The following is a 57,671-nucleotide window of genomic DNA, read 5'->3' as shown; positions in this document are numbered from 1 at the left end:
ACTATATATTCATAAAAGACACAGTGACGTAAGTCGCATTATAGCAAATTTGTCTAGTTAATGAACATCCATTGAGTGTGATCTAGATCAATTTAATACTTACAGATTATTAATATTTACATTTATTTGACTTAGCAAAGTTTTATTACTGTTTGTGACTAGAGCGTTTTCTCTGCAGAGGGTAAAATAATGCCACTTTTAATCGCTTCGAGAAGACTATGCGTCCATTTCTGATTGCCCCATCTATTTTATCAGCCGATTTCGCCCGTTTAGGTGATGATGTTCAAGCCGTATTAGATGCAGGGGCTGACGTTGTTCACTTTGATGTTATGGATAACCATTATGTGCCTAACTTAACGATTGGGCCTATGGTTTGTCAGGCGCTACGTGATTTCGGCATAACTGCTGATATTGATGTGCATTTAATGGTGAAGCCAGTTGATCGTATTATTCCTGATTTTGCCAAAGCCGGCGCTTCTATCATCACTTTCCATCCTGAAGCATCAGAGCATGTAGACCGCAGTCTACAACTCATTAAAGAATCAGGTTGTAAAGCTGGTTTAGTATTTAACCCAGGTACACCACTGCATTATCTTGACCATGTCATGGACAAACTAGATGTCATCTTATTGATGTCAGTTAATCCAGGTTTTGGCGGACAATCATTTATTCCATCAACGCTAGATAAGCTTAAACAAGTTCGCGCCAAAATCGATGCGAGTGGTTTTGATATTCGTCTTGAAGTTGATGGCGGTGTTAAAGTTGATAATATTGCAGAAATCTCAGCTGCAGGTGCAGATATGTTTGTAGCAGGTTCGGCTATTTTCAATCAACCAGATTATAAAACTGTGGTTGATGAAATGCGCAGTGAACTGGCTAAAGTTGACGCGTAATTATGGCTGACTTCGCTAAAATTAAAGCCATCGCTTTTGATTTAGACGGCACGCTTATCGATAGCGTGCCAGATTTGGCTGCGGCAACGCAGGCCACATTGGCTGAGCTCAACCTTTCCACTTGTACTGAACAACAAGTTAGAAACTGGGTTGGCAATGGCGCTCGGGTATTAATGCTGCGTGCATTACATCATGCTTATACAGCAAGTGAGATACTATCGCCTTCTTTTGCAGAGTCTACATCAGTTTCTGAAGACGCGCTTGATGTTGCAATGCCTGTTTTTATGAAGCATTACCAGCTGCACTTGCAAAAGCATAGTCAGCTTTATGTGGGTGTATTAGAGACATTAAACACCCTTAAAGTTTCAGGTTACCCGCTAGCAATCGTGACTAATAAGCCTTATCGGTTTACCGTTCCGCTATTAACGGCGTTTGAAATAGATAAATTATTTAGTTTGGTTTTGGGAGGGGATTCGCTGGATAAAATGAAACCAGACCCTCTGCCATTAACGCATATTTTAAATGAATGGCAACTTGAACCCGAACAACTATTAATGGTTGGGGATTCAAAAAATGACATATTTGCGGCAAAAGCAGCCGGAGTAAGCTCAATAGGCTTGACCTATGGGTACAACTACGGTGAAGATATTGGGCTGAGCGGCCCAACTGCGGTATGCGAACAATTTAATCAGATTTTAGCCTTATTACCTTCAGTTAACACTAACGGCTAAAACAAAATGCTAGATCAATGGAGCAATAAAACAAATGACTGCAAAACCTATCGTGTTTAGTGGTGCTCAACCATCAGGTGAGCTAAGTATCGGAAACTACATGGGCGCGCTTCGTCAGTGGGTTAACATGCAAGATAGCCACGATTGTATTTATTGTGTAGTTGATTTACATGCAATTACTGTACGACAAGATCCTGAAAAACTGCGTGCAGCTTGTTATGACACGTTAGCAGTTTATCTTGCTTGTGGTATCGACCCTGACAAAAGTACTGTGTTCCTACAGTCACAAGTGCCGCAGCACACGCAATTAAGCTGGGCGTTAAATTGTTATACCCAAATGGGTGAACTGAACCGCATGACGCAGTTTAAAGACAAGTCGCAAAAACATGCCAATAACATCAATGTGGGTTTATTTGATTACCCTGTATTGATGGCAGCTGATATTTTGCTTTATCAAGCAAATGAAGTGCCTGTAGGCCAAGATCAGAAACAGCATTTAGAACTGACTCGTGATATCGCGACACGTTTTAATAATGCTTATGGTGATACGTTTGCAGTACCTGAGCCATTTATTCCAGAAACGGGCGCTAAGGTGATGTCACTGCAAGAGCCAACCAAAAAAATGTCTAAGTCAGATGATAACCGTAATAACGTTATTGGTTTACTTGATGATCCTAAAGCGGTTATGAAGAAAGTTAAAAAAGCGATGACAGACAGCGAAGAGCCACCTGTTGTTCGTTTCGATGTTGACGAAAAACCGGGTGTATCAAACTTATTGAGCCTAATGTCAGGTTGTAACGGTCAGTCAATTGAGTCTATTGAGAAAGACTTTGAAGGCAAAATGTATGGCCATTTAAAAGTGGCTACAGGTGAAGCAGTGGTTGAAATGCTTGAACCTCTGCAGGAGCGTTTCCGTCAGTTTAGAGCGGATGAAGAGTACCTTGATGCGGTATTTAAAGCTGGTGCTGAAAAAGCGCAAGCTCGTGCAGAAGAAACGATTAAAAAAGTGTACGAAAAAATCGGTATGATCGTTTAACGATTAACTAAGTATTTTAATTGTAAAAACAAGCCAGCATAAATGCTGGCTTTTTTGTTTTATAAACCCGACTGAGCCTGAGTCTTTAACCAATCAATAAAACAGGCTATGGCTGGTTCGCGTTTTCTGCGTTGTTTACAGCTAAAGTTGAAGTTAAAGCCCGTTAATAAATCGGGTAAATCGAGGGCAATTAATCGCCCTGAGCGTATGTCATCTTTCACCATGAAGTCAGAAGCGAGTGCAATACCTTGGTGAACAATTGCCGCTTCAATGGCGAGCAAGACATGGCTGAAAATGTGTTGTTGCTGCTCAACGGATGGAGTTAAGTGGTTAACCTCGAACCAACGCTGCCAATCAATGCCTAATGCTCCTTCATCAACAGTAAGCAATACTGCACTCGCTAAGCAACTTTTTAACTCTTGGGTGGAATGAGCTGGGTTAATTAACCATTTAGCGATGTATTTAGGACTTGCTACAGCAATTAAGCATTCTTTATGTAAAGTGAAGTGACTGTAACCTTTATGGTTTGATTGACCCGAAATAAACATGTCAGCGACGCTATCGCTTAACTGTGGGTCTTCGGCAATCATATCTATACGTAGGTCGATTTGTGGTTGAAGCTGACGGAATTCACTTAATCTAGGTATGAGCCATTTTACCGCAAATGAACTATAGACAGCTAAACGTAAATGTTGGTTTTCATTGCCAACTATTTGCCGACTGATGTCATCTAATTGATTGAATGATATCTCTGCTTGTTCAAACAGTAGCGCGCCCTTATCTGTTAATTCTAGCTGCCTAGTATTACGAATAAACAGCACTTCCCCATAGTACTCCTCAAGCTGCTTAATTTGATGTGATACTGCACTTTGAGTTATACAAAGCTCATCAGCCGCTTTCGAAAAGTGCTGCAAGCGAGCTGCTGACTCAAAAACTTGTAAAGACCGCAATGGAGGAAGCTTTCTCATTGTCGTACCACTCAGAAATAATAGAGATGAATAAATTATGGTCGATAATCATATTTATGAATTTAGCTCATGAATGGGTAAGAAACATCATTTCAGTTGCAGAAACTTGCTAGATATCATGCTTTTCTTATTTAGGTTGTCTGTTAATTGAGTTTAGAAAGCCATGAAGCCACATGTCGTCGTTGCATTATTGATATTAGTATTGGGAAATATTTTCAGCGCCTTATACGACGTATCGATTAAGTGGCTACCACAAGATGCTGATGTGGTGACATTTTTGCTTATACGCCAGCTAGGTTGCGTATTAATGCTGCTGCCTTTGTGGCTTATAGCTCGCAGACCAAACACCGCAGATTTTAAATTACAATTACTTCGCTCAAACATAGGTGTTGTGACTTCGATTGCTCTAGTGATCGGGTTATTGTCATTACCATTAGGAACAGTGAGTTCCTTATTTTTCTCCGCGCCTATTATCATCATAGTATTAGGCCATTTCTGGCTTAAAGAACAAGTGAGTATGAGTCAGTGGCTGATCACTTTACTGGGGTTTGTGGGAATTATTATTTTACTTAGGCCGTCAGAAATGAGTTGGGCTGGGCTGGTGGTATTAATTGCCGCAGTGGCATTTTCTGTTAATCAGATTACCTTACGAAAATTACCCCAAACTGACTCACCTATCGTGACATTGCTGCTTTATAACCTGTTAAGTATTCCTGTGTTAGTTATCATTGGTGGCAGCATAGGTTTCGGTCACATTTCTTGGTCACTGATTGGTTTATCCATTGTTAGCAACATCTTAATTTTGGCTTATCATCTGTGCTGTATTTTTGCATACAAAAATGCCCAAGCCAGTGATATTGCTGTAGCAGAATACTCTGGACTACTGTTTTGCATCTTTTTCGGTTGGCTGTGGTTTGGTGAATGGTTAGATGCATTAAGTTGGGTTGGTGCTAGTTTAATTGTGCTACCCAGCCTAGTTATACCATTTGCAATGAAATACTTTACAACTCGTTCAGCTAAAGCTTTAGTAAGCTAACGTTTGCTTGAACTAACAACAGCTAAAAAAAATTCATCGGACCAAGAGTGCGATGAATTTTTTTGTTAGAAAGTGAGTGAGGTTTGCTACTTTTGAGTCATCTAATCAGGCTCAATATATTCAAAAACCTTTATCACCTTTCTCACCCCAGAAGTATTACGAGTCACTTCTACAGCTAGATCTGCTTGATCACGAGCGATTAAACCCAGTAAAAAGACTTCGCCATTCTCAGTCACTACTTTTACTCGTGTTACATCTAGTTTAGATTCGTTCAGCATACGGGTTTTCACCTTGGTAGTGATCCACGTATCGTTACTGCGTGTAGTAAATGAAGTGGGGTTACCAATACGAATTTGGTTATGCAGCTTACCGCCAATTTCTAACTCTTGTACTACTCTTACGGCTTTGTCGCGGAGCATAGAATTAGGAGACTGGCCAATCATCAACACATTACTGTTTAACACCACACCAGTAATGTTGGTTTGGCTATTAATATCTTGATGTTTTGATAGTGCACTGGTGATATTAAAGTCGGCATTAGTATCACTGATTTGCGTAGACATACTACGCTCATCATTGGCCATTTTTGCACCGCCAACAGCACCAACCATTACAACACCTGCACAGCCCTGAAGCAGGAACAGTATTGCAATGGCAAGAACTGCTTTTATCATGCTTGCTCGTCCTGAGGGAACAGAGTGCGGTCAATATTGTCACATAAACAGTGAATGACTAATAAGTGAACTTCCTGAATACGTGCAGTCACGTTAGAAGGTACGCGAACTTCAACATCGCCTTCACTCATAAATCCTGCCATTGCGCCGCCATCTTTACCGGTTAACGCAACAATAGTCATATCGCGACCTAAAGCTGCTTCCATCGCTTTAATTACGTTACCAGAGTTACCACTGGTTGAAATCGCCAATAGAATATCACCAGGTTGTCCTAGTGCCATGATTTGCTTAGAGTAAATCTCATCGTAGCTATAGTCGTTGGCGATAGCAGTAATCGTTGAAGTGTCACAGCTTAAAGCAATGGCTGGTAACGGTGGGCGTTCAATTTCGTAGCGGTTAAGTAATTCTGCTGAGAAATGCTGTGCATCGCCAGCGCTACCGCCATTACCACATGCAAGAATCTTGTTACCGCTTAACAGGCATTGAACCATCATTTCAGCCGCTTTTTCAATCGACTCTGGTAATGCTTCAGCAGCATCAATTTTAGTTTGAATTGACTCTGTGAAGCTGTCTTTAATACGTTCTAACATGGTTAAATCCTTACTCGGTAAAGTGTTGCTATCATGCTTAAATCACTATCTAGGCAGCATTATAGCTAAAATTGTCTATTTAAAAACACCCTTGTAACCATTGTATGTCTTGGCCATTAATGGCAATGACATCAAAGCGGCATGGGGCATTGATTTTATGAGTTTGTAAATATTGCTCAGCAGCTTTTCTAATACGAGATATTTGGCCTGCCGATAATGCATTTAACGCACCACCAAATTGAGTTGAAGAGCGAAATTTAACTTCAATAAAAACCCAATATTGCTTATCTCGCATGATTAAATCTATTTCACCAAAACGATAACGCTGGTTCTGAGTCACAAACTGTAGACCTTGTTGTTCAAGGTAAGTTCGAGCTAATGATTCAGCTTGTTGCCCAGCGTTAGTTTGGCTCATTTGTATTTAACGGATATCCATCTAAATTCAGTTGCTTGTTATAGCGGACGAAGTTGTCCACGCTGGTATTTACCCCAGCTCAGTGTTCGCTCAATAACACCATTTTGATCAACAGAAAGCGCGCCACTGCGGCCATTAAATTGATAACCTGGGAAAGCACGCATCTGCGCTAAACGGCTAACTAGCTCTAGTGAATCATAGCCCATGATATACAAACGCTTTTGACCATTATTCCAATTGCTCCATAGTTGATTCACCATGGTGGTTTCGGTGTTGGCGCCCATTAACCAAGGGATATCACTGATCATCAGGTTATTGAGTTCTTGTGCCGATTGCGTTGAGTTACCACTGAGTCGACTGCGGCTGGTGGTATAAAGTGCAACAGGATCAGCAAAAACGCTAAAATTAACATCTAAGAAAGGCTTAAGCAGCACCAGGTCTTTTGCGGCAGAAATCATATAAATGGCATCGATATCGCGACGTGAACGAAAATCTGCTTCGATATTATTCCCTATCAATTCTTTCATTCGTGCAATGCGCGCTTGGCTGTCTTTAACGCCTAGGGCTTCTTGCACGGTTAACTTCATTTGATCGCCGCCATCGTAATAATGGATTTCAGCATTTTCTTCGGTTAACTCAAGCCATTTACTGTTAAAGCTTTCAGCCATGCGTTTACCGGTTGAGTCATTACTGACTAATAACAGTGGCAAACTAATGCCATCGTTATACAGCTTTTGCGCAGCATCACTGGCTTCTTGAGCTGGTGATAGAGCGAAATAAAACTGATCACTATTGGGAGTGAAATTTTCAGTTTGATTCAAATAAAGTTGCGGAACCGTCATAAGCTCTTGCTCGTTTAGTGCTTGCATTTCTTCAACGGCATTAGGTAAAAGCGGGCCAATGACAAATTCAGCGCCAGCGGCTAAAGCATCTTGATAAGCGGTTTCAACGCCAAGGTTAGTATCAAAAAAGTTAAGTTCAATTTGATCATCAAATGCAGCCATATAGCTGGCTAAAATGCCTTGCCTAATTGGCTCTGCCACAGCAGCTCGTCTACCTGTTAATGGCAAAAGCACAGCAATATTTTGCGGCTTATACGGTTTAGCATTTAAGGCTTTTTCTAAATCAGACGGTAATTTCATCGCACCGGGATGATTAGGATTGGCTTGTTGCCATTCACCTAAATATCGCACTAATTGTGATGGGTCTACTGCATAGTGTTTGGCTATGTAGGCTAACTGCAACCAACCTGAAAAGGTCGGGTTACTGTTATCACGCATAAAGCTCTTAATGGTTTCTTCGTGCAATGGCTGTAACGTACGCCAAATGGTGTCGTTGACTTCAAACGACTGCTCTTTTGGTAAGTACAAGCTCAGTGAACTAAGTTGTCTTAATTCATCAATTGGTTGCTTAGTTTGATTAAACAAACGTGCTTTATATTGATGATAAGTCACACGTTGCCAATCTGGCAGCTTCCAGGTATTAGGATAAGTGAGAATTGATAGGGCATCAGCGTCAGAGCGAGTTTGCTCAGCCACGCGTGCAGAAAGGTACAACCATTCTGCTTGCAGTGTTGGCTCAGGCTGTAATTGAGGCTTCATCGAGACAAGTAACTTATCTGCAGCACTCACATTGGCTTCATTAATGTAAGCATGCGCGGCTAATAACAGGTATTTGTCACGCTCTTGTGGCTGTTTAGCGTTACTGGCTGCAGATAAATAGACATTGGCCGATTGCGTCACGGATGCCAATGAACTATCAATAGCCTGTTTATTTTCAGTAGTTTGAGTTGCACAACCCACTAATACTGTCGATAAAATAGCTGCGAAAACGAATTTTGTTGTAATCAGTCTTTTTAACACAGGGCTTCACTCTGGTAAGATGCTGTCTCTAGTTTAACCTGCTCTTTCACTTGGCGAAAGTCTTGATGATACTCAATACAGAGGTAGTTATGGACCTATCGGTCGCACTTTATATCGTTCCCACCCCAATTGGTAACTTAGGGGATATCAGCAGCCGTGCAATAGAGGTACTTAATAACGTTAAACTCATTGCCTGTGAAGACACTCGCCACAGTGGAAAATTATTAAGCCACTTTGGTATCGAGACCCGTAAAACAGCACTGCATGATCATAACGAACGTGACAGAGCGCAGTGGATTATTCAAAAACTAAGTAACGGTGAAGCGGTTGCATTGATTTCAGATGCGGGCACACCTTTAATTTCAGATCCTGGATATCATTTAGTTAAACAAGTGCGTGAAGCAGGGTACAACGTGGTGCCGTTGCCTGGCCCTTGTGCTGCCATCACCGCATTAAGCGCATCAGGTTTGCCGTCTGATCGTTTTTCATTTGAAGGATTTTTACCGTCAAAAGAAAAAGGACGGTTAGATAAACTTGCGGCGTTAAAAGAAGATCCGCGTACGTTGATTTTTTACGAATCTCCGCATCGTATTGTTCATAGCCTTGAATCCATCGTGACAGCGTTAGGTGACGATCGTGAAATAGTTATGGCTCGTGAAGTCACTAAAACCTTTGAAACTTTTTTATCTGGTTCAGTGGCAGAGGTATTACAAACAGTAAAAGATGACCCGAACCAGCAAAAAGGTGAAATCGTCATCATGATCCATGGTCATCGCATCGACACTGAATCAGAAATTCCAACTGTTGTGATTAATACTCTAAAGCTGTTATGCCAAGAGTTACCGCTTAAAAAGGCTTCAGCGTTAACGGGTGAAATATACGGGCTTAAAAAGAATGCACTTTATAAATACGGTTTAGAAATCGGACTGTAATTAAAATGCGAATGGTTTAGCCCAAAGCTATTTTTTAGATGGTGTGTTGCAGTCGCTTACGCTATAATCCGCGCCGAGTTGGCCAGACAGTTGCTGCGTTCGCAAGAACGGGGAGGAAAGTCCGGGCTTCAAAGAGCAGGATACCAGGTAACGCCTGGGCGGTGTAAACCGACGACAAGTGCAGCAGAGAGGAGACCGCCAACTTCGGTTGGTAAGGGTGAAAGGGTGCGGTAAGAGCGCACCGGGCCACTGGTAACAGTTGGTTGCAAGGTAAACTCTATCCGAAGCAAGACCAAATAGGGTCCCGTATGGCGCTGCTCGCGTTGGGACCGGGTAGGTCGCTTGAGCCTGTGAGCGATTGCAGGCCTAGATGAATAACTGTCCAAGACAGGACCCGGCTTATCGGCCAGCTCACCTCATAAATTAAAACGCCCGTTTATCGAATGATAAGCGGGCTTTTTATTGTTTGAAATACGGTGTAATTCTAATCAGCCCATACTGAAGGCAACAAACTCATCCTTTTAGTTTTATAGTTATGAGCACAAATATGCTGAGTAGGATTTTGTAATAAAGCTTTATCTGCATTTGTTTCACATCGCCAATGAATTCCATAACCACTTTCTGTAGGGGTCAGGTGAACAACGGTGCCAGCGGCAAACTCAAAGTCTAAAACAATTGCGATGCCTTGTTTGTTAGAAATGAAAGCTTCCTTAATGCCTATTTGCTCTTCTAAATTATCAATGACTTTTCTTACCTCTTTATTACTTTTAGGGAGGCGCTGGTGTTGTCGATAGAAATCGTTGATAGATTTACCAGCACTTGATAGTTCACGAGTTAAGCTTTGAAATAACCACTTTTTATTGTTATCTTCAAAAAAGTTTTGGCTGTTAATATTATGTTCTTCAATTTGTTTTTGAACATTTTCTAACATGACGGCTTTTTGCTGTTCAAATACTGCTTGTTTTTGCTGGTTTTCATTAACTAACTCTTGGTTCACCAGTTTGACACGTAAATCATTAGTCATCATATGCACTAATACTGCGAAAATTATGAGTAAGCTAGATGCTATAAGCAGTTTATAAATTGAAAAACCTTTCGAAAAATCTTTCATGAAGGAGCTGAAAGAGCGGTGTTCTTGACGTTGCCATATCTCTTGTTGCTCTATTTGGCGCCTTTGCTGGGGAGACATGGACAGAGTTTGAGGTTTTTTATGCTTTGAAATAACTTCTTTTGCAATGTTTTCAATTTCTTGTCGTTCAAGCTTTGTTACGTCATCGAGAATATCTAAATAATCAATGCCTAGAGGCGGTAATCTATTTCTTTTAATGCCATAACGCTCGTAATCAAGAGCAAGTACAATATCCTTAATTTCATTAATAATAGCATCACTTGAACTGTTCAAGTTGCCTCCATATCCATTCATCATTTTCATCCTTGAACTACCGCAAAGCTACTATTGTCACGACTGACAATCTTAAACGTATTTTCATTACTATGAAAATATCTAAATACATAGACATTCATTTTATTTATCAACTATAAAAGAAGCAATAAGTCATCAAGTGACTTGTATTTTCATTGATGCTTTACCAGAAGGTAAGCGTGATTATTGTTTACTTTTATGTAGTCTATTCAAAGTTTCGAATAATAAATGACATGACCACAATGATAAATGGTTAATGAAAGGTTGGTTTCAGCGGCAGCATAAGCGTCATACCGATGATATCCAAGATAAAATGAGGATACCGATCATTAAGGCTAATTGTATTTATGTAGAATGGGCAGCACATTTGGTTTTCAATAAAAATGATTAAAATCAACATAATAATTTTCGATATTTCGATATTTCGATATTTCGATGTTCCGAATTTTTGAGCGGTAATTGTTATTAACGAAGAGAGTTGTTGGGTTGTATTTTAAGAGTGGGGGTGGAGAAGATAAATAAGCTGACAAATCACTAGAAAATTAATTTTAAAGTAGGTGTTAAGCTGAACTTAACAGCGTGATAACTAATGCTAAATATTCAAGTAAGAATGAAGCGGGTAATATGCTCAGCAAGATAAAAACTTGAAGGTTTACATTTTTATTAAGGTAGATTCCACTTTTCAAAAATACAGCGTTATTATCGAAAAGTCTCCCTAAATTAGATACATAAAATGTCTAATAACTTTGTAAGCCTCAAGCTGATGTTAACCCCGTTCCCACTGAAAATATCAGAGCGAATACTCCCTTATATTTACAAGTTGATACTTCTATGAAGAAAGTTTTAAGTTTATTGGTGTTTACAATGTTTGTTTTTTACACATCTACTACTCATGCAGAGGCTTCACGCCCCTATGAAATTGTTAGAGATTGGTCCAAGGGGAGTACCGTATCAAGGTTTCTTGAATCTAGAGATGGTTTTAATGAAACATGGCTGACAGAAATTGTTCATTCAAGTAATGGAAGACAGTATTTATCTTTTCAAAAGATGGATGGTTTTAAAAGTACATGTACACCATACAAATCAGAGTCGGACATGATAAGCAGTACTTGGCAGTTTAATGGACGCTCAATTCAAATGGTCGAGTGGTGTCTTAAGTATTCTGACTCAAATAATTCATTCTTAATGGCAGCAATAAAAACTGAAGAAGGTGAATCATGGGTTCATGATTTATTTAAAAAATCTGACTGGGTAGAAATTAAGCAAGGGAGGGAATCTAAGGTACGAATAAGTGGTATAGATTTTTCTAAAAACTGGTCAGAAGCTGGCGGAAATGCTCTGTAATTAGAGCTAAATATTTTTTTATAATAAATTTCGCGTCTTGCTTTTATCTTTGAAGTTTCATAGGTAGCAACATAGTATTTCTGATCTTCAATTTAGAAAGAGATGATGCGCTATATGCTTTCAAAAGGTTAACTAAATACGCAAACATCAACCTAAAACCGTTAGAGCTAAATTAAAAAACATGAAGAAATTATTAATTTTAACCTTATTGCTTGCTTTCTCTCCTTTTTTACTTGCAAGTGAACCCCAGCTTTATTGTCAGTACTTTGGTGAGAGTGATGGAGAGCAGATGCAATTGGAAGTTACAAATGAAAAGTTAATGTGGACAGAGATCTTGCCCCAGCATGGTGTACAAAAGCAGAATTATGATCGCATTCATAGTGAATATGGGGCTGACCGATATGCCGGGAAAGACGGCTCTAGCTTTTTCACCATTCAGAAATCGAATAATAATTTATGGGATATGACGGTTGCTTTATTTTTCCCAGACGGTTCTCTATATACGGCGTTTACTGAAAAATTAGTTTGTGTAGGCAGATAGCCAGAATACTAAATTTTTTTGAAAAAAACTCTTAAGTGCTTCTTTTGCGGCAATAGCCTTTTAAATATAGATCACGTTGAATATAACAATGCCACCCATAGTTAATGGCTATATATCAAACTCCCTACTAGGCTTGAGTTATTGCTCATTACTTGGTGATTAATGATGGCCAGACCTAGAAAAACACTCGTGAGTTTAGAAGATACGCCTTAATACTACTGTTGTTCGCGTGTGGGTCGATAGTCGAATGATTGAGTTTTGCTATTGATATATGTGCTTATGCATCCTTTGTAATGAGCAGGGAGCAACCATTTCCATGTGGTGCTTAAAGTCGATGTGAACAAAGCCAGTAATAACATGGCCACCTATTCTAAGTTTAATTGTGAAACGGAATAAAATAGGTGTCATGTTAATATTTAAAATCAATGCGTTATGGGAATGTTGAGCTGTCTTGTCGTCCAACTCGCCACATTAAACCAAAAGGCCTCACTGCAATATGAGGTCTTTTTGTTTCAAGATTATGCACTCGCCGGTACGCGACTCACAATATAGTCGATAATCTCTTCGTCTGTATGCACATCTAATGGAGAGAGGACTTGAGTGGTTGTCTCATTGTTGTTTACGCGTTGTTCTGCCTGTTTATAAAGAATAACTGCGCGATCAGCAACGGCTTCCATTGGGTCAATAAATGTCATCGTAGGGAATGACTGCTGCAAAGCTTTTCGTACTAAAGGTAATTCAGTACAACCTAAAATAATGGTTGTTACACCTTGTTCTTTAAGTGAAGTGATCGCTTGTGTCAGAAGCGCTGCACTATGTACAAATTCACCTGCTTTAATACCATTATTTGTTCTTATTGATTGACCACACTCTGTCTTTTCTCCGGTAACTTCACCATAAATTGCACTGTGGACATAATGCTCTTGTTGGAAACGTTCAGGTTTTACAAATACTAAGTTGGCTTTGGTTAAATACGTGTCGTAAATACCAGAGTTATATGTGCCATTTGTACATAAGATACCCACAATAGCTTCTGGGTTTTGCGCTTTAATGGCGTCAACTGTGGTGCTGAGCATATCTAAGATGTATACATCAGTTTGTTGCTGTACTCGTTCACGGAAAAAATGTGCTGTATTACATGTCATAACAGCAAATTGCACTTGTACCTGCTGTAAAATATTGGCTGAATTAACCATTTCTGGCACTGGATCTTTACCGCCTTCATTGATGGCTTCTGAGCGGTCTGCAATATCAGGGTTTTTGACTACTATCATGCCCATGTGATTTTGATCTTTTAATGCACCATGTTCTATTTCTTTTTTTGCGACTATGTCTTGAAACAACGCATCAGCTTCAGGACCCATGTTACCCATTACACCAAATCTAACCTTTTTCATTTTTACTGCCTTAATGTTTATTGATATGGGCAGAGATTAAGGTAGTAATTCGACAAGGATAACTCTGTTTTGATGGATCTAATCCTCTTTATTAAGTGTTGAACATAACTGACAACCTCTCTGTTAGAAAGTAAAGTTCATATTAATCATTACGTTATGATTGCTTTGTTCGCTTCGCCTATATGAAGGCCATGTATGTATGTATGTATGTATGTATGTATGTATGAGAATAACATTGCCACCCATAGATAATGACTAAATATCAAACTCCCTACTCACTTTCGTTGCTGCTGAATAACTGTGACTTAATATTCAGTGATTAAAATACAGAGGATAATGAAGGCCAGAACTGAAAAATCGCTTTTCAGCCAGTCGTCGCATTCAATGAAAAGCCCGCTTATCTTTCGATAGCGGGCTTTTTGATGTCTAAATCATTATCTAAACTATTATCTAAACTAGGGCATTAGCAACTATTTGCAACTATAAACAAAGATTAACAAGGCCTAAAAATAGTAACCGAAGTTAATATTGAATCGTTTATTGGTGTCACCATCACCGACCATAGTACCGCCGATGAATGGTTGGTTCTCAGCGACAACATAATCGAAGTAGGTGTATAAACCGCCGGCAGAAACCGCCATACCGGTGACATTCATAAAGGTGTCTTCAAGTGAGGCTGACTTACCCGTCACTAAAGAATAATCATTGTAGAAGGTGAGGTTCGATACTGGGCCAAAATCGACTGGTAGGCTGTAAGCCACATTAGCGATGTAAGTGGTCGCTTCTGCTGGGATCGAGTCATAGAAGTGGTAAGCGGCAACCACAATACGGTCGACATCCATGCCATCAACATCGTATTCGTAATCTGTTACTTGTAATTTCACGTTCCAGCGATCGTAATCGAGAATACCGTGAATAGCTGCTGCAAAGTTGTCACCATCGGTGCCGTTGGCTATTTCCAACTGGCCTGCTTGTACAGAACCACCGAGCTCAACACCCAGTTTATCGAAGGTAAAGTTGTGTGCATAACGCAGGTTAAAGGTATTCACCTCACCTGCTTCATAACCTGCCGTTGGTGCATCGTAAGCATCTTCACCGTCTAGACGAATACCCACAACATCGTAGGCGTAACGGTCTGTGCGATCTGACACATATCCGTCTATACCACCTTGTTCATCGTTTTTGTAAAAGGCAATGTCAAAACGGTTAGCGTCGCTTTTATAGGTGTAGTTCAAACCCATATCGTGGTCATCTTCAAGGCCAAGATAAAAGTTAGAGCTGAAAAAGTAGTTGTTTGATGCGTAAGTTAGCATGCCGAATGGTACTTGAGTGACACCGATTTTACCTTGTTGGTGTTCATCAAAGTTATAACCAATCCAAGCGTGTTGCACTACATTCATGTACTCAAACCAGCGGTACTGAGCTGAATAAATTAAGTCACCGTAACTGCCGGAAACATCGATACGGAATAGGTCAAAGTCAAAGTCGCCACCGCGATCGGCGTTGGCGTCATTAAAATCTTCATAGGAATAATTAACACGGACTGCGCCGCCAAAATTAACTTTGGCCTCTGTTGTTTTGCTGACCTCAACTTCTTCGATGACTTCGTTAACAACTGCAACTTCCACTTCTTCAATAACCTGTGGTTGTTCGGCTGCTTTTTTCTGTTGAGCTTCTAATTGCTCAATGCGCTCTTTTAATGCTTTCAGTTCTTCTTCAACAGTGGTTGCATTGGCACTAGTTGATAATGCTAAAGCGATACAAGTCGCGGCAAGGGTATAACGAGTCATCATTTTTCCTTTGGGGGGAAGTTAAGGAATGCGTAATGTATGTTAGCAGAAATGGAGTTTTGCTAATAGGATGTTTGCTTGATGCTGTTGTCTGTTATTGAGTGCGATGGTTGATGTAGGTCACACTTATGGCATAAAACCGTGTTTAGACGAGGGGCTGTATTCTAATTATGATGGCATTAATAGGATTAGATAAATGACGACTCATGGTTCAGAGCTAGATACATTGTTAGGACAAAGGTGTCGTTTGAGAAAGAGAGCTTATTAATGCTGCAAAGGGGATTCAATGTATCCCCTTTTATTCAAACTTGAGGAGTTAAGACGCGTCTTGGTCGTGATGTTGTTTTAATTTTTGGAACAATACATCTTTTAAATTAGCACGCTGTACTTTTAACTGATGCATATGCTCATCATCAGTTGGGCTTCCTTCAACTTCTAACTCGCGTATCTCGTAATCTAATAAGTGATATTGCTTGGATAAGGTTTCGAACGCTTCGTCTTTGTGATTCAAATAAACAATGTCTTTCTTAAACTCAGGAAAGTCGAAAATAAGTGCATGATTCTCATTTAACATAGGCAACCCTTGAAATGGTGAATTGAAATTCTTTATTTTGAAACTGAATTTACTATAGCACTATGAGGTTTAGGAAAGGGAGAAGTTTGAACGGTTTAGCGATCTGGCTAGCAAAAATAATAGCCATGAATGTGCAAGGAAGAGTCGTCAGTGGAAGAATGTAAAACGCCTTATTAAATGCTTAATAAGGCGTGGAATACAGCAAATAACACATTATTTAATCGGCATTTTCGTGCTAAATCGCACGTTTACTGTATTGCTGCTCGAAATTAAATGAACTCATTTTCATGGTGCGGATAGAGTCAATCCAGCCAACAACAAACGGCACCAAAGTCCAGCTGAATACTAAGTAAAGACTGCCTTTTAGGTATTGACCTAAATAGAATTTATGTAGCCCTAAGCCGCCAAATAAGAACCCAAACCATATTGCCCATTTCTGATTTTTAATACGGATATTCGGATCGATCCCAGCAAGTGCGTCTAATCCTTGAGTTGCCTGACATTGAGGGCAGCTGATTAAGTTCGCGTCGATTGTCTGGCTGCATTGTGTGCAGGTTATTTGAGGCATTACAAACTCCAATGGTCAATATTGCTAATGAGGCATTATGAGTACAAGTGTGCGCTCAGTTCTAGTGTTCTAGATCTCACTATTAAAATAAAAAATTGAGCTAACAATATAAAAGGGAGTTTATGGTGCTGGTGGCTAACTTGGGTTTAATTTAATTAGCTTGGGTTAATGTGTTTTATTTTTTTAACTAATTGTAATTTAATGGTTTAATTTTAACCTGACATCAGGGTTAGGCTACGAATATTTTGATGATTTATTACTTTATGTTAATTCGTTCATGCCGATGTCGCTTTTACTTTTTATGTAAAAAAATACACTTGTTAATTTTGTTGGGCTCGGTTGTGTATGTTGTTGCGATGATTTTGTAAACAATTAGTCAATTAGCGTAATTTGAGTGAGCGACGGAAAATCATTAAGTCATTTTTGCTGATTGAGTCAATCAATCATGGATCTATTCAGTATTGAAATGACCTTATTGTACTGCTATTTGAGACAATTAAACTCACGAATGCCCCTTATTTTCTTACCTTGTTCTCTCGTAAGATAGCGCCCTATTTTGTAAGGGGCTCATTCAGGTGAAATATAACATTTGGTTGCTACAGATTTGGTTGCTACAGACTTGGTTGCTACAGATCTGGCCGCAAAACGTTTGGAGGCAAAAAGCTAAGGCGCAACAGTTAATGGTGCGGTTTACAATATGTTTAATCACGCTGTGTGGTTTTTCCCCCACCCTGGTTTACGCACAAAGCGATGTACTCGCCTCAAAGAGCGAGTTAATAAATGTCGCTCCTCAATGGGTCGAAGCGCCATTATTAGAAACGGCTATACCTCAAAAAGACGTTGATAGCAGTCATATTGAAGTCGATAAATCACCACGTTTAAAAGTTGGGTTAGCGCTGAGCGGCGGCGGAGCTAAAGGTGCAGCCCATGTTGGGGTGTTGCGCTATCTTGAAGAAAATCAGATTGCGGTAGATTATATTGCTGGCACCAGTATTGGTGCTTATGTTGGTGGGCTTTATGCGTTGGGCTATAGTGCTGATGATATTGAAGAAATCATGCTAAACCTAGATTGGACCAGTGGTTTTGATGATGCCGTGCCGCGTAAGGCATTAAATTATCATGATAAACAAGATTTTGATCGGTTTAACCTTCCTTTTGAATTTGGCTCGCTTGATGGTGAGATTCTTATGCCTCAGGGCGTACTTCGTGGCCAGACAATGGGTAATCTATATATTCGCTCAGCAGGCTTGGTGCCTAAGCAAGACTCGTTTGACAACCTTGCAATTCCGTTTAAAGCGATAGCCACTGATATCAGTAGCGGTAATGCCGTGGTACTTGAATCTGGTAACTTGTTAAAGGCATTGCAGGCGTCTGCTTCTGTTCCTGGCATATTACAACCTGTAGAAATAGCGGGGATGTATTTAGTTGATGGTGGGATGGTGAGTAACATGCCTGCGGATACCGTTAGAAAAATGGGCGCAGATGTAGTTATTGCGATTGATATTGGCGCAGAACTAGCGCCTAAAACTGAGCTAAAAGATAGCTTCTCCATATTAGGCCAGCTTTCTACCATCATGACTCGCGCGAATGCGGTTCAGCAAATCGAAAATTTACAACCACAAGATATTCTTATTCGACCAGACATTAGCCTGCTAGATACGACAGACTTTAGCAGCATGCCACTGGGTTTTAGTAATGGTGAGCAGGCGGCAATTGAGCATCAGCAACAATTATTATCACTGCAAGCATCGCCGGAATACTATCAGCAATATCAATCTCAACGCCTAGCTTATAAGCAATCATTACTTTCTTTCCAGCAGCAGTCTATCCACCAGATAACAATGGTCAATAACAGTATGGTGGATAACAAGCAGATTGAATCGGCTTTTGCAGTCAAAGAGGGTGATAGACCTGAGGCTGAAGATATCGTTGCAGCAATAGATAGAGTTTACGCATTAAATGAATTTGAGCGAGTTGAAGTCGAAACTGTCCGTGACGAAGAAAATAATAAACAACTGGTACTCAACGCGCAGCAAAAAAGTTGGGGGCCTAATTTTTTTGATATTGGCTTTTCATGGGAAGAAGACTTTGGTGAAGTGTCTGATTTGAAGCTTGATTTGATGTATACGATGAATAATGTGGCCGGCACTCGTGCTCAATTGCGTTTCGAACTCACCTCTGGGCGAGAAAAGTTACTGGCCGCTGAATACCGCTTACCTTTAGATGCACTCGATACTTACTACTGGAAAACGCGATATCAATTCTCTCAAGAGGAGCAATTGTATTACTGGGATAACGAACGTGGTCTCAGTACAGATAATAGTGCTCACCATGTCAGCACAGCGATTGGCATTAATTTGATTAACGACATGATTTTTGAGTTAGGTTTTTCGGCTGAAAAGGGCAATATTGAAACCGATTCAGTGTTTAACTTAGATATTGATTATGACACTTATTCTAGTTTTGCATTGCTAAGCTATGACTCATTAGACAGTTATAGTTTCCCCCGTGAAGGCACCTTGCTTTATCTTAGAGGCGCCTATAACAAAGATAACTTAGCACCTGTTGTCGTGCCTATTCTAGGTGAGATGCTTGATGATACTGAACTGTTTAATTATGAGTTTGTTTTCAAACATGCTCAAAGTTACAGGCAACATACATTAATCAGTAAAGTTAATCTTAGTGGTACTGACAGCAACCAAGTAAGCTTAATTCATACCCATAAATTGGGTGGTTTTCTCAACTTATCCGGCTTACATAAAGATGCCTTAGTCGGCTCACAGTTAGCTTATGGGTCTTTAGTGTACCAATATCGTATTGATTGGCATGGGTTCGGAGGTAAAGCCATTCCAATATATCTCGGTGTCTCAGCTGAGATGGGCAATGTTTGGCAGTATAAGAGTGAACGAGATTTAGGCGACCTCATTTATGCGTCGAGCATTTTTGTCGGTACTGAAACTGAGTTCGGGCCTGCTGTTTTAGGGGTAGGTATAAATGACTTGCATCATAAAACGGTATACTTGACCCTAGGGAAGATCTTTTAAATCAGCTTACGTTGGTTTTACTTACCTGCAAAATGATGCGGGTCACAGTTATCAAAACTCACCATTGTAGAGTGTGAACAACATTACAGTATAGAGGCGTGAAAGCGCGTTAATCTGAATATAGATAAGGTTTGCCGCAAAGTCGGCACACTAATGGCTCATTATTAAGGACCTAAGCATGTCAGATTCAGCTCCAAATAAAGCATTTTACGATCGTGCAAACCAGTTTATTAACGTGGCTAATGAGCACAACCAAGATCCAGAAATTAAAACTGGTGAAATTAGCGCTTCTTTTATGTATTCACTATCGCGCTATAACGCTTGGTTCGGTTCTACAGGTTTTGAGAGTGCAGAACAAATGCAGCAGAAAAAAGCGGATATGATGGAGTATTACGTCGAAGAGTATCGCAAGATGCTTGAAGGTAACATGGACGACTATATCGCTAATTTCGATCAATACCGTAAAACGCAAAAGTAGCACCAAGTTCCGCGATTCAAGACTTCACTCAGCCACTATTCATACCTTTGATAGTGGTTGTGTATTGTTCTCGTGATAAAGGGCTAACAATGTAGAGTTTGCCATTATCAATATTCCCGCCTTTCATTATTCGTTTCATTATAATCGAACTTAAATTATTTCAATTCACACTTCATTCCTATGTAAGTCAATATATGCATATTTAAAACTCTTTCACATCGGCTTTATAATAAACAATTGTTTTTAAAATAGGATTTTAAATTTCAATATGTAACTAATAATGTGACTTGTAATTAATTGGGCAATATTTCAGTTGTGCGTTAATTATTAGACTAAGTTTTTATTATGTTGAAATTTATTTTTGGTTTTACCCTTTAATTAATCAGGGGTTGTTATTGTGTTTGTGTTTGTTAGTTAAATATTTGTTTGCGCCTGAGTTTGTCGCTGTTACAGACTGGTGTGAAAAATAATTTATTTTCTGTTTTTTCTAATGCAGTCTAAGTTTTAATTAACAATGGAGGTGGATATTGGTTTTCTGGTTTTGATCAAAATTGAAATTCATAGATCATTTCTAATATTTGAAATATCCGTAACAGGTTGTTTTTTAATCTAAATATTATATTTTTATTGATTTATAAAAATATAATTACATTAATTATTTCTTTTACAACATGATTTGCGCAATAGTTTTTTGTTAGGTTGTTGTTTATTGGTGTTTTTGTTTTGAGTTCTGTGCGTGTGTTCATAATGGTGAACGTTGTTTTGCTTGTCGTTCAATACTGAACCTACTCTCCTAGCCACGTTTTTATCGCAATTTATGGTTAGGGGATGATGATAAGTTTCACTGAGATTTGCTTGTGAATGCTATTAGTAAGCTAAATAGTAGGATTGTAATAATGGTGTCATTTTATCATGGTTTATTATAGGGCGTTTTTTGAACTTAGATTGTAACTTTTATTACTATATTTTTAGTTTATTACTTTTCGCCTAATCTTTTACGTGTCTGTCGTTTGATTTTTAATTGTTAAATATTTCTATTTGGTAATATTTTCTTTCTTTACTTGTTTATTAAACTTATTTAATTTATCGCCGTCTTTACCGATTTTAGAACACATTAATTAAATATTACTGCTTTATTGAATGAGTAAACTTCAATAAGCGGTAATGACTTGAGTGAAAGAAATAAATTAATTCTTTGGAGTAATCATGAAATTTAATGCTAAGAAGCTTCTTCTTGTTTCAAGTATTGCTGCCGCACTAGCGGGTTGTAATTCATCTGATGATAAAAAAGATTCGATCAGTATCGATCTTCGTTTAATGGAAACGACTGATATCCATACTAACGTTATGCCTTACAACTACTTTGTAAGCCAAGAAGATAACGAAACAAACTTGCCTGAATGGGGCTTAGCACGTACTTCTTTAGTGATTGCAGAAACTCGCAAAGAAGTCGCCAACAGCATGTTATTTGACAACGGTGACTTAATCCAAGGTAGCCCAATGGGCGACTACATGGCAGCTTTAGGTACTGAGCATTTGCAAGATGAAATGCACCCTGTTTATAAGGCGATGAACTACCTAGAGTATGACGCTGCTAACTTAGGTAACCATGAATTTAACTATGGTCTTGATTATCTTGATGAAGCGCTAAAAGGTTCTGAGTTCCCATATGTTGCTGCTAACGTTTGGAAAGCTGATGATTCACTTGAAAAAGTGAGTAATGCAACTGAAGAATGTGAAGTTCGCATTACTGAAGACTTCTATGACACTGCTGAGCATATGTATAACCCATATGTGATTTTAGATCGTGAATTTATCGCTGATGATGGTAAAGCACATACTGTAAAAGTCGGTGTTATTGGTTTCACTCCGCCAGATATAATGGGTTGGGATGCATCTCATTTAGTCTGTAATGTGGTTGTTTCTGACATTAAGAAAACAGCTGAACATTATGTGCCAATTATGAAAGCAGAAGGTGCTGACGTAATTGTTGCTATTCCGCATTCTGGTTTGAACAACAATGATGACGAGTTTGCTGAGAATGCATCGCTTCACTTAGGTTATGTTGATGATATCGATGCCATCATGTTCGGACATGATCATCGTGATTTCCCTAACTCAACTGGTGAGTACGGTGATATCCCAGATGTTGACGCTGAAAAAGGCCTAATCAATGGTATTCCAGCTGTAATGCCTGGCTACTGGGGTGCGAAATTAGGTGTGATTGACTTAAAACTTAATTCTAATGACGGCGGTGAAACTTGGTCTGTCGATCATAACCATTCAACGGCTGAGCTTCGCTCTTTAGTTGAAGGTTCAGATGGTGCCGTTGAAGATTTAGTTGTTACTGAACATGAAGGTACTGTTGAATACATGGCTGAAACGATTGCTGAAATCGACGTCAACATGAACAGCTTCTTCCCACAAGTGGTCCCTGATTTATCTATTCAAGTAGTGAATGAAGCTCAGCTTCATCAACTAAACAAGTGGAAAGCTGAAGGTGAGTTTGCTGATGCATCTGAAGATGCTTTATTCCTATCAGTATCAGCGCCATTCAAGTCTGGTCGTAATGGCGGAGCTGATTACACCAACATTCAAGAAGGTGAGCTAACTAACGCATCTGTTGCAGACATTTACGTATTTGATAACAACACGCCAGCCGTTTTAAAAATGACTGGTGCAGATATGAAGCGTTGGATCGAGTGGATTAATTCTAATGCTTACCGCAGCCTACCATTGGCAGAGGGTGAAACCTTCCTAGTAGAAGAATTCCCTGGTTATAACTTTGATGCATTCTTTGGTGGATTCAGCGAAGAGGGTGAAGGTTTACTTAAGTACACTGTTAACGTTGAAAATGAGTCTAAGTTCATCATTGAAGATTCTGGCTACACAGAAACTGAAAATGAGCAGCTAACTAGCCTGACTTACGACGGTGTTGAAATTGCTGATGATGCTGAAATCTTCGTGATTACTAACAACTACCGTGCATCTAACTCAGGTATGCCTGGTGTTGATAATGCTGTTTTAGTGAAAGAAGAAGCTGCGTTCGTTAACCGCGAATTAGTACAGTTCTACTTAGCTGACCGTTTAGAAGAGCAAGAAGGTACTGAGCTTGCTTTCCCTAACGCGAAAGTATTCCAACTTGAAGCACCAAATACCACTAGCGTGTCATTTGCTTCTGCAAAGCTTGAAGAAGCCTTCCGTTGTGCGACCAATGAAGTTACTGGTCTTTCAACTGATCAGGAAGATGGCACTAAAGAAGGTACTGAAGGTTTCACTATCTACAACTTTAACTTTGACTACAACGGTGAGTTCAACTGTTCTGCTAAGTAATTAGCATAGTGTAGATTTATGCCTAAACCATAAGTAATTTAAAAACCCTACTTAGCGATAAGTAGGGTTTTTTATTCAATGTAGTTGTTGTAACACAATTGAGTCATTGTATCTAACGAGTCATCGGTGTATTTGGCTTATCAAATGTTTGTTTTACATAAGCGAGTAGTTGTTGTTTTTCGGAGTCACTTAAATTGACATTGCTTAAGAGTTCTTGGGTGGCAATGTTAGGCTCCGTTTGATGCCACTGTATAAGTACTCTATGCAGTAATCTTGATTTTAACTCTGTATTAGCAATATTCGTGCTGAGGTTAAAACTGATTTCTGGTTGTTCGCTAACGCCAAAATAATCGATGTAGCTATGAATCGCTTCATCTTTCAATGCCCCATCTAAGGTATAGATCCAATCAATCGCATTATCAGCTTCTGTAATTGGCCAATGACTGATCACGCTATAGGCTAACTTTGGTTGTATATCATCAGGGTATTGGTGCAACAAAGTGACAGTATCATCATGACTTTGCCGGCTTAATGTATTGGCAATCGTTGTCATTGCAGCGCTGCGAGTATGTTCTTCAAGCTGGGAGTTTTCCGTTAAAAATAGAATGGCGTCTTGCGGGGAAATTCGTGCCCACGTGTTGAGTAGTTGCAGTGTGGCGTTTTGGCGTGCAAATGGCTCGGTGATATCCTCAACCCATGCTAATGCGCTGTCTACATCTATCTTTACTAGATAATCAACATAGTGCGAAATAATACTGGGTATCGCATCAAAATTTGGCAAGGTTAATATCAGTTCGCCAGCATCATATGCATCTAACTGCATGTAGTATTGGATAATCGGAGAATAATATTCGCCTAATTCGTGGCTTTCTGGTTGTTGTTCTAGCCAACTTAATACAGCTTGAATATCCTGCTTTGCCCACTGAGCTAACAACATTTTTATCAGTGGAGCACGCTGATGGAGCGATGTTATTTGTGTTGCTTGATCTAGCTGTTCAATAAAATAAACTTTATCTTTAGTTTGTTGGTTTGTTGATGTTGGTTCTGATAAAGCTTGTGATGGACTAACAGCCGACTGCTGTGGCTGTTCTGTAGATTTGGTCTGCGTAATAAATAACGTTTTTGAAGATGATGGCGATGACTGATTACTGTTTTGATTGATAAAAAACTGGCCTGCAAAGAATATCATTGCAATGCTCGTAAATCCCCAAGTGTAGTGATTTTTGATTGTCATTACTTATCCTTGTTGCAACAACCAGCTTATTGACCGCATATATCGACTTAGTTAAAAGCAATATAACAATAAGCTGGTCAGGTACTTTCATCTTAATGGTTAATTGACTGTAATATTAACCGTGTCTACTTTACCTTTGTTTTTGGTTTTGACTGTAATAACAGCGTTCCCGCTTTTACGAGCAGTGACAACACCATTTGAGTTTACGACAGCAACGGCGGCATTACTCGACGAGTAAGTCACCTTCTTGTTCGTAGCACATCGCGGAAGCACTGTAGTGTTGAGTGTCACTTTTTGATTTTTATTGAGCACTTTTGAGGCCGGTGTGACTGTTACACCAGTAACAGGCACCCACGTGGTTGGGCAATCATTACCATTACCAGGGTCAGTAGGCTCCGTTGGATCAGTAGGGCCAGTTCCGCCAGCTGTTTTAAACCAAGTCCTTACATACTCGACTTGCATTGAAGTCGGGTATCCGGCACTTGGGCGTTGATCTGATGGATAAAACTGGTTACATCTGAACTCTGTTAATGGGGCTCGTAATCCTTGAGATAGGGTTAAGTTCATCTGACGATGCCAATACTTGTTTTCTTTTGTGGCAATTTCTTTACCGTCTAAATACCAAGTGATGTTTTCTTTAGTGACGTTGACCCCGTATGTATGGAAGTCGTTACGAGGATCATAAGGCAAAATAATTTGATTGTGATTGAATGGTACTTGTAGAGGGCGTTGCCATGTAGGCTCACCATTAATTACCACAATATTATGTAAATCATGATCTGATTTTCTAACATCATTTTTTTGAGTTAATTCTACGACATCAATCTCACTGTATTGCACATCACCGTCTTTAGTTAGACTGCGATCAATCGTGCTATACATCCAAAATGCAGGTGATACACCTGGGTAAGTATTTGCGCCTTTAATTCTCGCCTCGTAGTAACCGTAATTCCCAGTAGCTCGCGATTTTGCTATACCAGAGGTGTAATAAAGAGGGAAATTAGGCACTTGTTTTTTATTACAGCCATCCCAAAAAGTACGAGTATGGTTTTCGCGTCGAGTCGTTAAGGTGAGCTTACCGCCTGACACGACAGCGTTAGTATCACGCCATGACCATACGCCAAAATTCTCAGGTTGAAAGTTCCATTTGGATGAGTCCTTGTTGTTGAATTCATCTGAACGTTTGGCCTGTAATACCCAAGTTTCGCCTGGTTTTGCAATAGGCGGAGCACTAGGAGCTGCGGCAAAGGCTTGTAATGAAAATACACTAAGAAGACTGCAGCTTAGTGTCGTTAATTTTTTAATCTTATTCATAAATAGTCCATTTATTTATTCGAGTGATATAAGTCTTAAGGTTTCAAGAATTAAGCACTTACTATGAGTGACTAGCTGTCGCTGCATGGGTCGCTCATGTGTATCAACTGTGGGTGAGTTAACCGACAACAGTGCAAATAAATAGAACCAGCTAAATGGCATTCAATGCTTATAAACAGAACCTCAACTCGTTGATGTTATAAATATAAACATATGACGTATGCGATCGCAATAGCTATTTTATACCCATTGGGAATGAAGATATAACCATGGGTTACTGATCTTTAATGACTAGGATAGTGATAACTAACATTTTCATAGCTATAAAATATTTAAATGAATTTTTGCGTCCTTAATCTTTTAGACGCAGTGATACTATGGACTAAAGGCTTAATGTCTTGAGTAACGATTACATTATTAACACCTCGAGCATCACATCTGCTGTTTGTTTGTCCTCCTCAGTATCAGCATGATCCCCTCTTTCAGCATTCGTATATTTAGGGCTATAAAAACTCGTGATTTATTGTGAAGCACCTAATAGATACAAATTGTGCTACGTTTGCTTCATTAACGCTTGGTGAAGGTCTTCGTTGTGCGACCAATGAAATTACTGGTCTTTCAACTGAGCAGGAAGATGGGACTAAAGAAGGTACTGAAGGATTCACTATCTACAACTTCAACTTTGACTACAACGGTGAATTCAACTGTGCTGCTAAGTAATTAGCATAGTTAATTGCGTCATCTACCTATGATGAAGCAACCATAACGTTGACTGATTTCATAATAAAAACCCTGCTTAAGACCTAAGCAGGGTTTTTTATTGGCAATTTTTAGCGTTTAACTTTATAAGTCCCTTTGGTCGTTAAGGTCACTGTGACAGGGCTATTGGTGGTATTTTTCCAGTACCAACCATGGTTGCCTGCAAATGGGGTGACAAGCGAGCCTTTCATTTCGTTTGAAGTAGTAATGGCATAACTCTCGTAATAACCAGTGGTGTCACCTTGCGGTTCACCATGGAAATCAAAATATAGCGCTGCACCATCGGTTTTCCACTGGTATTCAACGTGGCCATATTCATTTAGCAATAATTTATATTCCAAGCCTTTATTAGCAGGGATCACAATATCAATCACATCAGCTCGTACACCTTGCTGCTCACGGGCTTGCTTAATCTCAACGACACTAGGCGCATCAATAATGATCATTTCGTCAAGGTTTGTCTGATCACTGATAACGTCTTTACTGCTATTTGGTGCCTGCGCAGCTTGTGCTATTTGAGTGAGGCCTAGTGCACTCCCCATTCCTGTCGGATCGATGTTGTATTCAGCAGGTAATATGGCGACAACTAATACAATCAGTCCAACAATGGTGGCAATAACACTTGCCTTAATAAGTGTGGCTGTAGATTGCACTTGAACTGTGCTGTTTTGAGATGTGCTATTTTTAGTTTTTTCAGAGTGTTGCATGGTCAATCCTTTTTAAATCAATTTATTAACGTTATGGGTAAAGCGTGTGGATAATTAAGCTAATAACGCCATTAACTGACGAAATACCCCGTTAGTTGAAAGCCCACGAGCATAAGGCCTGCGCTCATTAACCCAGTGTTAGTCGCGACTGAAAAACGCATAAAACTCGGACTTCGACGCCATGCACTCATTAGAATTAACACCAAGGCTAGGGCCATGAATTGACCTATTTCGACACCGACATTAAACGCAATAATGTTGGTGACTAAACCATCTTGCGGCAAATTAAATTCTTGTATTTTGGTGGCTAAACCAAAGCCGTGAAACAAGCCAAAAATTAGTACGGCCAGTTTGGTATTGGGCTGAATTCCCCATAAACGTTTAAAACCTCCCAAGTTATCAAACCCTTTATAAATAATAGAAAACCCAATAATGGCATCGATTAAATAGGCATTGATATTGATGTCGTTAAATACGCCCCACAATAAAGTAACACTATGACCTATGGTGAAAAGGCTGACATATAACAGGACATCCTTGGCACGATATAAAAAGAAAATCACTCCTACTAGAAACAGTAGGTGATCATATCCCGTCAGCATGTGTTTAGCGCCAATATAGATAAAAGGCAGAATCGAGACACCTTGATTCTGGGTTAGAAATTGTTGGGTGGTTTCATCCACTCCGTGGGCATAAATGGAGAAAGAGCACATGAGTGCTAAAGACGTCAGTATTACTTTTAGGGAGCAGGCTAACTGCCGGCTTCCTTTATCATTCCAAATCATTATTTTTATTCCAATAAGTCACAGTGTTTTCACGCCCAATAAGCAAGTAGCAGCTAAAATTGGCGCGATACACAAATGATGAGCGATGATGTTCATACTCACGTCGACATCATTTCACTCAACTTTTTACTTTAAGGCCTGTTGTTAAGGTCTGTTATTAAGACCTAAGGCGAATAAATAGCGATTTATTGGTATGGAGGGGGAATAGGCGGCGCGTATTGCAACGCTAAATAAGCGATATCATTATCGCTAAGGGTACTTGTGTGAGTAAATTCAGCGACAAACAACGACTCTACTGGTGGATGCGATGGTGAGTGAGAATGACTACCGTGTTCATGTTCAGACACCGCATTTTCCAGAGTGGATGATGGTGTATTCGACTGAAGAATATCTTGCTGGGTTTCAGTGGCATTAAAGCTGATGTCACTCTGGTGAGAGTGCTGATGCACTGAGGGTTTTGAAGGAGCCGTTTCGTGTTCATTGCCTGTATGGAACAGGTGAATATGATGATGCTTAACCTGACTACCTGATGGGTGTTCATTATGAAGGTATTGAACTGAAAATGCAGAGCTTATGCCTGCAAACTGACATAGCAACACCAAAAACACGATTAACAATGTCATGGTGGGTTGGCTAGAGGGGCGTGTGAGTACCCCAAATGTCAGAGTGCGATTTTTCAGTGAAAATAACTCATTATAATATAGTGAAACGATTTTAAGGCTGTAAGCACAGTTTAAGTATCAACCGTGATTAAAGCAGATCGCAATCTAAACTGCTAGCGCACGATATTAAATTATCGGTTTAATCGGGCCGCGAATTTTGGCTATCTGGTTACAGCTTGCTGTTTGCGAGCAGTCTTCAAGTACAACTAACATGTGGTCGATAAAACGTTGGCTGGCAAGGCTGATATAACGTCTCGATGGATAGACTAAATAACACTTTCCCTCATAAGGTGCGGTGTCTTTAAACAGCATTTCCAGTTGTCCAGAATCAACGTAATCTTGGCAAAAAGGCATTGGCATCATCGCGATGCCTATACCTGCTAGCGCCGCTTCTAAGCAAACGGAAAGGTTATTGACACATAAATTTCCTTTCACTTGTAATGTCATATCTTGGCCGAACGGGACTTCATTAAAAATGCGTCCATTGGGATATCGAAATAGTATCGAGTTGTGCTCGCTGACATCACAGGGGGTTTCTGGATAGCCGGCTTTTTTTAAGTACTCTGGGCTGGCAAAAAAATGCACGGTTTCGCTGAGCATATGTCTTGCGACCATTTCATTTTCGTTAAATGAGTCTTCTAGCATGAAGGCCAAATCAATGTTGTTGCGGATCATATCTTGAGGTTCGGCGCTGACAATAATTTCGACAGTGATCGACGGGTTAAGATCCATAAACTGAAAAATGGCTTGGCTAATTTGCATTAACTCAGGAATTGGGTAAATGAGAATACGTAAATGACCAGCAACTTCTGCTTTTTCATCAGTGATTTCAGACAAGGTTTGCTCAAGTTCTGACATCATTGAAGTGGTTTTATCGTAAAAATGGCTCCCCGATGCAGTCAATGTCATGGAGCGACTTTGGCGATGAAACAGCTTTACCTCTAGTTCATCCTCAAGTGCTTGCAAACGGCGGCTGAGTGTTGATTTTGGCAGGTTTAATATATCCGCAGCTTCAACGAGGCTACCGGTTTCAACGATTCTATGGAACAGTGAAATATCTTCAGTTTTCATGTATACAACTCTTTAAATTTAGCCACTCATACAGCCAGTTTCTACTAACCGACTTTTAGTATGCTCACATTAAAAAGTCGATAGATAGCAAGTCATTATAGTCTCATTTTATGGAACTTGTAGTTCCATATCATTCCGTTTTATTCAACTTAATTCATTGCTATTGTTGCGCCCTGTTTACATTCGTGTCACATGATGTTGTTCCATTTAGGAAGCTCGATAATGAAATATCTTTTACTGCCATTTTCACTGTTATTATTTATGTTAATGACATCGGGCTGCACTGCAGATTCGGTTAAAGTGGCGCCGCCTGTCATTCGTCCAGTGAAACTGCTTACGATTACCGATGTTAACGCAGGCTCTATTCGCGCGTTTCCAGCAAAAGTGGCGGCCACGAAGCAAGCTAACTTAGCTTTTCGTGTCTCTGGTCATTTAGTTGAGTTGTCACTGGTTGAAGGCCAGCAAGTTAACAAAGGTGATGTATTAGCAAGGCTTGATAGTCGTGATGCTCAAAATGCATTATTAAATCGTGAGGCTGATTATGAACTTGCAGCTGCGGACTTTACACGTAAAGGTGAATTACTACGTCGCGAGTTGATTTCAGCTGCTGAATACGACCTGGCTAAAGCCCAGCTTAAATCTTCAAAAGCGAACCTTGCCAATGCTAAAGATCAGCTGAGCTACACCGAACTGAAAGCGCCATACGATGGCACTATTGCTAAAATCGATATGGATAACTTTCAAATGGTGCAGGCTAACCAAGGGTTATTAGTGTTGCAAAAAAATAGCGATATTGATGTGGTGATTCAGGTACCAGAGTCGCTCGCAAGTCGTGTGACCCAATTTAATCCTCATACAGCGTTTATTCCTCAAGTGCGTTTTGCCACTAACCCTGAAAAAGCCTATCCAATTAGTTTAAAAGAGCATGCGACACAAATTACCCAAGGTACGCAAAGCTATGAAGTGGTGTTCACATTACCTCGCCCACAAACCATGACCGTATTGCCTGGCATGAGTGCGGAAGTCAGTCTTGATGTGTCGGTATCTGAGCAAAGTCATATTACCGCGGTTGTTCCTGCGAGCGCAGTCGTCAAGCGAGATGTTGACGGCCAACACATTGTTTGGGTCTTTGGTGAAGACTTAGGCTCGGTTAAACAGCGTATTGTTACCATAGGCAATGTGACCACCCATGGCATTGAAATTATCAAGGGAGTTAACGTTGGCGATCAAGTGGTTGTTGCTGGAGTGCAGTATCTGTCAGAAGACCTTGCCGTGAAGCCTTTACGCTGGCAGCGAGGTGTTTAACTGATGAACTTTGCAGAGTATTCGATCACCCATAAGCTGATCAGCTGGATGTTCGCCTTGTTGTTACTTGTTGGCGGCAGTGTGTCTTTTTTCAGTTTAGGTCAGTTGGAGTTTCCTGAGTTTACCCTCAAAAATGCATTGGTCGTTACTGCATATCCAGGGGCATCGCCTGAGCAAGTGGAAGAAGAAGTCACCTTGCCACTTGAAGATGCCTTGCAGCAACTTGATGGTATTAAGCACATTGTGTCAGTCAACAGCGCGGGTTTATCGCAAATTGAAATCGAAATTCAAGAGCAATACGACAAAGCGGCATTACCGCAAATCTGGGATGAAGTGCGTCGTAAAGTGAATGACAAAATCGCTGAATTACCGCCTGGTGCCTATACCCCATCAGTAATTGATGATTTTGGCGATGTATACGGTATTTTGCTGAATGTCAGCGGTGAGGGCTATAGCAATCGTGAACTACAAAACTATGCTGATTTTTTGCGTCGTGAATTAGTCTTGGTTGATGGCATTAAAAAGGTCACTATCGCAGGTAAAATTGCCGAGCAAGTGGTGGTGGAAATTTCCCAGCAAAAGCTCAATGCATTGGGGTTAAATCAGGATTACATCTATGGCTTAATTAACAGCCAAAACGTGGTGTCCAACGCGGGTAGTATTCGCGTTGGTGACAATCGTATTCGTATTCACCCAACGGGTGAGTTTGATAGCGTCAGTGAAATGAAGCATTTAATGGTGAGTGCGCCAGGCAGTGCTAAATTAATCTACTTAGGCGATATCGCAACCGTTTATAAAGATACCGAAGAAACCCCAAATAATATTTATCATGCCAATGGCAAGAATGCATTATCGATTGGTATTTCGTTTTCAAGCGGCGTAAACGTGGTCAACGTCGGTGAAGCGGTTAATGCCAGAATGGCTGAGCTTAATGGCGAATTACCGATTGGTATGGCGCTAGAAACCGTTTATGACCAAAGTAAAATGGTTGATCAAACCGTTAATGGTTTCTTAATTAATTTAGCGGAATCCATCGCCATTGTGATTGGTGTTTTGTTGATATTTATGGGCGTTCGCTCAGGAATATTAATAGGTCTGGTATTGCTGCTGACCATTTTGGGTACCTTCATTGTGATGAATGTGCTTAACATCGAGCTGCAGTTGATTTCATTAGGCGCCTTGATTATTGCACTCGGCATGCTGGTGGATAACGCCATTGTGGTGACTGAAGGCATATTAATTGGCATTAAACGAGGTAAAACTCGCCTTGAAACAGCCAAAGAGGTCGTAACACAAACTCAATGGCCGCTACTTGGCGCAACCATTATTGCCATTATTGCATTCGCCCCGATTGGATTGTCAGATACCGCCACAGGTGAGTTCTGTGTGTCGTTATTCCAAGTGCTATTAATATCGCTGTTCATTAGCTGGGTGACAGCGATGACCTTAACGCCTTTTTTCTGCAATATCATGTTTAAAGATGGCGACGAAAACGCGAGCGGTAACGATGAAGACCCATATAAGGGCTGGTTATTCCAAACGTATCGCAACTCGTTAACCCTCGCAATACGTTTTCGTGTCGTGACTATGGTGTTAGTTGTTGCGGCATTAATGACATCGTTAGTGGGCTTTGGCCATGTAAAAAACGTGTTTTTTCCTGCTTCAAACACGCCGATTTTCTTTGTTGACGTTTGGATGGCAGAAGGCACTGATATAAAGGCAAGCAAAGCCCTTTTACATAAAATTGAGCAAAACCTGTTAGCTGAACAAGCAGAAAGTGATGTTGGTTTAGTTAACTTGACCACAGTATTAGGCCAAGGTGCGCAACGATTTGTGTTGCCATATGTACCAGAAAAAGGCTATAGCGCCTATGGTCAGCTATTAATTGAAATGACCGACTTAACCACAGTAAATAGCTATATGCGTATTTTAGAAAATGAGCTTAGTGCTCGTTTTCCTGAGGCGGAATACCGTTTTAAATACATGGAAAATGGCCCAAGCCCTGCAGCGAAAATTGAAGCGCGTTTTTATGGAGAAGATCCAAAGGTACTGCGTGAGCTAGCCGTGCAGGCAGAAGCTATTTTCAATGCCGAGCCAACAGCGGTAGGTGTGCGTCATAACTGGCGTAACCAAGTGCCGATGATCCGTCCTCAATTAGCATTAGCCCAAGCCCGTGAAACGGGGATCAGTAAAACTGACTTAGATGATGCGCTACTGACTAACTTTAGTGGTAAACAGGTGGGGACATATCGGGAAAACAGTCACTTGTTGCCGATTGTCGCACGTGCGCCAGCCAGTGAGCGACTCGATGCCGAAAGCATTTGGAAACTCCAAGTGTGGAGCAGTGAAAACAATACCTTTGTACCAGCAACGCAGGTGGTGTCAGGGTTTGATACTGAGTTTGAAGATCCACTAATCATGCGCCGCGACCGTAAAAGGGTATTGTCGGTTTTGGCGGATCCTGAAAATGGCACCGATGAAACGGCCGATTCAGTCTTTCGTAAATTACGCCCAGCCATAGAAACGATTGAATTACCACCAGGATACGAACTTGAGTGGGGCGGCGAGTATGAAGTCTCAACTGAAGCGCAAGAGTCTGTATTTAGCTCATTACCGCTGGGTTACTTAGCAATGTTTCTGATTACAGTATTACTGTTCAATTCAGTCAGACAGCCATTAGTTATTTGGTTTACCGTGCCTCTAGCTGTAATTGGTGTGGTATCAGGTTTGTTGCTTTTTGATGCACCGTTTAGCTTTATGGCACTCCTGGGCTTACTAAGCCTAACTGGGATGGTGATTAAAAATGGCATCGTCCTGGTGGATCAAATTAACCTTGAGTTATCCCAAGGAAAAGATCCCTATAAAGCAGTGGTCGATTCCTCAGTGAGCCGTGTTAGGCCTGTTTTAATGGCAGCCATTACCACAATGCTCGGGATGATCCCGCTACTCAGTGATGCCTTTTTCGGCTCAATGGCGATTACTATCATCTTTGGTTTAGGCTTTGCGTCGGTGCTGACCTTGATAGTATTACCAGTGACATACACCATTGCTTTTCGTATTCCTTTGCAGGGTAAAACGGGGTAGAAATTACAATCTTCTATTGAATTGGTTTTCCCTAAAACCGAACGTTAGCCTTGCTGATGTTCGGTTTTGTTTTTTAGGCCTAAGCGATCAAATACTAGACTAGAAGCTTGGTTCTGCTAAAATTGAGCAATCGTTCAAAAGTAAATTGTAGAGTGCCAATATGAGTAAACCTGCCAAATTCAATCGTGAAGATATTATTCACAAAGCGGCCAATTTATATTGGCAAAAAGGTTTCCATGCCACTTCAATGCGCAACCTGCAAGAAGTGATTGATATGCGTCCAGGCAGTATTTACGCTACTTTTGGCAGTAAAGAAGGCCTGTTTAAAGAAGCATTGCAATATTACGCGCAAACGGGTGTACAGGCATTACATGCTTGTCGCACTGAAACGAGTTCACCATTACAGGCGCTGAAGTTATTTATTGAGCGCTCAGTAATGGGCAGTAAATGTGACACGCAAGCGCCGAGCGGTATGTGTATGTTGGTTAAAACCGTCGCTGAGTTGACCGAAGATAATGCTGATTTGCTGGCAGAAGCCAAGCTGTCGCTAGTCATGATTGAAACTGAATTTGCTAAGCTGTTAACCGAGGCGCAAACGTGTGGTGAGCTAAACGCAAGCCAAGATGTGCAAGCGTTAGCACGTTTTGTACAAGTGCAGATTATTGGTATTCGCACCTATGCGCATGCCAATCGTGACTCGGATACGATTCAGCAATTGATTGATGATTTGTTTAGCACGCTTGCTGTAAATAAATGATGTAAGCACAGGCTTATTTTTTCACTTATTACTTATCACTTATCACCTATAACTAATCACCTATGATAAATAACTTATCATCATTAAAGATTAGGGCGCATTGAATATGACGACTACACTCGCTTTTGATGTTTACGGCACGCTCATTAACACCCATGGCGTGTTAGTTGAGCTAAGCACGATGGTGGGTGACAAGGCGACAGCTTTTTCAAATCGTTGGCGTGAAAAGCAATTAGAGTATTCATTTCGCCGTGGGCTAATGCAGCGCTACGTAGCGTTTTCTGAATGCACTCGCCAAGCGTTAGATTACACCTGTCAGTATTATCAAATCGATTTATCAGCTGAGCAAAAACAGCGCCTAATGCATTGCTATAAAACCTTGCCAGCATTTGATGACGTTAAACCCAGCTTGCTTGCCCTTAAGGCTGAAGGGTATCGTTTATTTGCTTTCTCAAATGGCACTAATGAAGCGGTTGAAACCTTATTAACCTCGGCAGGTATTGCAGAATTTTTTGAAGGTGTAGTGAGCGCTGATGAAATCCAAACCTTTAAGCCTAACCCTGCTATTTATCAGCACTTTTTAAGCCGAACAGACAGTGTTGCAGCTAACACATGGCTCATCTCCAGTAATCCATTTGATGTGACTGGCGCCATATCAGCTGGCATGTACGCCGCATGGGTTCAGCGTAGTCCTAAAGCTATATTTGACCCGTGGGAGATTAAACCGACACGGGTCGTTAATAGTTTACAAGCCTTGTCTGAGCAATTAGCCTCTGATGAATAAAAAGCTAATTAACGCACGCAGTTTAGGAGTCAGTTAAGGATAGTGAGTCTAAAATACCTTGGCCACTGTGAATACCGCCTTCATTTTCGCTCGCAGGTTTACTGCGGATCAAGTACCCAGCATAACCATCAAACTCCGTGACGGGCTCACCGTCGTAAAAGGCGGTAAATAAGCCTATCTCACTCACCAAATCATCAATTTGGCTTTGCTCGGTATCGCGAACCCCTATGGTTGGCTTTTCACGTTCATGGGGAAATAATCGCATCATTAGCGCCCAGGCATCATATTCTTGTGGTCGTAACTGACTGAGCTTTTGGCTGATGTCTTCACCAAATACACAATGGCCTCCACCTTCACCTTGATTTTTAAGGACCCAAGCTTGTTTATCGGCTTGGTTGTTAAACCAATCTATGGAGCTTGGATTAACGGGTTTCATATCTGCCAGTACACTTTTGACCAAGTTGGCTTCATGTAGACTCAATCCCCAGCGAGCATATTCTTTGGCTGGCATGGTGGTGAGCAACATTTGCATGGTTTTGCTGGTGGCCAATTGTTGACTGAACGTCGCGTTGACCGCCACATGATGCTGTTCGATAAACAGTCTGGTTTGACTTAAGGTATGGCAACACACTGGCTCGTTGAGCTTTGGAGCGCAGTAGTCTGAATACTGATAACCTGCACGCAAGTACACCACATCAATCGCACCGACATCTTCAAGGATTAAACGCTTATCTGCACCGGTTGAAAGCTGGCTACTTAACTGCTTAAAGGTACGTCTTACGGTGCGTAAACCTTGTTTTTGTAATTCAACTTCGAGTAAATGCTGATCATAAACGTTGTCTTCGTTTTCTTGCACCACCATCAAGAAGGTGGGTTTGCCTTGCTCCGCAAACGTAGCTTTTACCTTTTGTCCTGCCTGCGCAATACCATAGGCAAGTTGGGTTAAGCCGTGATTGATTGCCGGCGTTGATTGTGGGTCAGCGCCCCAGTTTTGATAAGTGTCTGGCCATTGGGTTTGCATATAGGCATGAAACTCAGATGCACGTTGACCAAAAGGCGCCATACCTGCAGCAATGCCGTTAAATTCAATCACTTTTGCACCGTGTTGGCGGTCATCCATGAAGTCAGTGCGCATTAATAGTAACGGCTTACGTGCCGCGGTATGTCGATTAGTACTGTCGCCATGAGCTTGGTGGTGTAATGATAATAAGCGCTCAAAAAATGGGTCAGCTTTAGCCACATCGCGTAAAGAGTGTTGTAGAAAATCATGATCTTCAGACACATTATTAATCAGCTTAGTGATGATTGGCGTGACATTACGCAGATGCTCATACACTTCACGCTCCATTGTCATCGGCGCAATACTGAATGGGCAATGTCTTGCTGTGTTATCTGCTTGGCGAAATGCGACGCCATGCATAATGGCCCATTCACTTGCATCTTCAATTACTTGCTGAGGAATTATGTTCTGTGTCTTACTGTTCATCATGTCTCCAAAAATGGTTTTTACTGCTTGTTGCTAGATTTTGAAAGGCGCTAGTGTCCATACAAATACCAGCGACATTAATAAGACGCAGACAGATAAAAAAAGACGCAAAAATAAATTCGTTATACTGACGCGGCCGCAAAGCACTTGTCAGCTCAGATGGATTAATGCTTTAAGAAGAGAGAGTTAATCGCCATCGCAGGTATATGAGTAACAGCTTTTATGTGAATAACTTCTTTTATTTGAGTAGAGCTGATAGTTAAATAGATAGTTAAATAAGCTGATCTCAAAAAAATTAGCAGACCTGGATTGATTAAGATTAACTAAGGCTGGCATTTAGGGCCACAGTTGGTTTTTTTGGGATAAAAGTCTGTAATGCCTTCTTGACCGATTTCAAAATCACAGCAAGCCATCATTTTCTCTCTAAGTTTTACTCGACTTCGCTGCACTCGACTCTTAGCCCCTGACAGTGAAATACCCAACTGTTCAGCAATCGCTTGTTGGGATATGCCTTCGAGTTCAGCTAAGCGCAGCGGTAAGCTGTATTTTTCTGGTAACTCGTCAATGAGTGGTTGTAAGCATTGGGCTATTTCGTCACGAGCCTCTGCGCCAGTATCTTGCTCTTCAGCAATCAGATCTTCTGGCAACTGTTCATGGGGCTGGCGCTGTCGATAAAAATCCATGATGGTGTTGTGGGCGATGCGATATAGCCAACCTTTTAAACTGCCTTTGGATTTTAACTGATGCAAGTTGCTACTGGCTTTAATGTAGACCTCTTGCAGAATGTCATCCACATCATCAATCCGTTTATGGACATAACTGCGAAGCTGTATTTTGTGATTTTGCCATTCAGATAACATTAATCTATACCTTAAATTAAAAATGACTCTTATTAAATCTAGATTTAAATACTAGACGATGACCAGCTTAAAAAGACGCAAAACTTTTGCTTATTTGAGTTAAATCGTACCTACTAGAACACGGCCAGTTCATACCATTGATTGAATACGCTCAGTGCACACAGCTAAGTGGATATACTCAGTAGATATAGCTCAGTGTACACAAGAGTGACTCACAGTATAATAAGTGTTATTCGCGCTTTATTCTGTAAAGTCATTTTACAAACACGATTGATGAGTTATGCCTAATGCCAACGATTAACCAAATGGGTTGCCCTGAATCCGTAGTTTCAGAGCAAGAGCTTAGTTCTGAAGTAAATCCTTCTCATCAGCATTTTAAAATCTTTAAACCCTTTGGTTTTTTAAGTCAGTTTGTGCCTGAAACTCGTAAGAAAAAGCACTTATTGGGTGAGCTGCATGCTTTTCCAGAAAAAACCATGGCAATTGGCCGATTAGACCATGACTCAGAAGGGCTGTTGCTACTGACAACAGACGGCATGATGAGTCATAAAATACGCAGTAAAGGCATTGAGAAAGAATACTATGTGCAGGTGGACGGTGATATTACCCCCGAGGCTATTTCAATGTTACAAAGCGGCGTTGAAATTGGCATAAATGGCAGTAAATATCTCACCTTACCTTGCAAAGCGTTTAAGTTAAAAGCCGACCCAGAATTACCGAGTCGAGGACGAAAAATCCGCGACCCAAGACATGGGCCAACCAGCTGGGTATCAATTACTTTGTGTGAAGGCAAGAATCGTCAAATACGTAAAATGACAGCTGCAGTGGGATTTGCAACATTGCGCTTGGTCAGAGTACGGATTGGGGATATCCATATTGATAATATGGATGCTGGGGAAGTGATTGAGCTAGATGGGTTTGATCAAGCACTGGGTAGTTAATTTTAGCTTTAAAGTTGACTGCCAAGATATGAAATATTAGTTTTCACTAGTTTCTAAGCTACATATAGCGCCAAAACTATTGATACACAAGTTAAAATGAAAATGAGAAAACTAGAGTTTTTAGACTCTGAATTAATATATAGAAATAAAGTGCCAAAAAAGTATGTTATATGCAGAGATGCCATCATAGCGTAATCGTCAGGGACTTCTTTCCCTGTTAGAGAAAGAACAACTCTTAGAAGAATAAGTAGTATAGAAATATAGAATAACAAACGAATTAACCATATTCGAAAGTGGTCGTCTGATTGACTCGGTTTGATATTTTTAGCCAGAAATACTTTTTTGATGATTACTAAAATCTCTTTATCTGTACCGTTAAACTTAAACATATTGTTATTTGTTCTCGTAATCATCATAAAAATACAAAGGGTGAAACTATCTGTTTTAACTCATTGATTTATATAATCCTACATTTGATATGTTAATGATGTAAAGTGATCCATTGTAAATCGCCTTGTGGCCAATAAAGTCGTGGCGCTTCGCCCACACCCGACGAAAGGGAAACAACAGCTTTTCCCTTCTCGACATCCCTAGCCGCCCCAACGAAATTACTCTTCCAAAGCGAGTAAGCTTCATGCTTATTTGAAAATAGCTAACGCTTTAGAACGGCCATCCATGGCCAACTAAAGCTATCCTGACATCCTGTCAGGCTCACTCTATTTTCTTCAACGCATTTCAGCAATTTCAATGGGGACTCTTGAGCCTGCAGCTTCATTTGCTGATTCAGATTTTAAGAAATTACCAAATAAAGTTAAATCGAAGATAAAAAATTCCCAGATGCAAGCGCGGCTGTGACCGTCCATGACATGGCGAAGTTTCACAGTGTGAAACGCTCTGAGCGAGAGGCATGGATGGCGAACTGGCCGTTTAACAAGGATGTTATTCGTCATGGCCGAGCTTTCAGGGACGAACTTGTAGCGTGTCACAGCAGCGCTTGCATGAGAGCCTGCGGCAGGCAATGGATTAGATTGACGTTATGGGTTTAGATAAATTAGCCAATATTAAATGGGTTACGTTGAACCGACCACTAAAACGGGGAAGAGCAACTGGCCGTTTAAACAAGGATGTTATTCGTCATGGCCGAGTTTTTAGTGACCTTTTGATTCGTATAAAGAGGGCGCGTGTCACTGCTGTGCTTTGCATGAGAGCCTGCTGCAAGCTATGAACATTTTAGCTAATACCGACTTTTGACGTTACTTCATTGCTCGTCAATAACATCTAATTCCCGACTAACGCGTCAATTATTTTTTGTTTTATAATTCATTGAGATAGATGAAATTATTTGATTCTTTAGTTTGGTGTCAAAAATGAAATAAAATGCTGTAACTAAGCTGATACTCTTTAGTTTATTTTATTAAAATTCAATGAATTAGCATAAGTTGCATTTTGACGCCGGTGTCAAAATATTGCTAGTTGAAACAGTGATTATTACGCTAGATAATTGCTTCGACTTTATCAGAGTATCAGCTCCTATAGTTCACTCCATTTAGTCTTTTTCCTTATTTTACTTTATCTCTTTAACTCCCAAGGAGTGACTTGCTGTGTCAAAGCAAATATTTAAACTTTCATCAATTCTTACTGCCATGTATTTCATCGTGCCTACTACAGCTCAAGCTCATGGCTGGGTAGAGTTTCCTGAGGCGAGACAATCAATCTGTTATGAGCAAGGTGGACTTTGGACTGGTAATCCACCTAATGCAGCTTGTGCTGCGGCACTGCAAGAGTCGGGCACCTACCCATTTATTCAACGTAATGAAGTGGCTATTAACATTCAAGCGCCAGATTACCTTGATCAAAACATTGTTAAAGCAGCCATTCCAGACGGTTCATTATGTTATGCCAATGACTCGCAAAAAAGTGGTCTAGGTATCGCGCATTCAGACTGGACGCGCACTGAAATCGCGCCAGGGACGTTTGAATTTGTTTTCAATGCAACAGCGCCACATAACCCGTCATACTGGGAAATCTATCTAACAAAACCCGGAGTTGATGTATCCCAAACTCTTAAGTGGGATGATTTAGAATTAATTCAAGAATACGGTGATATTACTGTAGGTGCTGATAAAAAGTATCGCATGAACGTGACTATTCCAGCAGATCGCAGTGGTGATGCCGTGTTGTATACAAGATGGCAGCGTATCGACCCTGTCGGTGAAGGTTTCTATAACTGTAGCGACATTACCATTACTGGTGATGAACAGCCTCCGGTTGATCCAGACTTACCTTACTTAAATAAAGGTGAGCAATTTATCCCGAGTGACATCAGCATTAATACCCCTCAAATCGGTGAGTCGGTTAAATATGATGTGCTGAATCAATATGGTGAAGTACATAACTCATTTAGCATTAAAATCACTACTGATAATCAACTCGATTGGGATCGCTTATTAGCATCGCAAATCAGTGGCTACTACGAAACTAATCACAGTGGTCATGTGTTTATTGGTGATTGGCATGCTGAAATGAATCACTACATGTATTTTAGAGATAACCTACATGCTAATTACTTTAATTCAAAAGATGAGCGTGCTTCAGGTGTATTCAGTATTGTTGCTGAAGAAATTGACCCACAATTAAAAGCTGTTATCACGCCACAGGCTTTACAAGAAATTGAAATTGCTGAGGTAGAGCACGGTACTGTAGTCGTGCTTCATCCACATAATACCCAAGGTGAGTTTGATAGTGTGCAATGGGCGCAATTAAGTGGTCCTGCCGTAAATGTTGAGCAAGGTTTGTATAGCGAACTAATGGTTAATACTGAGCAATTAGATAGCCAAGGTGAGCATGAATTGTCGTTTAGATTAACGGTATCAAACAACGAAGGCAGTGACAGTTCAGTATATGGATTCACTGTAATCGGTGAAGAAGAAACGCCTGAAGTTCCTCCTGTTGAAGGTGATTGGGATGCGGATAAGGTTTATGTTGAAGGGGATACAGTAACGTTTGATGGCCGAACTTGGACAGCGAAATGGTGGACCCAAGGTGAGCAACCTGGCACGACAGGTGAGTGGGGCGTTTGGCGATAATATCGCTTTGCTAATAGCCATTATTGGTAAAACTAGAGCCACTTAATCAATGACATTAAAGCCAGTTTAGTTAGCTAAACTGGCTTTTTATTTTTTAGCATTTCCTGATCTGCTTTATCGAGTAGTTCAACAAAGTCAGTATTAAGATCCACGTCAATAATGCCGATGGAAACACTGTAATCAGGTAGATTAGGGCTGTGTCTGGCCGATAAAAAACCTTTCTGTAATCGCTGTTTGATCACCGTTTGGTCGTTCTTATTTTCTAATAGCACTAATGCCACAAATTCATCGCCACCAATGCGGCCAATAACGTCGCTTTGACGCACAGTTGCTTTTAACACCACACCAATATGTTGGATTAGTTCATCTCCCACTTTATGGCCAAATTGGTCATTGATCTGTTTAAAGTTATCCACATCTAAATAGCATAATCCTAGTTTGGCTTGATTGCGTTTTGCTAAAGATATGCGTTGTTTACCTAAGACTTCAAAGCCTCGGCGGTTATTAATTTCTGATAGCGGATCGGTAATCGCAAGTTGCTGCATTCGGCCATATAGGTCGATTAAGGTGAGATCGGATTCAAGGATATCTTTTAACTGTTCAATGAGCTCTAGATAACTGGGTTCATATTCTGTTTGGTCGAAGTCCATCACACAAAAAGTGCCGAAAGGCGTGCCGTCGGGCCAAAAAACCGGTACACCTAAGTATGAAGTAAAGCCATCATTATGGACTTCGGGGTTGGTATCCCAGCAGGGATCGATAGGGGCATTGGCAACATAAAGTGGCTCACCTGTTTCAACGATCCTGCGGCAAAATATATTGGCTTCAGGTTCAATGATAATACCGGCTGCGTAAGGGTTGCTGCTTTGTTGACTGGCAATAGTGACTTGAAACCCATCAGGAGTGTATTGGACTAAAAAGCCCGCGGGAGCATGAAACACTTTGGCGAGAAGGTTGACTATTTTTTGCCATTTATCGAGCGAAATTAGCTCATTAGGTTTATCAAGTAGGAAAGTTTTGGGATCAAGTATTGTTTTTTTATTCATTGTTCAGTCCGTCATACGTTCATGAATAATTTAATTATAGTGCAAAAAATTGAGTAGAAATTTATGGTCTATTTATTGCGATGAATATAGATAAACAGCAGCTCAATGAGCTGCTGTTAAGGGGGATTTGCAAGTTCACTGTTGGCGAATTGCGATTGCGATTGCAAATTGCCGATTGCTATTGTTTAGCGAGCAGCTCAGTCAGCACTTGCTTGTAAGTCTCAACTGGGTGAGCGCCATTTAATGCGCTGGTGCGATTAAACACGACCGTCGGAACAGACGATATACCTGCAGCCGTCCATTGATCTTTTTCTGCTTTTAGATGTGCTCTGACTTCTGGGTTATCCAGTAATGCCATGGCTTCGTCAGCATCTAGGCCGACTGCGGCAACTTCACTGGCTAATACATTTCTGTCGGAGACATCTTTATGCTCGGTAAAATAGGCACTGAATAAACGCAGTTTTAGCGCTGTTTGCTTACCTTGAGATTTGGCATAATCCAGTAAAATATGAGCATCAAAGGTGTTAACGATTTTTGAATCGTCATTAAAGTTAAATGCAAACCCTTGATCGGCGCCACGTTGGGTGATGTTTTCTCGAGCTTTAGCGCTGTCTTGTGCGCTAGAACCATATTTACGCGCAACGTGATCACGTAAGTTTTCCCCTTCTGCTGGCATATCGGGATTGAGTTCGAACGGTTGCCATTCAAGCTCAATTTGATCTTCAATACCGAGTTCAACAATCGCCTGGTTTAAGCTGTTGTAACCAATGATGCACCATGGACATACGACGTCTGAGACAACGTCGAGTTTAATTTTTGTCGACATAAAAGACCTTATACTGCTGAATAGAAAGAGGGGGGCAGTAAAACATTAAAGAGTGGATAATGCACCACTCTTTTCTAGTATGTTATTTACTTAGTCGCTTGCCAGTTAAACTGTTGGAATGGCTCATCAACGGGGGTTTTAGCCACATGGTTTACATAGTTACTGATCACTTTTTGCGATAAGCCTAAAATGATTTCCAGTAATTGTTGTTGGCCATAACCAGCTGCAAAAAAGGCTTCCATTTCTGCGTCAGATAACACGCCACGATTGCGCACCATTAATAATGTGGTGTCATGCAGCGCTTGCAGTTTAGCTGTTGGCATTGCGCCGCGGTTTCTTAATGCTTCAGTTAACGCAGCATCGACCTTCATTGAGTGAGCAATCCCAGTGTGAGCCGGTACGCAATAAGTACACTCATGCTCAACATTGATGGTTTGCCATACGACCGTTAACTCTTCAGCATCAAAAGATGACTGAGTGAAGAGGTTATGCAGTGACTGATACGCTTCAAATGTTGCTGGTGATTCAGCTAACACACCGTGCAGATTTGGCACCATACCATAGGCTTTTTGAGAACCTTCTAGCATGGCCTTACTTGCTTGTGGTGCAGTCTCGATACTGTGAATAGTAAATTTGCTCATGGTATTACTCCAATTTTTATTTAATAGGGCTTAAGCTGACAAAACCCTAAAATAGGATGTCATTTAAAAAAGTGCCGGGGTTAATCGCTCGGTATGGAAATACTATACCTTTAATTTGAACGTTCGTTCAAGTTATATTTTGAACAAGTGTTCAAAAATAAGATTGTGACTGCTTATCTCTATGATTTATCGTTATAATTTTTTTGGTGAGGTTGAAGTGGCAGAACGATAAATAACCATCATGGCATGTGCTAAATAGCCTTCGAGCTTTATGTTTAAGTGTTAACTTGCTATACATAATAATGACTTACTGATATTTCATCGTGTCACCCTATTATTTGTATCATTTGAGATTTTGGATAGATTTTATGAAAGGCCAATCGCCTTATAGCCGAATAGAACGCGTGCTTGATTATATTCATCACAATAGTGATAAGACGCTCGGCTTAGATGAGCTTGCTGAAGTGTGCCAGCTTTCTCGCTGGCAATTACAACGTATTTTTCAGCAGCAAACGGGCTTGAATGTGGCGCAGTATGTCCGAGAACTAAAGTTAAGTCTGGCTGCAGATAAAGTAGTGACTACTGATGATCGAATGTTGGATATTGCCTATCAATTTGGCTTTACCTCAGAGGTGAGTTTTAGTCGTTCTTTTAAGCAACTTTTTGGGCTTAGCCCTAGCCAATATCGCAGACGCGGCACCAAAGTCGGCTTGCGCAATGCAATAACTCAACGTGCTGAGCACTTTATTGATAGCACCTCATTACAAACCCGTATTGAACATAGGCCGGGCTTTACCGTTTATGGTGTATCTACTCCTGTGAATGGTTTACTGGCTGAGGCGCCGAATTTTGCGACCATAGTGCCGATTACATGGGCGTCGTTATTCAATCTGATTGACGATGAAGGGGCTTTAACGGCGCAAATGATTGGCGTTGTTGATACCCGATTACCTAAAGACCTGCATTACTGGGCTGCGCTTACGGTCGATATTGAGTTGCCTTTGGCGATTCAGGCGTTAGTCGAGTCGGAGCAATTAACCTGTTTAACAATACCAAGCCAAGAGTATGCAGTGGTGTCTTATCATGGCTTGCTAAGCGGTTTTGGTCAGCTAGTTGAATGGTTAATTTGTGACTGGTTACCTCAATCAGGTTTTGAGGGCGTTGATGGTTTTGATTTAGAGCATTATGGTGCCCTAAGTATCAATACGGATGAACCTTCCCATATGGAGTATTGGCTGCCGATTAAAAGCGTGACTTAATTTACTTCTATTGCCTCTCTCTTTGCATCTTGTAAGTGTGACACTTCTCTCGAAATAACATTTATTTTATAAATTCCTCCCTTCATGCACCAAATTGTTAAATGTATCTAGTTGAAACACTATATCATCCGCGCTTGATAATCATTCTCATTAGTATTCATGTTTACTGACATGGAATTGAACGTTAAAAAGGCAGAGGGCGGTATGGTCTCATCTAACAGTAGTAAGTCATTTAAATTATCCATGGTTGCAGCAGCAATGAGCGCATCTATGGTTTATAGCCAGCAAGTGTTAGCTGAAGAGATTAATGACTTATCGATTGAAATCCCAAAGTTTGAAACCATTACAGTTCTTGGCCAAGCCTATCGAAATACAGCGACTAAAACATCGCTAACGCCGCTTGAAACACCTCAAGGCGTCACTGTAATAGACAGCGAATTACTTGAGCAACGCGGTGTTAAGTCATTAAACCAAGCTCTGCGATATGTGCCAGGCGTGACCACTGAGCAAAAAGGTGGCGCTGTCACCATGTATGACACCTTTAATATTCGTGGTTTTGATGTTAATCAAAGCTACTATGACGGCTTAGTACTGCAGTCACTAACGGGTTGGAACTTACAGCCTCAAATTGACCCTGTAGCGCTTGAGCAAGTTGAAGTGTTTAAAGGACCAACGTCAGTACTTTACGGTTCAATGCCACCAGGTGGCATGGTCAACATGATTGCTAAAACCCCACAAGATGCACGCAGCACAGAAGTGAATGTGGCGGCAGGTTCTGATAATTTAATCGAAGCCTCTATTGATACCACTGGCCAAATTGGTGACAGTGATTTTTCTTATCGAGTGATTGCCTTAGCGCGCAGCAAAGATGGTCAAGTTGATCATACCGAAGAAGAACGTTTTGTGTTCGCACCTTCGATTGATTGGAACGTGTCGGACAGTACCTACGTAAACTTCAATCTGTACTACCAGAACGATCCATCAATGGGAATGAACTCATCATTGCCGTCATCAGGCATGATTTATGACAATCCAAACGGCAGCACTAGCTCATCGACTTTCGCTGGCGACAAAAACTGGTCTGAGTTTGAGCGTGAGTTTGTATTAGCGGGTTATAAAATCAATCATGATTTCAACGATAACTGGTCGTTTTTGCAAAACTTCCGCTATATGGATGCGACGTTAACGCAAAAGAATACTTACCATTTAGGTGATAACTTTGATCCTGAAACAGGCATCCTAGATCGTAACATTTACAGTACTGAAGAAAGCTCAACAGGTTTCACCATTGATAACCAATTATCAGGTTTAGTTTATACCGGTGATGTTGAGCATAACTTGTTGTTCGGTCTTGATTACCAAAAACTTGATGGTGTTTCGGCTTATTCAGAATATGGGATGACCAGCCAGTTTGGTACGTTCAATATCTTTAATCCGAATAACGACATGATCAACCCGTCAGAATTAAACTCGACTTATGATGCGACGGATGACGTTAAAGTTGAGCAAACGGGTTTGTATTTCCAAAACCAAATGCGCTACGACAATCTAATTATGATTTTGGGTGGCCGCTACGATGACTACAGCTCATCGAGTGAATATTCAGATGATTATGCTGATACAAACTCAGCTGCTGATCATCAAGAGTTTTCATACCGCGTTGGCGCAATGTATGAGTTTGAAAATGGGATTTCGCCATTTGTTAGCTATGCCACCAGTTTTGAGCCAGTTGCGGGGACTAAAACCGATGGTTCGACATACAAACCAGAAATGGGCGAGCAGTTTGAGTTCGGCTTGAAGTATGGCTCAGCAGATCAAAGCAAAACAGCGGCCTTGTCGTTCTTTAACATTGTGAAAAGTGATGCCTTAATGGCGAACCCTGATGATCCTTGGGGCGATAAACTGCAAATCGGTGAGATTGAATCTCGCGGCGCTGAATTCGAAGGCCAGTGGTTTGTTAATGACAATGTCGATGTCGCGGTTAATTACACCTATATCGATATGGAAATTACCAAAGACAGCGGCAACGGTTTGCAAGGTACTCAACCTATTTATGTACCGAAACATGCAGCATCATTGTGGACTAACTACCACATTGATGATGGTGCGCTAGCGGGTATGCGCATTGGCGGTGGTGTGCGTTATGTGGGCGAAATGCAAATGGACGCGATGAACACAGACCAAGTTGAATCATACACCTTAGTGGATTTATCAGTAGGTTATGATCTTGGCGAGTTCAGCAGCAGTTTATTAGGTGCTAGCGTTAATTTAGTTGCTAATAACCTATTCAACGAAGAGTACTACACCTGTTATGACTCAGTGAATTGTTGGTACGGCGCAGAACGTAACGTTGAATTAAACTTCAAATATAACTTCTAATTGCGTTTACGATAGCCATAAATACGGGGCGAAAGCCTCGTTTTATGGTTTTACTTATTTATGAAAGCTATTAGTAATAAAAGCTATTAGTAATGAATGCAAACTGACCAATGTAATAAGTGGCGATGCAATGAGTTTATCTGTTTTTAACGATATTTATCAGCAATGTGAACAAATCTCTCCTTACCTTAAAGGGGAGATTTTGGTTTCTGACGCTCCCGATTCATCACTGATTTCATCTCAGCAATCGAACTTACAAAACATTCGTTCTCTGCATCAAAGTATTAGGCAGCAATCGCCTGAAGCGGGCCAAGCTTATTGGCTGACTCGCAGCTGGGACTTACTGACTTGGCAGCCGCTGTATGTTGCTATTACAGCGATTTATCATTGCCAAGCCCTACCTGATTTATGCAATATGTCCCAGCGTCATCAAGACGGTGTAGTGGCAGGTTTTTGCTTTTCGTGCACTGACTGCAGCACGGGCGAGTACCATCAGTTGGTGAGCGCAGCGGGTCAGCAATTACTGACTATCTTTGAGCATTTTCGCCAAGAATTAGATCAATCAGTCCGTTGTCGGCCTCGATTTGTAGAGCATTTAATTGCAGATGCCTTATTGAATCGTCTACTCTTGTTGCAACAGACTAACCCTGAGTTTTCAACCTATTTTATCCGTCAGCAGGCGGCATTATGGTTAAATGCGTTGTCATTGCCAGACGAACATCTTAAGAAAATTCAGCTATCACCTATAACCAACCAATTAGTATTTACTCGTTCAAGTTGCTGCTCGGTGTATAAAACCGTCACTGGCCAGAAATGCGCTAATTGTCCCAAGCTAAAACAGAAGAGTGTTTAATGTACCAACTGAACGACGTCAAAGTTATCCGCGATCAACGTACCATTCTTGATATCGAGCAACTCAATATTGACCCTCATGCACTGACTGTGGTGCTTGGGCATAATGGCTCGGGTAAGTCGACACTGGTTAACTTACTTGCCAATCAATTTCAGCCTGAGCAAGGTAAAATCACCTTGGCAGATAAAACGTTAAGTAAATACAGCGCGAAAGACTTAGCTCGTACTGTGGCATATTTGCCACAAAAACTGCCTGAGGTGGCAGGTCTCAACGTGGCTGAACTAGTGCGTTTAGGGCGTTTTCCTTGGCGCGGTACTTTAGGGCGCTGGCGCGATGAAGACCAAGCGATTATTGAGCAAGCAATGGCAGAAACCGGCGTTTCTGATTTTAAAGATACTTTAGCGGATCAGTTATCAGGTGGTGAGCGTCAACGTACCTGGGTGGCGATGTTACTGGCGCAGCAAGCCAAATTGATGATTCTAGATGAACCCACCTCTGCGCTTGATATTCAGCATCAGTACCAGTTAATGGAATTACTCAGCCGTCTTAATAAAGAGACAGGGGTTGGCGTGATTGTGATTTTGCATGACTTGAACCTTGCACTGCGCTTTGCTACCCAAATTATTGCACTAAAGAAAGGCAAAATCGCTTTTCAAGGTGATACCGATATTTTGTTAGATGAAACCTTACTCAGTGATTTATACGCGACACCAGTGACATTAGTTGATCACCCAAGCAAGCCGCATAAGGTGGCGATTGTATGCTAAGAGTCGTGGTTTTATTGTGCTTAACCGCTGTGCTGATGATGCCACATAAAGGCTTTACGGATCAGCTCCGTAGTACTAACTCAATAATTGAGATTAAAGATAGCAATGGTATTCAGCAGTTTGCCAGCATTCCCACTCGAGTTGCCGCGTTGAATTGGGATGTTGCTGAGCAAGTACTTGAATTAGGCGTAACGCCCATCGCAATGCCTGATGTCGCTGGGTACAAAGAGTGGGTAATGAACCCAGCAGTGCCTGATGAGGTGATGGATGTGGGCACTCGCGTTGAACCGAACTTTCAGCGTTTGGCTGCGCTGAAACCTGATGTGATTATTATCGCTTCACCACAATTAGATTTATTGCCACGACTTGAACAAATCGCGCCAGTGTTATTTTTTCAAACCTACAGTGAACACCATGATAATGCCCAAGCTGCATTAGATAACTTTTTGAGCATTGCCAAGCTATTAGGCAAAGAGTCTGAGGCGCAAACGAGAATTGCTCAAATGCATGCTGTGATAGCCGAGCAAAAAAAGCAATTGCTGAGTGCCTATAACGGCACATTGCCGAAGGTCAGTACGTTTCGTTTTGCCAGTATGACTTCGGTATATTTATACGGTGATAACTCGACAGCGCAATACGCACTTAAATTATTAGGCATTGAACCCGCATTAAAAGTTGAAGCCACTCAATGGGGCCTTAAACAGCAGCGTTTAAAATCACTGCGTTATATTGGTGATGGTGTCGCGTTGTATTTTGAGCCATTTGCCCAAGAAACTGAACTTAGCCAGAGCGTGATGTGGAATGCCATGCCATTTGTGCGTCATAACAAGATGAACAGTATTGCCCCTGCATGGAACTACGGAGGGGCGATTTCAATTGAATATATGGCACAAGCCCTGACTAAAAGCTTATTAGCTATTGCCCCCAATTCATTTAATACAGCGCCAATGGCCATCGACGCAGAGTTAATGAGCTCTGATAAATCAGCGATTGAAGGAGAGCTTTAATGAGTCAGCCTTTAATTAATCGATATGCATTAACCTTTATTGGCTTGGTTCTCGCAGTGCTGGTGTCGGCTCAAATTGATACCCAAATTCAAGTTTCCAAGCAGCTCAGTTTATTGATGCATTTTGCTGACAGACAAGCATTGGCAGATAATTTTGATGCCATCATGTTTGTAGAGTCTCAACTACCTCGTATTGTCATGGCGATTATGGTCGGCGCGATGCTGGGGTTAGTGGGCAGTTTAATGCAGCAATTGACCCAAAACCCGCTGGTGTCACCGATGACCTTAGGTACCGCCTCTGGCGCCTGGCTTGCGTTAGTGATTATGAATGTGTGGTTTCCAACGCTGGTGGGCGATTATGCCTCTGTAGCGGCGTTAATTGGCGCCATGCTGACCCTTGGCTTAGTGATATTGATTGCAGGTGTGCGTAACCTTGCAGGCTTACCTGTGGTACTAGCGGGTATGGCAGTTAATATTCTATTGGGCGCAATAGCAACAGCGATCATTTTGCTGAATGATCAATATGCTAAAAACCTATTCATATGGGGCGCGGGCGATTTAGCACAAAATGGCTGGCAGCAAGTGCAATGGTTACTCCCTAAGTTGTCAGCTGCAATATTGATTTTCTTATTTGCGCCAAGAGTACTGGCTTTATTGCGCATGGGCCAAGCGAGTGCTTCAGCTCGTGGATTAAACATTATTCCGGCGATTCTCGGTTTATTTGCCATTGGCTTATGGTTAGTCGCTGCTAGCATTACCACTGTGGGCGTCATTAGTTTTATTGGCTTGTTGGCGCCTAATATTGCCCGTCAACTTGGGGCAAGAACCCCTAAAGATGAACTGTTTTATAGCATGTTGTTAGGCAGCGTTATCTTAGTGATTACCGACGCTTTAGCAGTGGGGTTAAGTGTACTCACATTTGATCTGGTTCCTTCTGGTACCGCCGCAGCCTTGATTGGTGCGCCAGCATTAATTTGGTTCACCCGCCGTAAGCTATCGGCGCAAGATCAATTGTCATTTTCAATGCCGAAAAGTCATTATGCAATGAGCCAACCTAAGTTATTGGGCTTATTGTTTGTCTTGGTGGCCCTTGGACTATTTACGACCTTGTTTAATCAAGTCACTCATGGTCAAGGCGTGACAAACGGACAAGAAGTCAGCTGGATATGGGCAATCCCTGATGCCTTTGGCTGGCAAATTCAATGGCCAAGATTGATAACATCAGCTGCTGCTGGTGCAGGGCTTGCGGTAGCAGGGGTGTTATTACAGCGTTTGATCTATAACCCGCTTGCCAGCCCAGATATTTTAGGTATTTCTGCGGGGGCAACGCTGGCATTGGTTGGCGGGGCGATTTTTATTGGGTTAAACATCTTTAGCACCGCACCTGTGATTGCCTTTTTAGGCAGTATGTCGGTGCTAGGGGTATTGCTTGTACTGGGTAAGCGTCACCAGTACGCGCCTTCAATGCTGATTTTAATTGGTATTGCGCTGACTGCATTGATTGAAGCCATAGTGCAGTTTGCCTTAGCTAAGGGTGATGAAACCTCCTACATTATTTTAAGTTGGCTTGCGGGCTCAACCTACCGAGTCACGCCGTCATCGGCAGTAATGCTAGCCGCGATTGTAATTGGTTTAATTGGCTTTGCATTAGTCACATGTCGTTGGCTGACGCTGATTTCAACAGGGCGTGAGTTTGCTAAAGCGCGTGGTTTAAATGTGCCGCGGGCGTTTGTGTTATTGCTGTGTTGTGTGGCTTTATTGTGTGCTGCGGTTACGGCAACCATGGGACCGGTTTCTTTCATTGGATTGTTAGCGCCGCACATGGCGGTGATTTTGGGCGCGAAAAAAGTGGAGATGCAATTGCCCACGGCGGCAATACTAGGCGCGAGTTTGATGGTGTTTTCTGATTGGCTAGGGCAAAACTTAGTCTATCCATCGCAAATTGCAGCGGGCACTATCGTGTCGATAGTTGGTGGCATTTACTTTATTTTATTGCTGCTTAAAGGCAGGCGCTCGATGAGTTAGCTTTGATGAATTAATAAAGAGCTCACTGCAATCATTATAAGTGAGCCCTTTTGTCTTTCAGATCAAGTTTGTTGTGGTTGAGAGCAGCAACAATCGCGACTTAGCTGCTAAGATGGATAAAATACGATGCTTAATACGCTTTGTTTTATCTACACTTATCAGTATAGGAATTAATTTATGTCATCCACCACCAAGCAATTAGCCCTTTTTCTTGATGTGGTTCAGCAAGGTTCTTTTACAAAAGCTGCCACCTTGCATGATATGGATAATTCGCTACTGTCGAAGCAGATTAAAAAGCTTGAAACTGAGCTTGGGGTGCAACTGCTCAACCGTTCTACACGTTCTTTTTCGCTGACTTCTGCAGGGGAAGAGATTTTAGAACAAACTCAGAATTTGATGGAAACCTTAACCCAAATTCAAAATATTGCTGACTCCTATCAGTCAGAACCCAAAGGCATTATTCGTATTACTTCAGGGATTTACTTCGGGCAGGAATATCTACAGCCTGTGGTTACCGCGTTTATGAAGCGCTACCCTGATGTAAAAGTCACCCTTAATTTAGATGACAAACTCACCGATATTATTACTGATCACTTCGACCTGGCGTTTAGGGTCGGTAAGCTGACCGAGTCTAATTTAATAGCCAAGAAAATCGCTAAAACCCATTTTGCGATAGTGGCTTCAGAAGCCTTTATCGCTGAACATGGCATGCCGACAACTCCTGAGGAGCTAGTGCAATTACCGGCCGTGGTTTACAGCAATGGCAATGTCAGTTTAGATCAAATGCGTTTAACTGAATTCCCCCATGGTGAGCAATACAAAAATTACCAAATGCGCGGTAATTATCATATCAGTGATGTACGTTCACTAATGAGTGCAGTGCAATCGGGTATTGGCTATGCCATGGTGGATTTATTTAATTTAGATCAACCTATTGCAGAGACTAAATTGGTGCCACTGCTAACCGATTATGGTTTATCCACCATGGATACGGGGATTTATGCGGTGTACCCGCATCGAAAGCAAACCTTGTTAGTCAGTGAGTTTATTAAAGCGGTACAAGAATACATCGGCACACCACCGTTCTGGTTAGATCACCTGCCTGATTATAAGCACCTGTATAAATAGTATTGAGGTTTTGATGTTGCCAAACATTAATGAGTGAAGCTGAAATTAGGGGATAAGTGAGTTAGCTGTCTAAGCATTTCTGGAAAGGAACAATGTAGAAGATTTAGATAGTTTAAGGCTAAGAGTAACCATAGTCTCTTGTTAGGCATTTCCAGCATTGTAACGCCTAAGGAAAAACTTATTAAATTTATGACTTACAGAAAATACACTAGAGGCAATTATCAAAAAATCTATACCTAAGATAACTCCAATCGCGAGCATGAGTTCTTTTGATGAAAGCCCTTCATCTAATCCATACAAAGACAAGCAGCGAATAAGCCCCATCCAAAGAACCATATAAATTGCGAGGCGAATCTTCTCCCCTTTCTCAAAATACCGTTTGAATGATTTAGAAAAGTGCCGACATATAAAAATCGTTGCCAGGTAGACTGTGACTACCGAACCAGCAATGCCTACTTCTACATTTGGCGCTAGGTTTAGAGTCAAAAAGGCTAGTGCAAACCAAACTACTGGTAGAGCGAGAGAATACAAGAACAGATTTGGTAACTTCCTATCCATGGGGAAAATTCCTAAATGCTTAACGCCCTGCTAAGGGGCTAAAATAGCGAGGAACGAAGCGCTGCCAACTGTTAGCAGTCCGTTTTAAGTAGCTGACACTCTTGACTTTATAGAGTCAAAACTTTCAACGCTAGTGTTAATTTTACCACCTAAATATATTATAATTTCTCTTGCTCCTGAACCGGCAGCAAGCTCCCGTAGTACGCGGTCTTCTATAGAAGTTAAACCACCTTCAACTTTCTCAAGTTGGTGCATAATGATTCTTGGTGCTGGACGAATTCTAGACTTATGGATTTGATAGATTCCATGTTGAAGAATTTTCTCAGCAAGCATAAAGTCTGCAACAAATGATCTAGTGTGCTTAAAAGGGTTAATTATTGTGATATTGGTAGCAGTTTCCCGTTTTGCTTCTGTTCCTATAGCCTTAACAATTTCACCTTTTTTGGTTTTCTCTACAGCAATATATGGCTCTTCTTCAAACTTTATATCTGACGAAAAAACCTTAATCGAAATTTTACTTTCACTTAACTCAACAAGTAAATCATTCGAGAAAAGACTTCTAAGATATGTGAACAATACTCTCGGCCTCCGAGCCACTTAACGCCCATATTAACGGGCTAAAAATTGTGGGCTAAACTTGAGCGAAGCGAAAAGAGCCCGCTGTTTTTAGTCCTGTTGAATTACTTGTTGAACGAAGCCGCTCTGCGGCAGAAAAGATAAAAACTCACCTTTATTCTCTCATCTTAAATACTTACTAGACCCTGCCTACCTTGGCAACTTTCTAGGAGTATTACGATGAACACACACGAGCAACAACGCTTTGATTTTCTTTATGAACAACATCTTACCAACTTAACCCTGCAAGGCAAGCGGCCTGCAACTGTCGATGCTTACAGTCGCGCCGTTAGGCGCATTAGTGCTTATTTCGATGCTTGCCCTGATAACCTTTCAACGAATGACTTAAAGCGCTACTTTGCCAGTTTGATTGATTCACATTCGTGGAGCACCGTGAAGCTCGACCGTAATGGCTTACAGTTTTTCTACCGACACGTGCTTAATCAACAGTGGGAGTGGCTTAATATTGTTAAGCCGCCGCAAGTCCATAGACTGCCTGATGTTCTCACCCCTGTTGAAATCTCTAGCGTTATTAGCCTTACTCATAAGCTGCGATATCAAGTGTGTTTTCTCACCTTGTACAGTTTGGGGTTACGTCTCGGTGAAGCGATTTCACTGCAGGTTGGTGATATCGATTCACAGATTATGCAGGTACATATTCGTAACGCTAAAGGCGGTAAAGATAGGTTAGTTCCGCTGCCGAAACCGACCTTATTAGCACTGCGATATTACTGGCAAACTCATCGCCACCCTCGACTGATTTTTCCAGGCAAAGATAGCCAGCCTGATTCATTGATAGATAAAGGCGGCATTCAGAAAGCTTTAAAACGGGTTATCCGTGAGTGTAATATTCACAAATCCATCAGCCCACATAATTTACGCCACAGCTACGCCACTCATTTGTTAGAACAAGGGCTAGATTTGCGCTCAGTGCAAACTCTGCTCGGTCACAACAGCCTTAATACCACCGCCCGCTATACCCGCCTCACCACTATCACTCGCAAAAATACCGCCCTATCTGTCAACCAACTGACTGATAATTTGGTGCTCAAATGGGAGTGCGATTTATGATGTTCATTGAACTTTTACGCGACCACCTTGATGACTTTAATCAGACTTATGATGGTCAAATGACATCATCCATGCGCCAAGCCATTTACGCCATGCTTAATTGTCGCAGTAATACTGAGCGAACCAGCCATTGGGCATGCCGAAGCTGCACGCATACTGCTGATTTTCCGCTATCATGTGGTCATCGCAGTTGCCCGCAATGTCAGCACAACACCACGACAGACTGGCTCAACAAACAGCAAGCTAAACTCCTGCCCGTAGAATATTACATGGTGACGTTCACCTTGCCTTATGAACTACGAAGCGTCACTAAACACCAACCTGAAATGATGTATCAAGCCATGTTCTCAGTGGCCGCCAGCGTGCTAAAAGACTTTGCTAAAAATTCAAAGAAACTCGGTGGTGAGATTGGTTTTACTGGCGTGCTGCATACCCATAACCGAAGGCGTGACTTGCACCCGCACATTCACTTCATCATTCCGGCAGGCAGTTTTGATAAGCACAAAAAGCAGTGGACAAAGAATAAGGGTAAATACCTGTTCAACGCCTTTAATCTGGCCAAAGTGTGGCGAGCACGATTGCTAGCGCAACTAACCGATAAGCTCAACATCAAGATACCAACCTCAATCCCCAAAAAGTGGGTGGTTGACTGTCAACACGTTGGCAAAGGGCTGCCTGCACTAAAGTACCTGTCGCGATACCTTTATCGCGGCGTAGTACCCGATAAAAATATCGTCAGCAATATCGATGACCAAGTGAGCTTCGAGTATCAAAATAACCAAACCCAAGCCACTGAAATACGTACTTTACCCACTGTCGAATTTCTATGGTTGGTACTGCAACATGTGCTGCCGAAAGGCTTACGGCGAGTGAGAGATTATGGATTACTCAGAGGAAGTGCTGCCAGGCTACGGCAAAGAATACGCTTTATGTTAGCCGTTGCTGGTACCGTGTTTACGCCGCTCGAAAACACCACTAAAACTCAAGCCATACGACCTTGCCCTTGTTGCCGACAACCGATGATATTTATGGG

50 protein-coding genes and 1 other RNA gene are annotated in these 57,671 nt (G+C 41.2%); 27 read left to right on the top strand and 24 right to left on the bottom strand.

Annotation, left to right across the window (positions count from 1 at the left end; genetic code table 11):
• Positions 1-218 precede the first annotated feature (218 nt).
• Genes rpe through trpS form a run of 3 tightly spaced genes read left to right on the top strand, consistent with a single transcriptional unit; the run spans position 219 to position 2,660 of the window.
• Positions 219-893 (top strand): ribulose-phosphate 3-epimerase, encoded by a 675-nt coding sequence (rpe, locus tag LMH66_RS14835; protein ID WP_229370910.1) that lies wholly within the window; start codon positions 219-221, stop codon positions 891-893.
• A gap of 2 nt (positions 894-895) precedes the next feature.
• Positions 896-1,624 carry a phosphoglycolate phosphatase gene (locus LMH66_RS14830; protein WP_229370909.1) on the top strand — a complete coding sequence of 243 codons (729 nt, stop codon included), beginning with the start codon at positions 896-898 and terminating at the stop codon, positions 1,622-1,624.
• A 34-nt stretch (positions 1,625-1,658) separates the two neighbouring features.
• Positions 1,659-2,660, top strand: coding sequence for a tryptophan--tRNA ligase (gene trpS, locus LMH66_RS14825; protein WP_229370908.1), 1,002 nt, complete (start codon positions 1,659-1,661; stop codon positions 2,658-2,660).
• Positions 2,661-2,719: 59 nt separating this feature from the next.
• On the opposite strand, the gene LMH66_RS14820 is transcribed toward trpS, so the two are convergent.
• On the bottom strand, positions 2,720-3,628 hold the full coding sequence (locus tag LMH66_RS14820) for a LysR substrate-binding domain-containing protein (RefSeq protein ID WP_229370907.1): 909 nt from the start codon (positions 3,626-3,628) through the stop codon (positions 2,720-2,722).
• Between the two features lie 163 nt (positions 3,629-3,791).
• Here LMH66_RS14820 and LMH66_RS14815 point away from each other — a divergent pair, with 163 nt between their 5' ends.
• Positions 3,792-4,664 (top strand): DMT family transporter, encoded by an 873-nt coding sequence (locus LMH66_RS14815; RefSeq protein WP_229370906.1) that lies wholly within the window; start codon positions 3,792-3,794, stop codon positions 4,662-4,664.
• Positions 4,665-4,765: 101 nt separating this feature from the next.
• On the opposite strand, the gene LMH66_RS14810 is transcribed toward LMH66_RS14815, so the two are convergent.
• The 4 genes from LMH66_RS14810 to LMH66_RS14795 form a co-directional block, all read right to left on the bottom strand.
• Positions 4,766-5,338 (bottom strand): BON domain-containing protein, encoded by a 573-nt coding sequence (locus LMH66_RS14810; protein WP_229370905.1) that lies wholly within the window; start codon positions 5,336-5,338, stop codon positions 4,766-4,768.
• Positions 5,335-5,928, bottom strand: coding sequence for a phosphoheptose isomerase (locus LMH66_RS14805; protein WP_102527688.1), 594 nt, complete (start codon positions 5,926-5,928; stop codon positions 5,335-5,337). The genes LMH66_RS14810 and LMH66_RS14805 overlap by 4 nt, the downstream gene beginning before the upstream one ends.
• Positions 5,929-6,007: 79 nt before the next feature.
• Positions 6,008-6,343: a YraN family protein gene (locus LMH66_RS14800; protein ID WP_102527687.1), complete on the bottom strand. Its 336-nt coding sequence runs from the start codon at positions 6,341-6,343 to the stop codon at positions 6,008-6,010.
• A gap of 38 nt (positions 6,344-6,381) precedes the next feature.
• Positions 6,382-8,205 (bottom strand): penicillin-binding protein activator, encoded by a 1,824-nt coding sequence (locus tag LMH66_RS14795; RefSeq protein ID WP_229370904.1) that lies wholly within the window; start codon positions 8,203-8,205, stop codon positions 6,382-6,384.
• An 89-nt stretch (positions 8,206-8,294) separates the two neighbouring features.
• On the opposite strand from LMH66_RS14795, the gene rsmI reads away from it, so the two are divergent.
• Together rsmI and rnpB are read left to right on the top strand one after the other, a co-directional pair.
• The gene (gene rsmI / locus LMH66_RS14790; protein WP_102527685.1) at positions 8,295-9,137 is read left to right on the top strand and encodes a 16S rRNA (cytidine(1402)-2'-O)-methyltransferase; all 843 of its coding nucleotides are present in this window, start codon (positions 8,295-8,297) and stop codon (positions 9,135-9,137) included.
• A gap of 74 nt (positions 9,138-9,211) precedes the next feature.
• Positions 9,212-9,555, top strand: an RNA gene (gene rnpB, locus LMH66_RS14785) — RNase P RNA component class A.
• Between the two features lie 66 nt (positions 9,556-9,621).
• Here rnpB and LMH66_RS14780 read toward each other — a convergent pair.
• Positions 9,622-10,563 carry a hypothetical protein gene (locus tag LMH66_RS14780; protein WP_229370903.1) on the bottom strand — a complete coding sequence of 314 codons (942 nt, stop codon included), beginning with the start codon at positions 10,561-10,563 and terminating at the stop codon, positions 9,622-9,624.
• An 828-nt stretch (positions 10,564-11,391) separates the two neighbouring features.
• Between LMH66_RS14780 and LMH66_RS14775 the strand changes: the two genes are divergently transcribed.
• Together LMH66_RS14775 and LMH66_RS14770 are read left to right on the top strand one after the other, a co-directional pair.
• Positions 11,392-11,904 (top strand): hypothetical protein, encoded by a 513-nt coding sequence (locus LMH66_RS14775; protein ID WP_229370902.1) that lies wholly within the window; start codon positions 11,392-11,394, stop codon positions 11,902-11,904.
• 181 nt (positions 11,905-12,085) lie between these two features.
• Positions 12,086-12,445, top strand: a complete 360-nt coding sequence (locus LMH66_RS14770; RefSeq protein ID WP_229370901.1) for a hypothetical protein — start codon at positions 12,086-12,088, stop codon at positions 12,443-12,445.
• A 518-nt stretch (positions 12,446-12,963) separates the two neighbouring features.
• Here LMH66_RS14770 and LMH66_RS14765 read toward each other — a convergent pair.
• The 4 genes from LMH66_RS14765 to LMH66_RS14750 all read right to left on the bottom strand — a co-directional run bounded on the left by LMH66_RS14765 (position 12,964) and on the right by LMH66_RS14750 (position 16,774).
• Positions 12,964-13,842, bottom strand: a complete 879-nt coding sequence (locus LMH66_RS14765; RefSeq protein ID WP_229370900.1) for an aspartate/glutamate racemase family protein — start codon at positions 13,840-13,842, stop codon at positions 12,964-12,966.
• Between the two features lie 503 nt (positions 13,843-14,345).
• The gene (locus LMH66_RS14760; protein WP_229370899.1) at positions 14,346-15,632 is read right to left on the bottom strand and encodes a carbohydrate porin; all 1,287 of its coding nucleotides are present in this window, start codon (positions 15,630-15,632) and stop codon (positions 14,346-14,348) included.
• Between the two features lie 316 nt (positions 15,633-15,948).
• A complete protein-coding gene (locus LMH66_RS14755) occupies positions 15,949-16,206 on the bottom strand; it encodes a YdcH family protein (protein WP_102527681.1) in 258 nt (85 codons plus the stop codon).
• Positions 16,207-16,441: 235 nt separating this feature from the next.
• The gene (locus tag LMH66_RS14750; protein ID WP_102527680.1) at positions 16,442-16,774 is read right to left on the bottom strand and encodes a TM2 domain-containing protein; all 333 of its coding nucleotides are present in this window, start codon (positions 16,772-16,774) and stop codon (positions 16,442-16,444) included.
• A gap of 680 nt (positions 16,775-17,454) precedes the next feature.
• Here LMH66_RS14750 and LMH66_RS14745 point away from each other — a divergent pair.
• The 3 genes from LMH66_RS14745 (at position 17,455) to LMH66_RS14735 (ending at position 23,629) form a co-directional block, all read left to right on the top strand.
• Positions 17,455-19,818, top strand: coding sequence for a patatin-like phospholipase family protein (locus LMH66_RS14745; protein ID WP_229370897.1), 2,364 nt, complete (start codon positions 17,455-17,457; stop codon positions 19,816-19,818).
• Positions 19,819-19,996: 178 nt separating this feature from the next.
• Positions 19,997-20,296, top strand: a complete 300-nt coding sequence (locus LMH66_RS14740; protein ID WP_229370896.1) for a DUF3144 domain-containing protein — start codon at positions 19,997-19,999, stop codon at positions 20,294-20,296.
• A 1,206-nt stretch (positions 20,297-21,502) separates the two neighbouring features.
• Entirely contained in the window at positions 21,503-23,629 is a 2,127-nt protein-coding gene (locus LMH66_RS14735; protein WP_229370894.1) for a bifunctional 2',3'-cyclic-nucleotide 2'-phosphodiesterase/3'-nucleotidase, read from the top strand.
• Between the two features lie 112 nt (positions 23,630-23,741).
• Here LMH66_RS14735 and LMH66_RS14730 read toward each other — a convergent pair whose 3' ends face one another.
• Positions 23,742-24,863: a hypothetical protein gene (locus tag LMH66_RS14730; RefSeq protein ID WP_229370891.1), complete on the bottom strand. Its 1,122-nt coding sequence runs from the start codon at positions 24,861-24,863 to the stop codon at positions 23,742-23,744.
• 99 nt (positions 24,864-24,962) lie between these two features.
• Positions 24,963-26,177: a family 16 glycosylhydrolase gene (locus LMH66_RS14725; RefSeq protein ID WP_229370889.1), complete on the bottom strand. Its 1,215-nt coding sequence runs from the start codon at positions 26,175-26,177 to the stop codon at positions 24,963-24,965.
• Positions 26,178-26,702: 525 nt separating this feature from the next.
• Between LMH66_RS14725 and LMH66_RS14720 the strand changes: the two genes are divergently transcribed.
• The gene (locus LMH66_RS14720) at positions 26,703-26,897 is read left to right on the top strand and encodes a hypothetical protein (RefSeq protein ID WP_229370887.1); all 195 of its coding nucleotides are present in this window, start codon (positions 26,703-26,705) and stop codon (positions 26,895-26,897) included.
• A 110-nt stretch (positions 26,898-27,007) separates the two neighbouring features.
• On the opposite strand, the gene LMH66_RS14715 is transcribed toward LMH66_RS14720, so the two are convergent.
• From LMH66_RS14715 to LMH66_RS14700, 4 genes are all read right to left on the bottom strand, one after another.
• Entirely contained in the window at positions 27,008-27,643 is a 636-nt protein-coding gene (locus tag LMH66_RS14715) for a hypothetical protein (protein ID WP_229370884.1), read from the bottom strand.
• 71 nt (positions 27,644-27,714) lie between these two features.
• Positions 27,715-28,356 (bottom strand): HupE/UreJ family protein, encoded by a 642-nt coding sequence (locus LMH66_RS14710; protein ID WP_229370951.1) that lies wholly within the window; start codon positions 28,354-28,356, stop codon positions 27,715-27,717.
• Between the two features lie 257 nt (positions 28,357-28,613).
• On the bottom strand, positions 28,614-29,051 hold the full coding sequence (locus LMH66_RS14705; protein WP_229370882.1) for a hypothetical protein: 438 nt from the start codon (positions 29,049-29,051) through the stop codon (positions 28,614-28,616).
• Positions 29,052-29,216: 165 nt separating this feature from the next.
• Entirely contained in the window at positions 29,217-30,161 is a 945-nt protein-coding gene (locus tag LMH66_RS14700) for a LysR family transcriptional regulator (protein WP_229370880.1), read from the bottom strand.
• 222 nt (positions 30,162-30,383) lie between these two features.
• Between LMH66_RS14700 and LMH66_RS14695 the strand changes: the two genes are divergently transcribed.
• The 4 genes from LMH66_RS14695 to LMH66_RS14680 all read left to right on the top strand — a co-directional run bounded on the left by LMH66_RS14695 (position 30,384) and on the right by LMH66_RS14680 (position 36,091).
• Positions 30,384-31,466 carry an efflux RND transporter periplasmic adaptor subunit gene (locus LMH66_RS14695; RefSeq protein WP_229370879.1) on the top strand — a complete coding sequence of 361 codons (1,083 nt, stop codon included), beginning with the start codon at positions 30,384-30,386 and terminating at the stop codon, positions 31,464-31,466.
• A 3-nt stretch (positions 31,467-31,469) separates the two neighbouring features.
• Positions 31,470-34,550, top strand: coding sequence for an efflux RND transporter permease subunit (locus LMH66_RS14690; RefSeq protein ID WP_229370878.1), 3,081 nt, complete (start codon positions 31,470-31,472; stop codon positions 34,548-34,550).
• A 160-nt stretch (positions 34,551-34,710) separates the two neighbouring features.
• The gene (locus tag LMH66_RS14685) at positions 34,711-35,307 is read left to right on the top strand and encodes a TetR/AcrR family transcriptional regulator (RefSeq protein WP_229370877.1); all 597 of its coding nucleotides are present in this window, start codon (positions 34,711-34,713) and stop codon (positions 35,305-35,307) included.
• A 106-nt stretch (positions 35,308-35,413) separates the two neighbouring features.
• Entirely contained in the window at positions 35,414-36,091 is a 678-nt protein-coding gene (locus LMH66_RS14680; protein WP_229370875.1) for a haloacid dehalogenase type II, read from the top strand.
• A gap of 22 nt (positions 36,092-36,113) precedes the next feature.
• On the opposite strand, the gene LMH66_RS14675 is transcribed toward LMH66_RS14680, so the two are convergent.
• Positions 36,114-37,577 (bottom strand): glutathione synthase, encoded by a 1,464-nt coding sequence (locus LMH66_RS14675; RefSeq protein WP_229370873.1) that lies wholly within the window; start codon positions 37,575-37,577, stop codon positions 36,114-36,116.
• 323 nt (positions 37,578-37,900) lie between these two features.
• Entirely contained in the window at positions 37,901-38,437 is a 537-nt protein-coding gene (gene sigZ / locus LMH66_RS14670; protein WP_229370872.1) for an RNA polymerase sigma factor SigZ, read from the bottom strand.
• Positions 38,438-38,724: 287 nt separating this feature from the next.
• Between sigZ and LMH66_RS14665 the strand changes: the two genes are divergently transcribed.
• Positions 38,725-39,378 (top strand): pseudouridine synthase, encoded by a 654-nt coding sequence (locus LMH66_RS14665; RefSeq protein WP_420709430.1) that lies wholly within the window; start codon positions 38,725-38,727, stop codon positions 39,376-39,378.
• A 725-nt stretch (positions 39,379-40,103) separates the two neighbouring features.
• Here LMH66_RS14665 and LMH66_RS14660 read toward each other — a convergent pair.
• Positions 40,104-40,328, bottom strand: coding sequence for a hypothetical protein (locus LMH66_RS14660; protein WP_229370871.1), 225 nt, complete (start codon positions 40,326-40,328; stop codon positions 40,104-40,106).
• Between the two features lie 651 nt (positions 40,329-40,979).
• Between LMH66_RS14660 and LMH66_RS14655 the strand changes: the two genes are divergently transcribed.
• Positions 40,980-42,464, top strand: a complete 1,485-nt coding sequence (locus LMH66_RS14655; protein WP_229370870.1) for a lytic polysaccharide monooxygenase — start codon at positions 40,980-40,982, stop codon at positions 42,462-42,464.
• 74 nt (positions 42,465-42,538) lie between these two features.
• Here LMH66_RS14655 and LMH66_RS14650 read toward each other — a convergent pair whose 3' ends face one another.
• The 3 genes from LMH66_RS14650 to LMH66_RS14640 all read right to left on the bottom strand — a co-directional run bounded on the left by LMH66_RS14650 (position 42,539) and on the right by LMH66_RS14640 (position 44,977).
• On the bottom strand, positions 42,539-43,510 hold the full coding sequence (locus tag LMH66_RS14650; RefSeq protein ID WP_229370869.1) for a sensor domain-containing diguanylate cyclase: 972 nt from the start codon (positions 43,508-43,510) through the stop codon (positions 42,539-42,541).
• A 178-nt stretch (positions 43,511-43,688) separates the two neighbouring features.
• A complete protein-coding gene (locus LMH66_RS14645) occupies positions 43,689-44,336 on the bottom strand; it encodes a DsbA family oxidoreductase (RefSeq protein WP_229370868.1) in 648 nt (215 codons plus the stop codon).
• Positions 44,337-44,422: 86 nt separating this feature from the next.
• Positions 44,423-44,977: a carboxymuconolactone decarboxylase family protein gene (locus LMH66_RS14640; RefSeq protein ID WP_229370867.1), complete on the bottom strand. Its 555-nt coding sequence runs from the start codon at positions 44,975-44,977 to the stop codon at positions 44,423-44,425.
• Positions 44,978-45,345: 368 nt separating this feature from the next.
• Between LMH66_RS14640 and LMH66_RS14635 the strand changes: the two genes are divergently transcribed.
• The 7 genes from LMH66_RS14635 (at position 45,346) to LMH66_RS14605 (ending at position 54,394) form a co-directional block, all read left to right on the top strand.
• Complete coding sequence (locus LMH66_RS14635) at positions 45,346-46,236, top strand: AraC family transcriptional regulator (protein WP_229370866.1); 891 nt, start codon at positions 45,346-45,348, stop codon at positions 46,234-46,236.
• Positions 46,237-46,407: 171 nt separating this feature from the next.
• Positions 46,408-48,615 (top strand): TonB-dependent siderophore receptor, encoded by a 2,208-nt coding sequence (locus LMH66_RS14630; protein ID WP_229370865.1) that lies wholly within the window; start codon positions 46,408-46,410, stop codon positions 48,613-48,615.
• A gap of 130 nt (positions 48,616-48,745) precedes the next feature.
• Positions 48,746-49,468: a siderophore ferric iron reductase gene (locus LMH66_RS14625; RefSeq protein ID WP_229370863.1), complete on the top strand. Its 723-nt coding sequence runs from the start codon at positions 48,746-48,748 to the stop codon at positions 49,466-49,468.
• Positions 49,468-50,235, top strand: a complete 768-nt coding sequence (locus tag LMH66_RS14620; protein ID WP_229370862.1) for an ABC transporter ATP-binding protein — start codon at positions 49,468-49,470, stop codon at positions 50,233-50,235. Before LMH66_RS14625 ends, LMH66_RS14620 begins: the two co-directional genes overlap by 1 nt.
• Complete coding sequence (locus LMH66_RS14615; protein WP_229370861.1) at positions 50,229-51,242, top strand: iron-siderophore ABC transporter substrate-binding protein; 1,014 nt, start codon at positions 50,229-50,231, stop codon at positions 51,240-51,242. The genes LMH66_RS14620 and LMH66_RS14615 overlap by 7 nt, the downstream gene beginning before the upstream one ends.
• A complete protein-coding gene (gene fhuB / locus LMH66_RS14610; protein WP_229370860.1) occupies positions 51,242-53,266 on the top strand; it encodes a Fe(3+)-hydroxamate ABC transporter permease FhuB in 2,025 nt (674 codons plus the stop codon). Before LMH66_RS14615 ends, fhuB begins: the two co-directional genes overlap by 1 nt.
• A 177-nt stretch (positions 53,267-53,443) precedes the next feature.
• Entirely contained in the window at positions 53,444-54,394 is a 951-nt protein-coding gene (locus LMH66_RS14605; protein ID WP_229370859.1) for a LysR family transcriptional regulator, read from the top strand.
• Positions 54,395-54,535: 141 nt separating this feature from the next.
• Here LMH66_RS14605 and LMH66_RS14600 read toward each other — a convergent pair whose 3' ends face one another.
• Together LMH66_RS14600 and LMH66_RS14595 are read right to left on the bottom strand one after the other, a co-directional pair.
• On the bottom strand, positions 54,536-54,952 hold the full coding sequence (locus LMH66_RS14600) for a hypothetical protein (RefSeq protein ID WP_229370857.1): 417 nt from the start codon (positions 54,950-54,952) through the stop codon (positions 54,536-54,538).
• Between the two features lie 84 nt (positions 54,953-55,036).
• A complete protein-coding gene (locus LMH66_RS14595) occupies positions 55,037-55,528 on the bottom strand; it encodes a rod shape-determining protein (RefSeq protein WP_229370856.1) in 492 nt (163 codons plus the stop codon).
• A 219-nt stretch (positions 55,529-55,747) separates the two neighbouring features.
• Between LMH66_RS14595 and LMH66_RS14590 the strand changes: the two genes are divergently transcribed.
• Together LMH66_RS14590 and LMH66_RS14585 are read left to right on the top strand one after the other, a co-directional pair.
• Positions 55,748-56,638: a tyrosine-type recombinase/integrase gene (locus tag LMH66_RS14590; RefSeq protein WP_229370855.1), complete on the top strand. Its 891-nt coding sequence runs from the start codon at positions 55,748-55,750 to the stop codon at positions 56,636-56,638.
• On the top strand, positions 56,635-57,671 hold a 1,037-nt coding region (locus LMH66_RS14585; protein ID WP_229370854.1), incomplete at its 3' end, for an IS91 family transposase. The genes LMH66_RS14590 and LMH66_RS14585, both read left to right, overlap by 4 nt.

This window comes from Shewanella sp. 10N.7, from assembly GCF_020806285.1.
Taxonomy (GTDB): Bacteria; Pseudomonadota; Gammaproteobacteria; order Enterobacterales; family Shewanellaceae; genus Shewanella; species Shewanella electrodiphila.
This window is presented reverse-complemented; position numbering and strand designations above follow the sequence as displayed.

Excerpts from the sequence above, each read along its gene's own strand:
- rpe (WP_229370910.1), top strand. The coding sequence starts at position 219 with ATGCGTCCATTTCTGATTGCCCCATCTATTTTATCAGCCGATTTCGCC.
- LMH66_RS14830 (WP_229370909.1), top strand. The coding sequence starts at position 896 with ATGGCTGACTTCGCTAAAATTAAAGCCATCGCTTTTGATTTAGACGGC.
- trpS (WP_229370908.1), top strand. The coding sequence starts at position 1,659 with ATGACTGCAAAACCTATCGTGTTTAGTGGTGCTCAACCATCAGGTGAG.
- LMH66_RS14820 (WP_229370907.1), bottom strand. The coding sequence starts at position 3,628 with ATGAGAAAGCTTCCTCCATTGCGGTCTTTACAAGTTTTTGAGTCAGCA.
- LMH66_RS14815 (WP_229370906.1), top strand. The coding sequence starts at position 3,792 with ATGAAGCCACATGTCGTCGTTGCATTATTGATATTAGTATTGGGAAAT.
- LMH66_RS14810 (WP_229370905.1), bottom strand. The coding sequence starts at position 5,338 with ATGATAAAAGCAGTTCTTGCCATTGCAATACTGTTCCTGCTTCAGGGC.
- LMH66_RS14805 (WP_102527688.1), bottom strand. The coding sequence starts at position 5,928 with ATGTTAGAACGTATTAAAGACAGCTTCACAGAGTCAATTCAAACTAAA.
- LMH66_RS14800 (WP_102527687.1), bottom strand. The coding sequence starts at position 6,343 with ATGAGCCAAACTAACGCTGGGCAACAAGCTGAATCATTAGCTCGAACT.
- rsmI (WP_102527685.1), top strand. The coding sequence starts at position 8,295 with ATGGACCTATCGGTCGCACTTTATATCGTTCCCACCCCAATTGGTAAC.
- LMH66_RS14780 (WP_229370903.1), bottom strand. The coding sequence starts at position 10,563 with ATGATGAATGGATATGGAGGCAACTTGAACAGTTCAAGTGATGCTATT.
- LMH66_RS14775 (WP_229370902.1), top strand. The coding sequence starts at position 11,392 with ATGAAGAAAGTTTTAAGTTTATTGGTGTTTACAATGTTTGTTTTTTAC.
- LMH66_RS14770 (WP_229370901.1), top strand. The coding sequence starts at position 12,086 with ATGAAGAAATTATTAATTTTAACCTTATTGCTTGCTTTCTCTCCTTTT.
- LMH66_RS14765 (WP_229370900.1), bottom strand. The coding sequence starts at position 13,842 with ATGAAAAAGGTTAGATTTGGTGTAATGGGTAACATGGGTCCTGAAGCT.
- LMH66_RS14760 (WP_229370899.1), bottom strand. The coding sequence starts at position 15,632 with ATGACTCGTTATACCCTTGCCGCGACTTGTATCGCTTTAGCATTATCA.
- LMH66_RS14755 (WP_102527681.1), bottom strand. The coding sequence starts at position 16,206 with ATGTTAAATGAGAATCATGCACTTATTTTCGACTTTCCTGAGTTTAAG.
- LMH66_RS14750 (WP_102527680.1), bottom strand. The coding sequence starts at position 16,774 with ATGCCTCAAATAACCTGCACACAATGCAGCCAGACAATCGACGCGAAC.
- LMH66_RS14745 (WP_229370897.1), top strand. The coding sequence starts at position 17,455 with ATGGTGCGGTTTACAATATGTTTAATCACGCTGTGTGGTTTTTCCCCC.
- LMH66_RS14740 (WP_229370896.1), top strand. The coding sequence starts at position 19,997 with ATGTCAGATTCAGCTCCAAATAAAGCATTTTACGATCGTGCAAACCAG.
- LMH66_RS14735 (WP_229370894.1), top strand. The coding sequence starts at position 21,503 with ATGAAATTTAATGCTAAGAAGCTTCTTCTTGTTTCAAGTATTGCTGCC.
- LMH66_RS14730 (WP_229370891.1), bottom strand. The coding sequence starts at position 24,863 with ATGACAATCAAAAATCACTACACTTGGGGATTTACGAGCATTGCAATG.
- LMH66_RS14725 (WP_229370889.1), bottom strand. The coding sequence starts at position 26,177 with ATGAATAAGATTAAAAAATTAACGACACTAAGCTGCAGTCTTCTTAGT.
- LMH66_RS14715 (WP_229370884.1), bottom strand. The coding sequence starts at position 27,643 with ATGCAACACTCTGAAAAAACTAAAAATAGCACATCTCAAAACAGCACA.
- LMH66_RS14710 (WP_229370951.1), bottom strand. The coding sequence starts at position 28,356 with ATGTGCTCTTTCTCCATTTATGCCCACGGAGTGGATGAAACCACCCAA.
- LMH66_RS14705 (WP_229370882.1), bottom strand. The coding sequence starts at position 29,051 with ATGACATTGTTAATCGTGTTTTTGGTGTTGCTATGTCAGTTTGCAGGC.
- LMH66_RS14700 (WP_229370880.1), bottom strand. The coding sequence starts at position 30,161 with ATGAAAACTGAAGATATTTCACTGTTCCATAGAATCGTTGAAACCGGT.
- LMH66_RS14695 (WP_229370879.1), top strand. The coding sequence starts at position 30,384 with ATGAAATATCTTTTACTGCCATTTTCACTGTTATTATTTATGTTAATG.
- LMH66_RS14690 (WP_229370878.1), top strand. The coding sequence starts at position 31,470 with ATGAACTTTGCAGAGTATTCGATCACCCATAAGCTGATCAGCTGGATG.
- LMH66_RS14685 (WP_229370877.1), top strand. The coding sequence starts at position 34,711 with ATGAGTAAACCTGCCAAATTCAATCGTGAAGATATTATTCACAAAGCG.
- LMH66_RS14680 (WP_229370875.1), top strand. The coding sequence starts at position 35,414 with ATGACGACTACACTCGCTTTTGATGTTTACGGCACGCTCATTAACACC.
- LMH66_RS14675 (WP_229370873.1), bottom strand. The coding sequence starts at position 37,577 with ATGAACAGTAAGACACAGAACATAATTCCTCAGCAAGTAATTGAAGAT.
- sigZ (WP_229370872.1), bottom strand. The coding sequence starts at position 38,437 with ATGTTATCTGAATGGCAAAATCACAAAATACAGCTTCGCAGTTATGTC.
- LMH66_RS14665 (WP_420709430.1), top strand. The coding sequence starts at position 38,725 with ATGCCAACGATTAACCAAATGGGTTGCCCTGAATCCGTAGTTTCAGAG.
- LMH66_RS14660 (WP_229370871.1), bottom strand. The coding sequence starts at position 40,328 with ATGACGAATAACATCCTTGTTAAACGGCCAGTTCGCCATCCATGCCTC.
- LMH66_RS14650 (WP_229370869.1), bottom strand. The coding sequence starts at position 43,510 with ATGAATAAAAAAACAATACTTGATCCCAAAACTTTCCTACTTGATAAA.
- LMH66_RS14645 (WP_229370868.1), bottom strand. The coding sequence starts at position 44,336 with ATGTCGACAAAAATTAAACTCGACGTTGTCTCAGACGTCGTATGTCCA.
- LMH66_RS14640 (WP_229370867.1), bottom strand. The coding sequence starts at position 44,977 with ATGAGCAAATTTACTATTCACAGTATCGAGACTGCACCACAAGCAAGT.
- LMH66_RS14635 (WP_229370866.1), top strand. The coding sequence starts at position 45,346 with ATGAAAGGCCAATCGCCTTATAGCCGAATAGAACGCGTGCTTGATTAT.
- LMH66_RS14630 (WP_229370865.1), top strand. The coding sequence starts at position 46,408 with ATGGAATTGAACGTTAAAAAGGCAGAGGGCGGTATGGTCTCATCTAAC.
- LMH66_RS14625 (WP_229370863.1), top strand. The coding sequence starts at position 48,746 with ATGAGTTTATCTGTTTTTAACGATATTTATCAGCAATGTGAACAAATC.
- LMH66_RS14620 (WP_229370862.1), top strand. The coding sequence starts at position 49,468 with ATGTACCAACTGAACGACGTCAAAGTTATCCGCGATCAACGTACCATT.
- LMH66_RS14615 (WP_229370861.1), top strand. The coding sequence starts at position 50,229 with ATGCTAAGAGTCGTGGTTTTATTGTGCTTAACCGCTGTGCTGATGATG.
- fhuB (WP_229370860.1), top strand. The coding sequence starts at position 51,242 with ATGAGTCAGCCTTTAATTAATCGATATGCATTAACCTTTATTGGCTTG.
- LMH66_RS14605 (WP_229370859.1), top strand. The coding sequence starts at position 53,444 with ATGTCATCCACCACCAAGCAATTAGCCCTTTTTCTTGATGTGGTTCAG.
- LMH66_RS14600 (WP_229370857.1), bottom strand. The coding sequence starts at position 54,952 with ATGGATAGGAAGTTACCAAATCTGTTCTTGTATTCTCTCGCTCTACCA.
- LMH66_RS14590 (WP_229370855.1), top strand. The coding sequence starts at position 55,748 with ATGAACACACACGAGCAACAACGCTTTGATTTTCTTTATGAACAACAT.